Genomic DNA, 57,671 nt, shown 5'->3' with positions numbered 1-57,671 from the left:
CGTTCGTCTTCAGCAAAGGCATCCTTTGACGCCCCACTCATATTCCAGTCAGCGAATGGATCATTTTGTGTTGGCGTTGGGTGCGCTTGCACATTATCTGCCACCGGCTTTTCAAATACAGAATTTGTTGCTGCAGCTTGTGCTGCGTCAGTAGACGGTGTGCCAAATAGGTTAGCTGGCTTTGCCTTTTGCGTTGGTTGCTTTGGCGCTGCTTCGCTGGCGCTTTTTTGCAAACCAGTCGCAATCACCGTCACGCGAATTGAATCGCCAAGGTTTTCGTCAATTGACGTTCCGAAGATAACGTTGACTTCACGACCAGCTTCTTGGGCAATCACTTCTGAAGCTGTTTGTGCTTCAAACAATGACATATCCAAGCCACCAGTAATGTTCAACAAGACATCTTCGGCACCTGACATATCCACTTCAAGCAGTGGTGATGAGATGGCTTGCTTTGTCGCATCCGCGGCACGTGTTTCACCACTTGCTTGACCGACACCCATCAAGGCAGGACCGGCATCTTGCATCACAGTCTTCACATCAGCAAAGTCCAAGTTGATAAAGCCTGGGTTAGTAATCAATTCAGAAATACCACGAACACCTTGAGCAACCACTTCATCGACTACCTTAAAGGCTTCTGACAAAGGCGTGCGCAAATCGATACGATCCTTCAAACGTTCGTTGGTAATCACAATCAATGAATCAACTGATTCTGACAAGGCTTGCAAACCTTCCGCAGCAAAACGACCACGCTTTGGGCCTTCCCACTTAAATGGTCGCGTTACCACGGCCACTGTCAAAGCGCCTTGTTCCTTGGCAATACGAGCCACAACAGGGGCAGCACCGTTACCAGTACCACCACCCATGCCGGCTGTAATCACGACCATGTCGGCACCAGCAAGGGCTGAGGCAATGTCTTCAGCTGATTCTTCGGCCGCTTTTGTCCCACGTTCGGGATTTGAACCAGCACCCAAACCACCTGTCAATTTTGGGCCAATTTGAATTTTAATGTCAGCCTTTGACTTATCTAAGGCTTGCACATCCGTGTTAGCCACGATAAATTCAACGCCATTGACACCTTCTTCGATCATATGGTTAACAGCATTTGATCCACCGCCACCAACACCGATAACTTTAATGATTGCGCCAGCTTCTTGGGCGTCATCAATTGAAAAATCCATGAGTTGTCTCCTTAACTATGTTAATCTTCGCTAAATAAATTTTTGATTGATTGCGTCAAACGACCAAAGAACCCTTTTTTAGGTTGCACATCTTCACGACCATATTGGTAATGGTCAAATGGCTTGGCGTTTGCATCGGTTGTCTCAACGTTTGTCTGTGGCGTCATTGAAATTGTCGCATCAGATTGCACGTAGGCTGTGTTGTCGTGTTGGGCCATAATCACTTGCTTGATGACCTGTTGCGTCATACTTTCACGCGAAGCAAACATGGCATAAGCCATGGCACGCGTGTATGAAGGATGGCGCAAACCGATTTGATCAGGTACAAACAAGCGAACATTCTCACCAAGAATGGTTTTCGCAAAGTCAACCATTCGAGGGAGTGCGGCATTACCACCGGTTAAGACAAAACCACCTGGCATATTCAGTCCGTTAACGGCCTGTAATGGTTCAAAGGCACGTGTGAAAATTTGTTCTAAACGGGCTGCAATAATTTCTGACAAATACTTTTCAGAGATTGTTTGTGGTTGACTTTCACCAACCACATCGATCAAGAATGTTTGGTCATCACGCGTTTGAGTTGGGTCAGCAAACCCATAATCGCGCTTAATACGTTCAGCATTTGCATATGATGTGCCCAAAACAGTCGAAATATCCTTGGTGACGTTGTCGCCACCTTCCAAATCAACTGTATTAAACTTAAGTTTCCGATCATGAATGATAGACGTTGTTGTCTGACCACCACCCAAATCGATTAATACTGTGCCAAAGTCTTGTTCACCGTCATTTAAAATACTGGTCCCAATTGCCAACGGGGCTAACACGAATTCACGCAATGAAACGCCGGCTTTTTGAATGGCAATTCTTGTATTATCTAAAATTTTACTTGGTCCAATATAGGCTGTGCCGCGCATCTCAAGCCGCACACCAATCATTTCATGTGGGTCTTTGATGCCATCAAAACCATCCACGCTAAATTCATCAACAATCACATCGATGACGTCACGATCAGCTGGTAAGTTATTTGACAAAGCTTGTTGTGTCACATGTTGTACATCGTCATAGGTAATGCGTTTATTTTGATTGGCAATGGATACTAAACCATCCACATGAATCATTTCGATTTGGTTAGCTGGGATACCCGCGACAACCTCATTAATTTGAATATTTGCTTTTTCTTGCGCTTGATCTATGGCTTCGCGAATTGCACTGGCCGTCGCATCAATATCAACGATTACGCCTTTACGTAAACCACGTGATGGTGCAGTACCCGCACCAATCACATTAAACTGGTTGCCAGTTGTCTGTGCAATCACAACTTTAATTGATGTGGTACCAATATCTAAACCAACCGTCACGCCTGCGTTATTCATGCGTTGTGCCCCTTTACAAAATTATTTTTTATAAAATATACCTAATAATAATAATAGCATAAAATAGGTATCTTACGCCACCGATTATGGCGTTTGTGTCGTTTTCTCAGCCGCGTTTTTTTGCGGTTTATCTTGGGTCACCCCATACGCATGTGAGTAGGCCCCAAACTGCAAATCAACAATCCCTTTTTCAGGCATTTGGGCTGCGATACCAGGATAATAACTAATCTTTTGACCAAACGTTTTGCTGGTCGCATACACTGTATTGCCATCATCCATAATAATTACCAAGCGATGCGCATTGTCTTTATTAGGTGACAGCGTAATTTGACTGATATTTTGACGTAAGGTCAACTCCAGTCCAACAAAGCCTTGGACAACTTGTTGTAATTCTGATTGCGATTTAAACCCTGCATAAACTGGTGCATCCCCTTTTGGTGCAGCAACTTTTTGTTGCCGCCCATTACGATCCATCACCAGCCACTGCCCATTTTGATATACATAACCAGCCGTAACTTTTTCAATTACTTTAATGGTCACATGCTGGCCGTTAACCGTGACTTGCGCTGCATCAACAGCTGGATTCTTTTGCAAAATACGTTGCACAATAAAATTGGTTTGCCCAGTCACACGCCAAAGCGGTGTGTTTTTCTTAATATTGGCATCTGCTTCAATTGCCGTTGCTGGAATTGTCGCTGATTGTACGGTGACAGTCTGAACAACTCGCCATGGCTGTAGCAACACAATCAAACTGATGATGACCAACACAAAGATTACCAAGTTTAACCAAAATTGACGCGGTATCGTTTTTTTTAATCGCATGTTGTTTGTTGCATCAGTCAAAATATCAATCTTTCTTTTCTGAAATTGCTGACAAAAGCAGCTGATACAAGCGATCGCCAGCATCTGGCATGCCAACCTTTGTGGCTTGTGCGGCCATCTTATCGCTCGTGGTCGTGTCTAATAATAATTGATCTGCTGCGGCAATAAGTGTCTGACCATTGAGTTCTGGTTCAGGAATAATTAGTGCTGCACCAGCATCGACTAAGCTTTTGGCATTCTTAGTTTGATGGTCGCCTGTGACGTGTAAGCTTGGGACCAAAATAGAAGGAATGCCCAACGCTGTAATTTCAGCAATTGATGTTGCCCCTGCGCGTGACACAATCGCTGTGGTTTGTGCCAAAACCTCTGGCATGTTATCAATATATGGCACAATGCGAATATTATCAGCTGCTGAGATACCTTGCGCTTGCAATAAGTTAATGACGTTATCATAGCGCTTGGGCCCAGTAACAATCACAATTTGATAAGGCCGCGTATTCAAATCATTCATCGCTTCGATAACCGCTAAGTTAATGGCTGGGGCACCTTGTGAGCCACCAAAAATCAACAATGTTGGCTTATCATCTCGCAAGCCCAAAGTTTGCCAAGAAAAAGTTGACTTCAACTGTGCAACTTGTTGCGCACGTGGATTACCGACTAAAGTCACTTTATCTGTAGGGAATTGGTCTTTTGCGACACTAAAGGCAACCCCAATCTTGGTTGCCCCACGTGCCAAAAATTTATTGGTCACGCCAGCGACTGAATTTTGTTCATGAATCACAGTTGGAATATGCATCCGTTGGGCCGCATAAACAACAGCCCCCGCCACGTAACCACCTGTGCCAACCACAACATCTGGTTTGAACTCTTTAATAATCTTTTTTGACTGCTTCACTGCTTTCAAGAATAGCCGCACAGTTTGAATATTGTCCAGTGATAATGAGCGCCTGAATCCTTGAACGGCCAATTGCTTAAACGCCATGCCAGTTGGTGGGACAATATTGGCTTCGACCCCCCGCTCTGACCCAACATATAAAAATTCTGCATCCGGATCATGTTGCTTAATCACTTCTGCTAATGCTAAAGCTGGATAAATGTGGCCACCTGTGCCACCACCTGATAAAATTACACGCATATTATCGCCCCAAAACTTTCTTTAATTCACTTACAAATGCCTCACCGCGGACTTCAAAGTTATCATACTGATCCCAGCTTGCTGCGGCCGGTGATAATAAGACCACATCGCCGGCTTGCGCCAAGGTGACAGCAAGTCTGGCCGCAGCAGCGACATCATCAACCGTTTGAACGGGTAGACCAGCCGCTTGGGCAACAGCAACAACCTTTTGTTGCGTTTCACCAAAGGCCACCACAGTTTTAACATGGGTCATATTTGGCAACAAACGTGTTAAGTCATCACCTCGATCTAGACCGCCAGCCAACCAAATTGTGGGTTGGTCAAAACTATCCAACGCCGTTTGCGTCGCCTCAATATCTGTCGCTTTGGAATCATTGTAATACATTACTGCTTGGTCGGTAAACAAATATTCTAATCGATGCGCCACACCGCCAAATGACGCAAGCACTTGGCGAATTGCCTCATTTTCTACACCTGCAAGTTTGGCTACTGTGACGGCCGCTAAGATATTTTCAAGATTATGTGGCCCAACCAGTTTAATGGCAGTCAGCGGCATCACAACTTGATCATCAATCACTAAATTGCCCGCTGTCGCTGCCACACGGTGACCCGATTGTGTCCGTGAAAAGGGTACCACTTGCGCCGCTGTATCTGCGGTAAACTGCGCTGTGTCTGGGCCATCAGCATTCAGCACCAACGTTTGCGCCGCCGTTTGATTTTGTGTCAATTGAAACTTTGCTGCGACATACTGTTCACGTGTACCATGATAATCCAAATGATTAGCAAAAATATTGGTGATTAAGGCAATATCTGGTTGGATATCCGGAACACCCATTAATTGAAAACTTGATAATTCTAATAGCAAGGTATCATCAGCAGTTAATGCAGGTACCACTTCACTCACTGGTGTCCCAATGTTGCCGGCCGTCGTTACCCGTTGACCATCTGCTAATAACATGTCACGAATAAGTGACGTGGTAGTGGTCTTCCCATTTGAACCAGTAACAGCAATCAGACGGCCTTCAAACGAACTTAATGCGACTGCTACCTCGGTTAGTACAGGAATATCAAGAGCCATGGCACGTTGTACCAAAGCTGTGTCATAAGGAATACCAGGATTTTTGATCAAGTAATCAAATGACGCGTCCAGAGGTGTCGCCTCATCATGATTAATGAAAGTCACACCAGCGGCTTGTAACTGGTTAAAGGTGTCGTCCGGTGCAAAATCACCACCATTGACAACCGTCACTTGAGCACCCAGCGCCACAAGACGTTGGGCTGCTGCTTTACCAGAGCGCGCCCAACCAAATACCATCACTTTTTTATTGTTGAATGCTTGTGCCTTCATATTCTCCTGCTCCTTATTTTTTATGTACGTAGGCTAAATTGCCTACCTGCATTAATTCATATAAAAGATGCCCGCAACTGCTAAGATCGCTGACACAATCCAAAATAGGGTGTCGATTTGCCATTCACTCCAACCAAACTTTTCAAATGAATGATGAATTGGGGCCATGGGGAAAATCCGCTTATGCCAGTAATGGTACCCGACCGTCTGAATAATGACGGATAATGTCTCAATCACAAAGATCAAACCGAACCAAACCAATGAGAATGGAATCCCCAATAAAATTGATTCCATGGCTAATCCAGCTCCTAATGCCAGCGAACCAGTATCGCCCATAAAAATTTTCGCCTTTGGCTTATTGAAAATTAAGAAACCAAGGAGCGCACCGATAACCGCAAAGTTAAAGATGACAATCGTTTGCTGATGCATGTTATTGGCAATGACCGCATAGGCCGCATAAACGACGATACTCGTTCCGGCAAGCAACCCATCCAGGCCGTCCGTCAAATTTGTGGCGTTTGACCAACCCACCAGCCAGAACCACAAAAAGATAAAGTAAAAGATACCCAAGTGCAGCGTACCAAGGAGCGGTACATACAACGTAAATGGCACGCCCATCGCCCACATCATGATCATAATCACAACGGCACTAATAGTTTGCGCCGCTAACTTTGGCTTAAAAGCAAAGCCTTCATCAGCACGTCGCACCATTTTCAAGGCATCGTCAATCCCACCAATCACCGCATAGGCGAGTAAAGCCATGACCGGTAATGACATGGCTGCCAAACCGGCAAACCCTGCTGTGGCACCTGCCCCAATCAAGGCACTCAACGCGGCAGCCGCGACAAACAATGCGCCACCCATACTTGGGGTACCGGCTTTGGCTTGATGATCCGGCCCTAAACGCCGAATCACGGCCTGTTCCTTAGATTGTTTTAAGAACTTAATTACCATCGGCATGAAAATTACCGTGACAATAAACGCTCGGGCTAAAGCCCATAAATTATCTGACATTTGCTCTCTCCTACTGTTTCTCTTTTAATGTGATGGCCACTTGACTGGTATTGACAACCAATTGGTCTTTGGCAATACTTTGACTCGTGACATAACCAGAACCCGTCCAACTGAGTTTAAAGCCTGCTGCATCAGCAAATGCTTGCGCATCAGTCAAACTCCAACCTGTCATATCAGGTAAATGAGTATTGCCTTTGGCCTTCAGAATGACAAGCTGATTGGTCAGTGACTTTTGCTCTGGTAACAACGACTGTGCCGTAACGTTACCAATTGACCCAACCACCGCCGTTCTAAAGCCTGCTTGTGTCATTGTGTCGGTCGCATCTTGAATAGATTGCCCCACCACATTAGGCACCGTTTGTTTGGTTGTTTTTGATTTTACCGCACTATCACTACTATTTAAAGCTTGCAGCATCAAAGGCTGAAAAACTTTGTTCATCGTGATTTGAATCGTGGGATCTGGGAAAACCTTTGGTTGCTGAACAGCCAAATAGAAAATATATTTCGGATTTTTTTCTGGTGCTAAGACCATCACCGAATGAATCGCGTTATTCAACCCTTGCAGGTATTGCCCACCTTGTGAAATCTGGGCCGTTCCAGTCTTAGCCGCAATTTGATAGCCATATTTGCGCAAGTCAAATTCTTTGGCAGTCCCTGTTTTTTGATTGACAACATCAATCATGTACTTACGGACTTGTTTCGCCGTGCTAGCTTTGATGGGACGCGCAACTTCGACCGTTTTGCCTTGTTCAACAACGGCACCGGTCGCTGGATTGACCACTTTATCCACAAAGTATGGTTTGATTTCCTTACCATCATTGGCGATAGCAGAATAGGCTTGTAACATTTGCAACGGTGTCACACTAATCCCTTGACCATACGCCGTGTTGGCTTGGTCAATGGGATAATCAAATGAAATATTACCTGCTAACTCATTACTTAGCCCTGAATGTGTAGATTGTAAAAAGCGGAACTTTTCCAGATATTGGCGCCAAGTCGTTGCGCCTAACTTCTGCTCAACTTTGGCAAAGGCCACGTTTGAAGAACGCCAGAACCCCTCCCGATACGTTAGCACCCCTTGATTTTGACCAAAAGCATCGACCACTTTTTTCCCATCAATCAACAATGTCCCTGATTGATAAGTGTCATTTGGCTGCCACTTGCCCGTATCAATGGCGGCTGCCAGTGTGATGCCTTTCATCGTTGAACCAGGTTCAAATGGGCCTTGGTCTAATAGATTAGTCCAAAGCTTTGGGCTATCGTTTTTATCATTGGGGTTAAAATTAGGCCGTTGGGTAGCTGCGACAATCCGACCCGTTTTTGCTTCCATCAACACCCCAACCGCTGACTCAGCTTTCGTTGTGGCAAACAGATCATCCATCCGTGTTTCTAATGTGTTTTGCAAATTATTATCTAACGTGAGATACACATCATTCCCATTTTGAACGGTTTGACTGCCCTTGGTGTTTTCTTTTTGGCCATCATACTGCTTAATGCCATTTTTACCCGCTAAAGTACTATTTTCAGCGGCTTCAATACCCATCAAACCTGACTGCACCATTTGGCCCGTTTGGGTATCCTGATTGCTTTTCGTCATGCCGATTAAATGTGAGGCTGTGCTATCTTCAGGATAACTACGTGCCGCATGCGGCGTGAAGTTAATCCCTGGCAAATTCATTGCCTTAATTTTTTCATATTGGGCAATCGACAAATTTTTACTAGCTTGGCCTTTTGTTGAGATAAATTCAACTTGGTAAGCTTTCTTTTCCAAACGCTTCAAAATTTCTGATTTGCTCATGTCAATGACTTGGCTTAACTTTTCAGCAGTTAATGCCTTGTCTTCAACGTGACCTGAACCGGCCACGTATTTGCCAGTTTTTGGATCTTTTGTGCGTAATACTTTTTTGTCCAACACGGCATACATATCATAAACCGTTGTATTTTCAGCCAAGACATTACCCGACGCATCAAAAATGCGACCGCGGTTGGCTGGCACAATTTGTTTCGCCATAAAGGCTTGCCTGGTCGCATCGTTGAGGTTATGGCCATCCACAGAACCACTTGCGATAATAAAAAGACGTATCCCGAGTCCGAGTGTCACAAGTATCATTGCCCCCAACAATACACCACCAAAAATTTTGGCGTTCTGTGTGACTCTTCTATTCGGTATACGTCTCACGTTTTTTTTCATCATTATTGGTTAACATTTCTAACGTTGCTATCTGATAATGTCATATCATACTTTTTAGCAACCTCGTCTAAGTTCTTTTTGCTTGTCTTACTTTGAATGTCACTACGTAACGCATCATTCGCCTGTTTTGTTTCATCAATTTGCGTTTGCATGACTTGCGTGTTCGTACGCGCCGCATTAGCTTGCATACTTGAAAAGACAACGCCCACCATCAAAATCATTACCACAGCAGACACAAAAGCCACCATCATACGTTCTTTTCTTGTCCAACGTGCAGGCTTGTATTTAATCCGTGTTTTAGGTTGTGATAGCGGTATAGCTTCCGCAGTCGTGGTATATTGATATGCATTTTGTGCCATATGCAGCTCCTAAATCTTATTGTCGTGCGATACCACGTAACTTGGCTGATTCTGACCGGTGATTGTCGGCCATCTCATCTTGACTAGGTAGTATTGGCTTGCGAGTTAACAATGTGTAATCGGCTTCAAATTGCCCTGGCAAAACGGGTAAGCCAGCAGGTAATTCGGGCGCGGTTGTCTTTTCACGAAACATTTGTTTAACGAGACGATCTTCTAACGATTGGAAGGTAATCACGCTAATGCGGCCATCGGGGGCCAATAAATCAATCGCTTGTGTCACAGAATCTTCCAACGCACCTAATTCATCATTGACGGCAATACGTAATGCTTGGAACGTACGTTTGGCCGGATGACCACCCTTACGTCGTGCTGGTGCTGGAATCGCTTCTTTGATAATGTCCACTAATTCAAACGTTGTATTGATTGGTCCATTTTCCCGATGCTGCTCGATTTTACGTGCAATTTGCTTTGGGAAACGATCTTCGCCGTAACGGCTGAGAATCCGTAATAAATCATTGAAAGGCCAGTCATTAACAATTGTTTTCGCCGTTAATGTTTGACGTTGATCCATCCGCATATCTAATTCAGCATCGTAATTATAGCTAAAGCCCCGTTGCCCATCATCAAATTGCACAGAACTCACGCCAAGATCATAAACAATGCCGTCAACGGCTGTGACACCACGTTCTGCTAACGCTGACTTGAGCGTTCGGAAATTTTGATGAATTAAGACCAGCTTGCCGGCCGCAATCTCATCAGCATACTGTTTGGTGTTGTATTGAATCGCGGTGTCATCTTGATCAAAGCTATACAGCGTCCCAGTCGTTAACTGCTTTAGGATTTCACCTGTATGACCACCACCACCTAGTGTGGCATCCACGTAAAGACCGTCAGGTTTAATATCAAGTAAGGCAACTGCCTCATGGAGGAGTACTGTGACATGTTCAAATTCTGACATTAAAACCTTCCTTTTTAACTAGAAGTCAAAATCAACTAGTCCTTCTGCAATCTCATCAAAGTTATCCGCCGTCGCTGATGTATAAGCTTGCCAACGTGCTGCTTGCCAGATTTCAAATGAATCACCAGAGCCGGTCACGATGACATCTTTTTCCAAACCAGCATATTCTCGCAAATTGGCCGGTACAATAATACGCCCTTGCTTATCAATTTCCGCTTCCATGGCACCAGCCAAAACAAAGCGTTTAAATTGGCGCGCTTCTTTTTTCCCTAAAGGGAGTTCATTTAATTGTGTTTCTAATTTTTCCCAGATAGGCATTGGCATGGCACGTAATGCGTGTTCCATCCAACGGGTGACAACAAACTTGTCGCCTAACTGATGACGAAATTTTGCCGGTATTATGAGTCGCCCTTTTGCATCGAGCGTATGTGAATATTCGCCCATGAACATAAGGACCACCCCCATTAAAAAATCTATACTATTAATTTACCACATTTACCCACTTCCCTCCACCTTATTCCCATTTTGTCACAATTTAGTAAATTTATGACACAAAAAAGTACGACTATCCCTTGATAGTCGTACTTTCTGTCAAAGTGGGTGTCAGTGGGAGATAAACCCAAAAATGGTCACAATCATTAACAAAAATGCTGCAAATAGCCCACTCCAGACCCAAAATCGTCGCCAAAATAACCAAAGTGACCAGCGGTTACGTAACAAATACCAGGACAACACAATTCCAATGACACACCACCCCATCAGCATCCAGGCCCACCAACTCACACCAAAGCGTTCACCCATGGCAAAGTGCAGGCACAACCAAAGCGGGATGACTGCAAGATCTAACAGGCTAAACTGAAATTTGCCAACATGAAATTTACGATTAACCGTCAATGCGATAACCAAGATTATCACCGCGCCAACCGACCAAAACCACCATTGCATATCACTACCTCTATGTTCCTCATCTTAAACCAGAATACCGAAACTCCCCCAAAAAGGCAAGCCGCGGTCGTTTGTGAATTGCACCGCATGAAGAGATTATGTTAAACTAAATGGGAATAACTTTACGAGGTAGACTATGACTGACGAACAAACGCCGCGACCAACGAACGCCAAATTACAAGCTGAAATTGACGCGAAGCTCAACCAACACCGCATGCCAAAAATCGAACGCAAATCGCGGACGCGCATTGAAAAAATGACTTTAGTCATGGCGTGGTTAATGATTATTTTGATGATTGGTGGTGTCTTTTACGCCTCAATCAACGCCCTAGGTTGGTTATAATCACCACTAAAAAAAGCAGCTCACGCTGCTTTTTTTAATGTCATCTGTTATTCAACTGCTAACAAATATGGGTATAGTGGTTGTTGACCGTCATGAATTTCAACTTCGAGATCGTCATCAATCGCTAAGATAGCTGCTGCTAACTTATCAGCATCCTTTTGCTTGAGATCTTCTCCGAAAATAATTGTCACAATTTCCGAGTCGTCATCTAACATTTGACTCACAGCTTCCAGCGCTGCATCATAGACTTTCTTGGTCACAACGGCAATATCGCCATCAAGAATGCCCAACCAATCACCATCATGAATTTCAACACCGTCAAGCACAGTGTCACGAACGGCTTGCGTAATTTGTGCAGACTTCACTTCAGCCATCGCAGCAGCCATTTCATCAGCATTTGTAGCCAAATCAGCGTCTGGATTATAACCCATCATTGCGGTCAAGCCTTGTTGAATCGTCCGTGTCTTCACAACTTGTGCTGGGATGTCAACTAAATCAACTGCTTGTTCAGCGGCCATGAAAATATTGGAATTGTTTGGCAAGATAATTGCTTGCTTAGCGCCACTGGCTTCAATTGCCGCCACGATATCTGCTGTCGATGGATTCATCGTTTGACCACCAGAAATGACTGTGTGTACGCCTAAGCTCTTAAAGAGTTCGGCCACACCGTCACCAGCCGCAATCGTAATAACCGCCGTATCTGAAACTGGTACATTGGCAGCAACCATCTTGGCCGCTTGGTTTTCTTCAGCGCGTTGTGCGTCAATCACTGCTTGTTGTTGATCACGCATGTTATCAACTTTAACTTTCACCAAAGAACCAAAATGCGTGCCCCAACCAATCACTTCGCCTGGATTTTCAGTATGCACGTGCACCTTAACGATTTCATCATCATTAATCACGAGTAATGAATCACCTAATTCGGCCAAATGATTATAGAAAGGTTCGTAATCAAATTCACGGTCAAAAGTTGTCCCTTTGCCGATTTGAACCATCACTTCAGTACAGTAACCATATTCAATATCATCAGGATCTAAATTACTGTTGGCTTGGGCGCCAGCGTGCAATTCCTTCACCATTTGATCCAACGCTGCATTGTCAGGGGCTTGCAAATCGTCTTCGTTAAAGTTGCCACTCAACACTTGATAAAAGGCACGTAAAACAAAAACCAAACCTTGACCACCTGAATCAACGACGCCAACTTCTTTCAAAACTGGCAATAATTCAGGGGTACTATCAAGGGCTGCTTGAGCTGCTTCATCAACAGCTTGCATGAGCACCACAACATCATCGGTTTCTTCAGCCACTTGATTGGCTTTGGCAGCTGCTTCGCGAATTACCGTCAAAATCGTCCCTTCAGTCGGCTTCATCACTGACTTGTAGGCAATTTTAGCCCCAGACATCAAGGCATCGGCCATGTCGCGCGTTGACAACGTCGCTTTGTCTTCTACCGCATTAGCAAAACCACGGAAAATTTGTGACAAAATGACCCCAGAATTCCCGCGCGCGCCCATCAATAGCCCCTTTGATGTGGCCTTTGCCAAAGCACCAATATGGGTATCAAGCGCGTCACGTTCGTATTGCGCACCACTCGCCATGGACAGGCTCATGTTTGTGCCTGTGTCACCATCGGGTACGGGGAACACATTTAATTTATTAATTTTATCCGCATTTGCAGCTAATGACGCCGCTGCAGCGTTAATCATCTTACCAAATTCAACATTGGTAATGGTCGTTATCTTAGTCATGACACTCCTAGTCTGTGACGCGTACACCTTGAACAATCACATTAACTTCTGTTACGTGAATGCCAAGTAATGCGTCAAGATTATATCTCACTTTTCCTTGAACTGATTTTGAAATTTCTGATAATTTTGTGCCGTATTGTGCTACCAAGTAAACATCAACGCTCACACCGTTGTCTTCTTGATGCACCACAACACCTTTGGCGTAATTTTCACGATTCAAGATTTGGTTCATCCCATCACGAAAAGCGGCTTTTGAGGCCATGCCGACAACACCTGGATTTTCAATCGCTGAGCCACCCACGATCGTTGCAATGACATCATTTTCAATTGTGATGTCACCATTTTTAGCCTTAATTTTAATCGCCATAATTCATCGAACACGGCCAGTAACCACAATGCCTATTGCCATCGCGTTGACCGCGCATTTCCTCCTTAAAGGTTTACTGCTACTATTTTAACATATCTCAACGCGAAACGTTTTCTTAGCAGTTATACCACATAAAAAAACCACCTAAATGGTGGTCGTTTTATGTCAGCCGTACTTGAATAATCAACCCAAAACGACTGTCATCGTTTTGTCGATTATACGCGTTCGATTGAACCGTTCTTCAATCCGGCCTTCAAAGTACGCGCTGTTAAATAAACTTTCTTTGCAGGCGCACCATTAATCTTAACAGTCACTTTTTGCAAATTTGGCTTCCAGCTACGACGACTTGAGTTCAACGCGTGTGAACGTTGGTTACCAAAGCGTGTGCGTGCGCCTGTAATAGCATCTTTTGCCATGTTCGACCCTCCTTTTCGAGCCAATGATTTAAAAAAGCTCTTTCTACAACAATAGTAAATTTTACCAGGTTTTCGCAACTATGGCAAGTTATTTCGTATATTTCGCTAAAACATTTGCTAATTGGTCTTTTGTGTGGAAACCAGTCAAACGTTCAACCACTTCCCCATCCTTTTGAACAAGCAATGTTGGAATCGCGCGGATACCAAATTCAGCAGGTGTTTCAGGATTTTCATCGACATCCATTTTTACAAATTCCACGTTGTCGACTTCATCAGATAACGCTTCTAATACGGGTGATTGCATCCGACATGGACCACACCAAGTTGCCCAAAAATCAGTAATTGTCACACCATTGGCGGTTGCCGCCTTAAAATCTGCATCTGAAATTGCTTTTACAGTCATTACTATTCCTCCTTAGTACCTGACAATCAAAAAAACATTAATCTTTTGATTGTGTCACCATAACAATACCAGTTTTGAAGCTGATATGCACAATATCTGCTTTAAATTCGTTAGATGACCACATTTTAGCCACATTATCGGTCAGTGATAACGGATACTTTGCGTCAATAATTTGAAAATCTTTGACGTCATTTAGCGGCATAAAACCAAGATACTTCGTCCCTGGTATTTGATGCACTTCCTTCTCACCAGGCTTCACATAACTCACCACATTCAAGCGATCAATAAATTGGGTTTTTTCGACAATCGCGTCAAAAACGGGGTTCGCCATCAACCATAAATTACTCAATAAATGGTCGACACGCCCACCCGTTGCCCCAAATACTTTGATTTGGTCTGGTTGCTGTCTTTGGGCGTATAGCAGTGCTAATTCCGTATCCGTTTCATCTTTTTCTGCTTGCACATGCATAATTTCATTGGCTTGCAAATGCGCTTGCAACGTCGCCAATTCAGCGTCTGTCAGCGAATCAAAGTCGCCAACCGCCATCATCATCGGGAGGCCACGTTCATATAAACGCCAAGCACCGCGATCCGCCCCAATCCATAAGCCTGGTTCTTGAAAGAGATCATCCGGCCAAAGTTCAGTTGGCGCGCCAGCTAAAATGTTAATTTGCATTATTTTGTCAAGGCTTTCAAACGGGCAATTTTGGCAGCTGGATCCACTTTATCATAAACATAAGAACCTGCAACAAAAACATTAGCCCCTGCTTCATAGGCCGCCACAACGGTTTCATCGTTGATACCACCATCAACTTGGATATCAAAGTCATAACCTAATTCATCACGCACTGCACGCAATTGGGCAATCTTTTCAAGTGTTGATGGCAAGAACTTTTGTCCCCCAAAACCTGGGTTTACAGTCATGACCAATACTTGATCAACCATATCCAAAACTGGTTCAATGGCTAGAACGGGTGTTCCTGGGTTAATGACAACTTCAGCCTTAACGCCCTTGTTCTTAATCATTTGTAGGGCACGGTGAATGTGTGGTGTTGCTTCAACATGCACCCCGATGATATCGGCACCGGCATCGGCAAATTCATCAACGATTTTTTCGGGATTCGTCACCATCAAATGTACATCTAAGACCATATCAGTCTCTGGACGGAGTTGCTTGACCCAGTTTGGTCCGTAAGAGATTGATGGCACAAAGTTACCATCCATGACGTCAATGTGTAAATATTCAGCACCCGCTGCTTCAACGAGCTTAACATCACGTTCCAAATTGGTATAGTCTGCGCTTAAAATTGATGGCGCAATAATTCCTGACATGCTTAATTCCTTCTTCCTAAAAGTTTCGATTATCTGTATTATATCTTGGCTTTTGCGCCTTAATCAGGTCGTAGAATGCCTTATAACTATTATACCGTGATTCCGCAATCGCGCCAATAGACACCGCTGCCTTCACGGCACACCCTGGTTCATTCAAATGGCGGCACCCACGGAAACGACAATCCTGTCGATAAGCGACAAATTCTGGGAAATAATTGTCGAGTTCATCAGCTGGAAAATCAAACACTTCATAGGATGAAAAACCTGGTGTGTCCGCAATTAAGGCGTCATCAACTTGAATTAACGTCACTTGACGCGTCGTATGTTTACCACGACTCAATGCTTTAGACACCTCACCTGTTGCCAAACCAAGTTCTGGTGACAAATGATTAAGTAGCGTTGATTTCCCAGCCCCTGTTTGCCCCATAAAGACGGCCACACGATGCGACAATGCTTGTTGCAATGCTGCAAAGGCCACATCTTCTGCGCCTGGTTGCGGCAAAATCACCGTGTAACCAATTTTGCGATACGTCTCAGCAACTGCCATCGCTTGCTCAAATTCAGCCGATGACAATAAATCGTACTTAGAAAAATAAATCAATGGTGTGACATTTGCGGCTTCCAAGGCAACCAACTGGCGATCCAGCAAGTTCGGTGCAAAATTAGGCTCCTTCAATGCCGTCACAATAACAGCCACATCAATATTGGCCACTGGTGGCCGTACTAAGGCATTTTCACGTGGATGAATCTTCCAGATCAATCCCTCATCGTTTTCACTCTCAAAGTCGACAAAATCGCCCACCAGTGGTTTTTGTCCTGACTTACGGAATTCACCACGGGCACGCGTCCGTTCAACTGTCCCATCACTTGTTTGTATATCATAATAACCGCTTAACGAGCGGATAATTCGTCCTGTTTTCATAATGTTATTGTAACAAAAAAGCCGACCGTAATCGACTTGAATTTACTTCACCATCAGGCAAAGCGGTTATTTAGATGAGGCACTCGCACTACTGCTTGAAGTGCTACTTGATGAACTACTACTTGAGCTACTTGAACTGCTTGTACTACTGCTTGAGGCGCTGCTTGTATCTTGTGGCCCTTGTGAAATCGTCACTAACAAAACCATATCCTTGGTAATACTTGAACCACCTCGAATTGATTGACTGATCACATAATCTTTTTTCGTGTCCCCATCAAACTGGGTGTTAAAATTAACCACGATACTGTGCTGAGTTGCCCAATCTTGTACTTGTTGCTGGGTTGCCTTACCCGTGAAATCCGGCACAACAATCTTGACTGCACCAGTTGACACTGTAAAGACAACCGATGTTTGGGTTGGATCCACTTTGCCATTGGCATCAATTGACTGGGCAATAATCTTCCCAGCTGGCACATCATCTGATGGGATGCCTTCTTTCGTGATGGCATAGCCTTGGGCACGTAATTGCGCTGACGTCAAACTATAGTCAGTTCCAACATAGTCACCAAAACGCACCTTGGCGCGACCAGAAGACACAATCAAATTAATCGTATCGCCCTTGGTTGCTGCGGTTCCTGATGTTGGTGTTGTGCGCACCACATGACCTTCTGCAATGCTTTTAGACGTGGTCGAACTGACACTGCCAACTGTCAAACCTGCTCGCTTTAAGCGACTCGTAGCGACATCTTGACTCAAATTTGTCACATCAGGCACGGTCACCTTACTTGATTGATAATTTAAAAAGAAAATCCCAGCAATCGCCAAGACAAGTAAGCCCAGCACCACCCACGGCCATTTATGCGCCTTACGAAATTTAATCCCGTTATCTTTCAAAACGTGCCGAACATACGATGGTGTCCGGTCAACAATTTTGGCAATGTTTTTGATCGCGTAACCTTTTTTACCATATTCAATGATTGTATCGGTCACCGACGGTTCTTCCGGTGCTTCTTCTGGGAAAATTTTATCTGACGACACCCCTGTTTTGAGTTGGTCTTGAATTTGTGCCATCGGAATAATGCGCGTATCATCAGACGTTTCCGACATTGGCGCAAAGCGTTCTTCATCCGCACGACGTGCTGACAAGACTGAACTCAAGTCATCCGCCATCGCCGCTGCACTCATATAACGATCTTGTGGGCGTTTCGCCGTTGCCTTTAAAATCACGTTTTCCAAGGCTTGAGGAATTCGTGGGTCAAAGTCACGCACGGAGGGCATTTCCGCCGTTGCATGCTTCATCGCCACTGCAACCGGTGTGTCACCTTCATAAGGAACTTGCTTCGTGAGCATCTCATAAAGCATCACGCCCAACGCATAAATATCTGACTTAGCCGAGGCAAAGCCACCACGCGTTTGTTCAGGCGATAAATAATGGACTGAGCCGATAACCGTGTTAGTTTGCGTCAGTTCTTGCGATGACTTCGCCACAGCAATACCAAAATCCGTAATCTTCACGTCACCTTGTCGGTCAATTAAAATATTTTGGGGCTTCAAATCACGGTGAATAATATCAGCATCATGGGCAGCTTGTACGGCACTTAAAATTTGTAGCATAATATCAACAACTTGTTGATAAGGGATTGGGAAATTTTCGGCAATGAATGTTTTTAAATCCATGCCATCCACATATTCCATCACCAAATACTGCGTGCCTTCATATTCACCAGTGTCATAAATCTGCACAATATTTTGATGCACTAGTTCAGTTGCCGCAATCGCTTCGCGCTTAAAACGTTCGACCAGATCAGTGTTGTTTTTCATATCCAGACGCATCATTTTAAGGGTCACGTCGCGGTCTAAAAATTCGTCGTGCGCCAAATAAACATTGGCCATACCACCACCACCAAGTGATTTGATGATTCTATAACGGTTGTCTATCACTGTATCTGGTAACATATCTACTTTGTATCCTCTTCATTATCACGACTTACTAATAATGCCGTCACATTATCTGGGGCGCCATTACGATTTGCAGCCGAAATTAATTCATAAGCTCGCATATCAAGTGTTGTCGCTTGTTGCATAATGTCCGTCATCGTCCCGACATCAAGCACTTTGGTAATGCCATCAGAGGTTAAAAATAACATATCATTTGCGACAAATGGATATTGCGCAATCTCAATATCCGCACGGTCATCGACCCCAAGATAACGGGTCACACTATTAGCTTGCGCCAGGCGCTCAGCTTCTGCTTGACTCATAGTCCCTGCACGCACTAATTCATTCTTCAAGTTATGATCACAGGAAATTTGCGTGAGTACCTGATCATGAAGTAAAAATGCTTTGGAATCGCCCAGATTGCCGAGCACGATTTGATCATCAAAAATGACCGCAATCACCAAGGTTGTTGCCATCTGCTTCAAATCTTCAAAACGTTGACCCGCAGCTAATATGGCTTGATTCTCTTGGTGCGTCGTTTCTTTTAGCCAATCAATCGTTGACTTCATGGTTTCAATTGTTGTTGTTTCCCAGGCATGTCCAAAATGTTCAACAGCCATCGCACTGGCGACCTCACCCCCACGAGTCGAGGTCACACCGTCAGCGACCATAACCATTAAACGACCGGCTTGATTGGTAAAGCCGCCAACATAGTCCTGATTTTCCTGGCGTTTGACACCAGAATCTGTATGAAATGCTACTTGCATAGGTTTATTTTTCTATCACATGCTATTTGCGTATTAGGCGTTTGTGCCTGATTTCTTCTTCAGCGTTGCCACGAAGAAACCATCAGTATGGTAATCGTTTGGATAGATATGCAGCACCGCTTCTTGTCGATCGGCTTTTAGATCATGCGCTGTTTGCGTTTTCACTAATTCGAACTCCGGATGCTTGGCTAGGAATTGCGCAATCACATCGTCATTTTCTTGACGTAAAATTGTGCAAGTGCTGTACACTATCATACCATTTTCAGCCACATTTTGGCTAACTGAATCCAGAATTTCGCCCTGCAAACGCGCTAAATGCTGAACATCTTCAAGGGTTTTGTCGTAACGAATCTCAGGCTTGCGGCGCAATAAACCAAAGCCAGAACAAGGGGCATCGACTAAGATACGGTCAAACTTGGTTGCCACTTCAGTCGGCACTTTTCGTGCATCTAAGACTTGTGTGGCAATGCGGTCTGCCACTTGCAAACGCGTTGCATTTTGTTCAATGAGTTTAATTTTATGTGGATGCACATCAAGGGCCAAAATTTGAGCATCATCAGCCACTAAGGCCGCAATTTGTGTTGTTTTCCCGCCAGGCGCTGCCGCGGCGTCCAAAACATTTTTGACTGTTGGCGTTAAGTGCATGCTTTCAACTGGTAACATGGCACTTTCATCTTGTAGTGTTAACCAGCCTTTTTGATAAGCCGTTGAACTTGCGACATGCCCACCAGACACAATGTACGCATGATCCGCAACTTGTGATGGTGTCGCGGTCATATTTTCGGCCGCTAATGACGCCACCACTTCTTCATCAGTTGCCAGCACTGTGTTAACACGCACTGATTGCATGGGCGCATCATTAATTGTGGCCACGAGGGCGCGCGTCGCAGCTTCACCATTTTGGGCTACCAATTCATTAATCAACCAAATTGGTAAGCTCGCTTCAACGGACAAGCGCGCAATCGGATCAGCAATTGCCGCTGTATCCGGCAAGCCTTGGCGACTAATATTGTGCAAAATCGCCGTGACAAATTTAGCCGTGCCCACATGTCCCAAAATTTTAGCGACTTCAATGGATTCATTAAAAATCGCGTGTTGGGGAATTTTGTTCAAATATTGCATTTGAAAAAGCGCTGTATACAATAATTCGCGCACCCATGGGTTAAGTTTTTTATCCCCGACAAATGGGGCTAACCAATACTCAAAAGTCAATCGGTGTTGAATCACACCATAGACCAACGTTGTTAACAACCGTTTATCCGCTTCACCGAGCTGATGTTGTTTGATCACCTGATTTAATTGTAAGTTGGAATAAGCGCCATTCTTAATTTTAGCCAGCGTTTGAACGGCTAAAACACGTGGGTTATTGCTATAAACACGTTTATCACTCATGAATTGGTTCCTCTGCCCATAAATCACCGCTCGTCAATTGACTCCCTGCGCCATTCAAATACGCTTGGCTTGACATCACAGATTTTCCGGCTGGTTGTAATTGATCAATACGCAAAACGGAGTGATCAGCTGCTGCAATGGTTAACATCTTTTTAGTACGTGTGACCACATGCCCTGGTGTGACATCAGTTGTCTCTGACAGTGGTGTGACTTGAATTAACTTCACACGTTGACCAGCTACCTGAACATAGGCAGGATGTGTTGGATAAAGACCGCGAATGTGCCAATCCAACTGTTGCGCTGTTTCTTGGGTAAAGTTTAAGTTTTGTTGGTCACGGGTAATATTTGGCGAGATACTTACCGCCGCTTCGTCTTGTGGGACGGGCGCAATCTCGCCAGCCGCAATTTTAGGTAAGGTTGCCAGCAGCAAGTCGCGCCCAGCCAAACTGAGCTTGTCAAACATTGTACCAACATTATCTTGAGCTGTAATCGGTACTTTGACCACGTCAATGACATCCCCAGCATCCATTTGCTTGACCATATACATAATTGACACACCAGTTTCCGTGTCACCATTCATAATCGCATAATGCACGGGTGCCCCACCACGATATTTTGGTAATAATGAGGCGTGGGTATTAACCGCCGCGATTTGGGCGGCGTCTAGGAGTGCCGTTGGCAAAAACTGACCAAACGCAGCCGTAATGATGAAGTCCGGCGCTAAAGCCACGATTTGAGCCATTTCATCAGAGCCATTCATCTTTTCAGGTTGCAAAACTGGCAAACCATGCGCCTGTGCCGCCACCTTCACTGGACTTGGTGTCAGCACCCGTTTACGCCCTTGCGGGCGATCTGGTTGCGTAACCACGGCCTGCACATCGTATTGTGGATCTGCAATTAATGCTTCTAAAATTGGTACGGCAAAGGTTGGCGTACCCATGAATACAACGGAGTAAGTCATATTTGTTCTCTTTTCTTATCTAAATATCACGTCAACTCACCTGTTAACGTCGTGCTATCTTATTTGTCTAACCAAGATAGCTTGTTACACGAAAAAATACTCGTTATAACGAGTATTTTGATGTCCAATAGTCATTATAACATAAATTCTGTAACGTATTTGTCACATAAACGAGACTGGGTCGCGATCAATGCTCAACTGCAACCCGTCTTTGACCTTTTGCGCACGATGCTGTAATTCATCGAGCAAACTGTCCACACTATCACGTTTTTTTAATTTAAGAATAATTTGGAAGTAATATCGATTGCGGAGCTTGGCAATCGGCTTAGGCGATGGGCCGAGGATAATCACATCGTCGCCAACGCGGCGTCGCAGCCATTTCGCAATTTGAAACATTTGCTTAGCCGTTTCATTTTCGTCGCTGTGGCTGGCTTGAATTTGCACGGTGTAATAATACGGCGCATAATTGCCGGCATGACGTACCGCCATCTCTTGGCGATAAAACCCTTCGTAATCATGTTGCTGGGCATACGTAATGGCATAGTGCTGCGGATTAAATGTCTGCACAATCACTTCACCCGCTTTTTGACCACGTCCCGCCCGACCACTGACTTGCGTGAGCAGTTGGAAGGTGCGTTCACTAGCATGAAAGTCAGGTAGCCCTAAAGCCGTATCGGCATTCAACACCCCAACCAAGGTCACATCAGGAAAATCTAACCCTTTGGCAATCATCTGAGTCCCCAGTAAAATATCGGCTTCGTGTGCCCCGAATTGTTGGAGCATGCGATCCATGCTCCCTTTCCGACGGGTCGTATCTTGATCCATGCGTAACACGCGTGCTTCCGGTAAAATTTCTGCTAATTCAGCCGCTACCTTTTCCGTTCCTGTGCCGTAATAGCGAATACGTTGTGAACCGCAACTTGGACAACGTTGTGGAATCGCTTCTTCATGCCCGCAATAATGACATTTCAGGGTATGTGAGTCCATATGCAGTGTCATGGCCAAATTACAATTAGGGTCGCGCGGCACATAGCCACAGTCGCGACACATGACAAAGCTTGAAAATCCGCGTTTGTTCAGCATCAGCACTGATTGCTCACCACGCGCCAAACGATCCTTTAATTTTTCAAGTAATGGCGCTGAAAAATTGGTCTCCGGCCCATCGGCAAGCATGGTCTTCATGTCAACAATCGTAACGGGTGGTAAACTGGCCCCACCCGCACGCTGCGTCAGTTGCAAATGTTGATAAACCCCGCGCTGGGCACGGGCTCGACTTTCTAATGATGGCGTTGCTGAACCCAAAATCACCGGAATTTGATGATATTTGCCGCGCCACAGCGCAACATCACGCGCATGGTAGCGTGGGTTATCTGTTTGCTTATACGTTGTTTCGTGTTCCTCATCAACAATAATCAAACCGAGATTAGTCAATGGCGCAAAAACTGCAGACCGTGCCCCGACCACGATTTTCACATCGCCACGTTCAATACGGCGCCATTCATCATAACGTTCCCCATCAGACAAGCCAGAATGGAGCACGGCTGTCTGCGCCCCAAAACGCGACTTCACACGGCGCACCATTTGTGGGGTTAGCGCAATTTCTGGGACTAAAAATAATACGGTTTGGCCTTTATCAAACACATGCTGGGCCGCCTGGAGATAAACTTCTGTTTTCCCAGAACCGGTAATCCCTTCTAGCAAAAATGGCTGGTATTGTCCAGTATCAGCTGCTGAGGTGATTTGGTCAAAAGCGGTTTGTTGTTCCGCATTAAGATGTAATGGTTGTGACGGCGCAATTGTCATCGCTGCAAATGGATCCCGCAATTGTTCAACTTGCTGCTTGGTCAACCATTGTGCTTGAACAGCTTGATTGAGTGTTGCGGCACTCACAGCCAATTGTTCTTGCAAGTCTTTTTTCAACCACGTTTCGCCTAAATGTCCCAAAATAAACTGGAGTAAGGTTGCTTTTTTCTTGGCCGTACGCGGTAATTCAGCATATGCCGTTTCTAACAGGTCTACATCATCACTTAATCGATAAGCCAACTGTGTTTTAACTTTTGCGCGATTACTAACGGTGATTGATTGTTCAATGCGATGCGTCCGCCGTAGCTGTGCAAATTTTGCAATGTCGTCATGAGACCAGTCACTAGCACGAAAGGTCATTTGGTCCAGTCCGCGAAACAAGCGATCCCGAACATCATCATCGACCTCATCAACCAACGTCAAAACCCGATCATAACTGGCTTTTAAGGCGTTTGGTAGCATGGTTTGTAACACCGAGATTCTAAAGGCGAAAGTTTCTTGCGCTAAATCACTGGAAAGCGTGAGTAGTTCCGTATTGAGCACTGGTGTTAAGTCTAGTATCTGCGCAATTGGTCGCAGATTAGCCACTGTCTCTGGCGGCGTCTCTTGAAGCGCCACCACAAAGCCCATCACGTTGCGCGCCCCAAAAGGCACATCGACTCGCATACCTGGTTGTAGCGTGTCCTGCATGGCTTCTGGGATCAAATACGTGTAGGGTTGATTCGTTTGCATTGTGGGCACATCCACAATGATTTGTGCATAACGTTGATTTGTCATACTTTAATTGTATCAGACGTGGCAAATCTCTGGCAGGCTCCTGCCTAATAAAAAAACCAACAATCATGTTGGTTTTTACATCGTGATATGTGATTCAATCCATGACCAAACTTGGTCTTTACCGTACTTCGTTTCTGATGAGAAGAATAAGAAATCACTATCTTCTTCGTCAAATCCTAACGTGCGCTTAATATTGGCTTCGTATTTGTTAAACTTACTTTTTGAAATTTTATCGGCCTTTGTTGCCACAACCAAAATCGGAATATTATAGTAATGCAACCACTCATACATCGCAATATCATCCGCACTCGGATCATGGCGGGCATCCACTAAGCTAATCACACCACGCAATTGCTTACGTGACGTGATATATTCTTCAATCATCTGACCAAAAGCTTCACGTTGCTTCTTGGACACTTTGGCATAGCCGTACCCAGGCACGTCAACGAAATACAGTTGGTCTTCGACATTATAAAAATTAAGCGTTTGCGTCTTACCTGGCTGTGACGAAGTGCGGGCAAAATTTTTACGCTGAATCAACGTATTTGTCAAAGATGACTTACCGACATTTGAGCGACCAACTAAAGCAATTTCCGGCTTCCCATCCGTTGGGTATTGGGCGGCTGATACCGCACTCATGACCATTTCAACATTGTGTACATCCATGATTAGTCCACCTTCTTCAAATGCAATTCTGGTTGCGCGCCATCCAACACTGAGGCCTTGGTAATGACAACTTTTGCCACATCGTCACGACTTGGAATATCAAACATCACATCTTTCATAACGTTTTCAATAATTGAACGCAACCCACGTGCACCAGTGTGGCGCTTAATAGCCAATTCAGCCATCGCTTCTAACGCATCTGGTTGGAATTCTAGCGCCACATCATCTAAGCCCAAAAGTGCCTGATATTGCTTAATCAAGGCGTTTTTTGGTTCTGTCAAAATGCGCACCAAATCAGACACCGTCAATTCATCCAAAACCGTCACAATTGGCAAGCGACCAATAAATTCTGGAATCAAACCAAACTTGATTAAGTCTTCTGGTTGCACATATTTGAGAACATTGTCATCGTCCAACGCTGCGGCATTTTCATTAGCATGCGAGCCAAAGCCAATCACACGTTCACCCAAACGTTCCTTGATAATCGTATCAATTCCAGCAAACGCCCCACCAACAATAAACAAAATGTTGGTTGTATCGACTTGAATCAACTCTTGTTGCGGATGCTTACGCCCACCTTGAGGTGGCACACTGGCAATCGTGCCTTCAAGCATCTTTAGCAAAGCCTGTTGCACCCCTTCACCTGACACATCACGCGTAATCGACACGTTTTCTGACTTTTTGGCAATCTTGTCAATTTCATCCACGTAAATGATACCACGTTGAGCAGCCTCAATATCAAAGTTAGCCGCCTGGAGCAACTTCAAAATAATATTTTCAACGTCTTCACCGACATAACCGGCTTCCGTCAAAGTTGTGGCATCCGCAATAGCGAATGGGACGTTCAAAATGCGCGCCAAACTTTGGGCCAAATACGTCTTTCCTGAACCAGTTGGCCCAATCAAAGCAATATTTGACTTTTGCAATTCAACATCAGTCGTGGGCGCAAAGTGTTCATTAATGCGCTTATAGTGATTATAAACCGCCACGGCCAATGTCTTCTTCGCATCTTCTTGACCAATAACATAATCATTTAATTGTGCCACAATTTCATGTGGGGTAGGCAATGACAAAGCGGTAACTGCTTGTTCAACCGTCAATTCTTCATTGATAATATTTTGTGCTAAAGCCACGCATTCATTACAAATATAAATACCGTTTGGCCCAGCGACAATATTGTTGACTTCACTCGCAGATTTGCCACAAAAACTACAATAAATTTCTTCTTCAAAACCTGGTGTCTGCGCCATATTTTTTTCCTTTAAATATAATCGTTCAAAACAATTTTTAACCAATTGTCAATACTATCTATTTTAACAGATTAGTCGTGACAGCATGGCTTAAATCCATAGACTTTTAGCTCGCCTTGTCAACGCGACAAAATAAAAAAGCCCTACGGGCTTTTTTAAAGGCTTACTTTGCCTTTGCAGAGTCAGTAATCTTCTTGATTACTTCACGCATTGCAATGTCATGCTTCAACAATGAATCTGACAATGTGGCACGGATTTGTGCTGGATCCATGTTGTATTGTGCAGCCAAGTTGTTCACTTCTTCAGTGATTTGTTCTTCAGTTGGGTCGATACCTTCAGCCTTCACAATGGCTTCAAGTACCAAGTTTGTCTTGACACGTGTTGCAGCACCTTCTTCGAATTGCTTGTGCAAGTCATCTTCAGTTTGACCTGAGATTTGGAAGAACATGTCACGTGAAATGCCTTGTTGTTGCAATTGACCCAAGTATTGGTCGATTTGACGATGAACGTCTTCTTCGATCATTGCTTCAGGAATTTCATCGCCATCAACTGATGCGTTTTCAACAGCCTTTGTGATGACAGCATCTTCAAAGGCAGCTTGTGCAGCTTCAGCCTTTTGTTCTGACAACTTTTGACGTGTCTTTTCCTTCAATTCAGCCAATGTTTCAACTTCTTCGTCAACATCCTTGGCGAATTCGTCATCCAATTCAGGCAATTCCTTACGCTTCAATTCGTGAATCTTCACTTCAAACAAAGCGTCCTTACCAGCTAAGTCAGCAGCTTGATATTCTTCTGGGAATGTCACATGAACATCCACTTCTTCACCAGCTGTGTGACCAACCAATTGGTCTTCAAAGCCAGGAATGAATTGACCTGAACCCAAAGTCAAGGCGAAGTCGTTAGCTTGGCCACCAGCAAAGTGGTCGCCATCAACTGAGCCATCAAAGTCGATCACAACTGTGTCGCCGTTTTCAGCCTTAACGTCAGCTTCTTGCAAAACAAGTTCAGCTTGACCTTCTTGCAAACGCTTGATTTCAGCATCCACATCAGCATCTGAAACTTCTGTGTCGGCTGCTTCAACTTCAAGGTTCAAGTAGTCACCCAACTCGATAGCAGGCGCAGTTGTCACTTCAGCCTTCAATTGCCAAGCTTCACTCTTGTTCATTGAAACGGGTTCGATGTTTGGACGACCAACTGGTGTAATACCAGCTTCTTCAATGGCAGCTTCATAAGCAGCTGGCAAGATAATGTCCATTGCTTCTTGATACAAAGCTTCTTCACCAAACTTTGAGAAGAACAATGCCTTTGTTACCTTACCCTTACGGAAACCAGGGACTGAAACTTGGTTCTTGTTGCGTTGGAAAGCTTGTTCCAAACCTTCTTCAACTTGTGCGCGTGAAATTTCAAATTCTAATGTGCCTTGGTTCTTTTGATCCGCAGCTGGTGTCCAGTTAGACATGATACGTCCTCCAAATGTTTTAAATACTTATTAATTTTAGCTTAAAAACCAGTAAATCACAACATTTTTGTCTGATTTCTAGAAACTGCGACATAAACAACGGCCGCAAAAATCATCGTGAGCCAATTTGAGCCAACCGTTTGGACAACAACCGGTACCTGTTGTAACACAAAGTAACACCCCATACTCAAAGCCCACACAATATAAGCACGGAGATTGAAGCCACCCGTATACCAATAAGTTTTCCCTTGATTAAAGGCCGTTCGGTCGTAATTTTGCTTTTGAACAATGAAGAAGTCCGCCAATAAAATGGCAATTTCAGGTCCCAAAACCATCCCAATTAAATCTAAGAACCAGATAAATGTCTCAATGAAACCACCGACAATAAATGGAATAAAACTCATCAGTGTTGCCACAATGGTGACTAACCATAGACTTGGGGTGAGTTTTAATTTAGGCACAATATTGTTTAGCGCCGATCCAGCCGCCATTAAGTTAACCGCATTAGCTGTCGTTGAGGTCAACATGATGACGATTAAAGCCAAAGCACCAAGCCCAAGTTTAGCAGCTACCGTTGATGGATCTGAGCTATTGGGATCAAACACTTGCGTCCAAACAGCGGCCGCAATGGTCGTCATCGACCCAACAATAGCAAACCAATACAACCCAATCGTTGCGCCCAAAAATGGGGCCGTTGTTGCCGCTGATTTTTTATCAGCAAAGCGCGTGAAGTCAGCACCCGCCGTCACCCAAGCCAAGTTAAAGGCAGCAAAGACATCTAAGGCTTTCCCAAATGGCAAATGGGCAGCTGACGGCGCCGTCCAAGTCATAATTTTTGACAAAGGTACTTCTTGTAACACCACAACAGTTTCCCAAATCACGAGTAAGATGACCAACACCATCCCCACCCGTTCAATCAAACGAACTGAGCGCTGTCCCAACGAAATCGAAATCAAGTGCAACACGCCCATCACCGCTACCCCAATGAGCATCCCTTTCAACCCACCTGGCTTAAAGTGTGCGGTACCAAACATGTTGCTCAGCAAATAGCTCACAGAAATGGCAGCAATGTAAGTATTAACAGCTGCCCACCCCATAAACTGAATCACATTAATCAACGATGGCCCAATTGATCCTCGTAAACCAAAGGCCGGCCGCATCAAATTCATCGTTGAGGCGCGCATTTTGTAGCCCATGTAGCCCACTAACGCCAAAAAAAGATAAGCTAGCGGCCCTGAAATTAAAATCACGCCAAGTGCTCCAGCAAAACCTAACGCTGCTAAAACACCGCCCATATACCAGGTGCCATTATTGGCATTAGCCCCAATCCACGTTGCCAATTGATCCCAAAAACCCATTTGTGCCACATGTTGTTCTGCCTTATTCCCTGCCCGTTGCGCTACCATACTCGCCTCCATTACATTGCATTTTAGTCTTTATCATATCAAAATCTGAACAGACGATGTTGTCTTTTTTGGCATAAAAAAAACCAACAGGGTTGGTTTACTCTAAATGTTTGATATTGAAACCTGTTCTTTCTTGAATGGCATCTAAGGCTTGTAAGTAACGCGCATAGTAACCATACGGGTCATCACTATCCCCTTTGGCATCCAGTAAGACCACTTTATCCATAAAGCCATACTCATCAATAACGCGCATCAATGCGTGGTGGAACGCCCAACGTGAGGCTTCGTCTGCTGTTGACATATTACGAAAACCATCATCAACGTAAGGTGTGACTGGTGGAATGACCAAAATCAAATCAATTTGTTCTTCACTAATCGTATTATCAAACAACGGTTGCAGCTGCGCCCGATCGGCCTCGTCCAACCACATGTCAGCATATACTTTAGTCACCATCGCATCCGTATCAAAAATCGTTAACCCGTTATTGGCCGGCGAATTGATTTCACGCGAATTCGCATCATATTGGCCTTGAATCAGCCGAATATAATCCTTCACAATTAACTCATCATCGCTCACATTTGATCGTTCTTGATATTCTCGGGCGTATTCCTCTGAAAACGGTGAATTACTCGTCCGCGCCAGACGGCGAACCAAAGTTGATTTACCGGTTGAGGCCGACCCCATAACCGTCACTTTTTTGGTAAAATGCCGACGGAAAACACGGTTAATATAATCCCAGTTGGTAATCGGATCCTTACGAATTTCTGTCGCTGAAATTTTTAAAACAGTACGATCCATCAAACTGACTTTAAATTGACCAGTTTGGGGTAAGCGCTTTTCCAGTTCTACTTTATAATCTGGTTCACCCGTATAGAAAGTAATCTTAGCGTCTTGATTCACAATATTACGCTTCACTGTGGCCACTAAAGTGCGCGTCCATTCATCCCAGCCATCAGGCATTTGGGGCATATTGTCTTCATTAATGTAATCAATTTTAATGTCTGATTCATCACTAAAAGCTTCACGTAAATAACGAAATCTTTTTTCAACGGGTAAGCCCATCTGATCACCACGATCACCAGTATAACCCGACGCAATCACCACCACGCCATCATTCAATGCCGCAGCCTTATAGATTTCTGCTTGATGACCCACGTGCATCGGTGCCAAAGTACCAAAAAAAACGCCGATATTATCGCCCTCAAGATCATCCTTATAAAGATTTCCTGCAAAAGTCCTCATACTCTTTAACGTGACACGCTGTTGTTCAGTAACCGAAACGAATTAGCGTCCCACCCTCACTTTCTTTTCTGTCAATCTAGTACCTCATGGCACAACATGCAATACTTGTCATCAATTATAACAAGTTCCCTGCAACACGCCAACTGCCCCAAGATGTCATGCCTAAGATACTTGTTGGCTTAGGTTAGACGTCACGTTGTTGCGCTTTAAACCACGTCTGTGCCGCTTGGAGTTCCGCATTTGTAAGATTGTGTGAACCGTCAGTTTGAAAAATTGACAGATCTGCCCCTGCCTGATGTAAATTATCACGCATGGCGGCAAAGTTTTGTGGCGAAATCAACGGATCCTGGGTGCCATAACTCAAAAATATTGGTGTGCCGTCTAAATTTTGTGGTGCGGTAATCGCAGCGACTTGCATGGCATGTAATGCCATCACCTGTTGAAACGGGACTTGTGGCTGCGTTAACAAGGCATGGACTGCAATGTTAGCGCCATTAGAAAATCCAACAGCAGTCATATCGGCAACATTTAACCGATACCGTTCAGCCAAACCAGTAATTGCCGCCACAAGCCATTGCGTTTCCTCAGCCAAAGAGACTAAATCAAATACGCCAACGGTTTGTCGTTTGAAATAGCGATAATAACCATTTTCAACAACTCGGCCACGAATCGCTAAAATGGGATGATCCGGTGCCAAAAACTGGGCCACTTCAATTAAGGTCGTTTCATCCCCACCTGTCCCATGTAATAACACAAGCGGCGAGCGGTGCCGGTCACCCGAAATAAATAAATGCCGCACTTGGTCCAAATCATATGGTGATAGTGGTTGGCTGTTCGTCATATTTTGTTCATGCATAAAGTTATCATCCTTGCGCTTGTCTGCAATCCACTCAGGATTTTGGTGAATTGAAATTCACCAAATGCGCTTCAATGTCAGCGCGCTGTGCTTCTAAAAATGGCGGTAATTCAAGATGAATACCGGCTGTCTCATAGGTTTCATCAATCAGAAAACCTGGCCCATTTGTGGCTAATTCAAACAAAATGCCTGGCATTGGTCGGAAATATTCAGATTTAAAATAGAAACGATCAACCAGTCCAGAATCATGCATCCCCAATTGTTGCAGGCGATCAATCCAATATTTTAACGCGGCGTCATCATCAACTGTAAACGCCAAATGGTGCACACTCCCATAACCTTGCGTCCCACTTGGAATAATGCGCGATAATTGGGTAATTACTTGGGCGCCGTATCCTCCATTATCAAATTCATACAACGTATTATTGCCTGAAGTCGTAATTTTTTGTGCTGTCATGATTTTGGTTAACACAATGGTCATCGCTTGGTCATCGTCAACAGTTACAAACGCCGGCCCCAAACCGACAATGGCATGTTCTGGCGCCACAGTTGCCTGTTGCCAAGGTTGGTGGGCCTTGGTAACGGGATTTTGTCGTGGATTGGTCTCATCAGCAATCAGCGCATAGCGTTGGCCATCAAAATCATAGAAATTAAGATAAGTGGCTCCAAAAAGGGTCACAGTTTGGTCATCATAGCGAATGCCAAACTGCGTAAACCGCGCCCGCCAATAGTCAAATGATGCCAGAGTTGGTACACGAAAAGTCGTGCGTGAAATTTCATTCGTCCCAAAAGTCGCTTTTTGAAGCCCTGCAAAATCAAAGAACGTCAAAATACTCCCTGCTTCGCCTTGATCATCTGAAAAATATAAGTGATAGGTATGGACGTCATCTTGGTTAACAGTTTTTTTAATTAAATGTAACCCCAGTTGATTGGTAAAAAAATCCCAAATTTTAGGTGCACTGCTGGTAATGGCTGTGACATGATGAATGCCGCGAATTGTTGTTCCCATAGGTATGCCCTACTTTCATAATCGTTATAGGCCTAACTATACAGGAAAAAAGACCCATCGCAAGTAATATGCTTACTTTTTGTAAGTTTATAACCAATATGTTTTTAGCCACTAAAAAAGTACGTCAGTAATCACTGACGTACTTCGGTTACTTAATCTAAATTCGTAATTTCAGCAATGGCTTGCGCATAAATGGCAATTGAACGATACAAATCATCCAATAGCGCAAATTCATTAACTTGGTGCATCGTATCCGGTGAATCAGGGAACAAGGCCCCAAACGCCACACCACGTGCCATCAAGCGGCCATAAGTCCCACCACCAATCACTTGGTCATGGGCTGGCAAACCAGTTTGATCATGATAAACACGTAGCAATGTTTCAACAATTGGATCAGTTGGCGCAACATAGTGTGGTACTTGCGCGTGACCACCAATGGTTGGTGTCACATCCCAACCATTGAGTTGTGTGGCAAGACCAGCCACAATTTCATCAGGCGTGATGCCCTTTGGATAACGGAAGTTAAAGTTAATGAAGGCTTCTTGTCCAGCCACAAACTTTTGAATCCCAACGTTCATTGACAATGGCCCCATGACATCATCCGTATAGTTCACACCAAACTTTTCACCAATTGTGTCTTGATGAGCTGGTGTCCCTAGATATGTCAAGAATGACTTGGCTGTGCCACCAAAGTCAAAGTTTTGCAAGAAGTTGGCCAAATAAGTACCGGCATTTTCACCTGTTTCAGGCATTGCCCCGTGCACTTGCTTACCATTCACGACAAACTTAATGTCATCACCATCAGATTCAGCACTACCAGAAATTTGTGGGTTAGCTGCCAAAAAGTCTTGGAAAGCGGCAACCATAGCTTCAGCTTGTGCTGTGACGACAGTCGCACGCGCAATACCAGGTACCATATTTGTCCGCAAACCTGCTTCAAAGGCCACTAACTTCACTGAGCCACCATTTGTCGCTTCGTCCTTGATCAAAACTTGGACATTACCCTTTTCACCATTGATAATTGGGAATTCGGCATCTGGTGAGAAACCAAAGACTGGGGCTGGTTCCACTTCAAAGTAACGTGTCATGCCTGTCCAGTCATTTTCTTCATCTGTCCCAAAGATCAAACGCACACGGCGCTTCAAAGGTACTTTCAAATCAGACAAAATCTTGAACGCATAATAAGCAGCCATTCCTGGTCCCTTATCATCTGAGGCGCCACGCGCAATGATTTTATCATCAGTGACAACTGGTACGAATGGGTCTGTTTCCCAACCTTCCCCAGCCGGCATCACGTCGACGTGCGACAAAATTGCCACATATTCGTCAGCGTCTTTTGGCCCAATTTCAATGTAACCCACTAGGTTATCAATGTTTTTGGTTGTGAAACCGTCGCGTTCAGCGATCGCTAACATCTTCAAAAGGGCATCTTTTGGTCCAGGACCAAGTGGTGCTTCTGGTGTTGCCTTTGAATCATCACGCACAGATTCAACCGCCAACAAATCTTTTAAGTCTGTTATAAAATCATCTTGGCGTAGAGCCGTCTCGTGTTTCCAATCGATTGTCATGAGTTTAAAAACCTTTCAGTATGATATACCTTATTATACTATTGTCAATGATTATAGCAAATTATTGATAGTTTCTGCATAGAAGCGTCATTGTTTTTTAATAAATATTTATTGCGCCAATAATTGTCGTCCCTGATACCGCGTTTGTAAATGGCTGTTAAATCATTTAAAATGAAGGCAGTATGATTAGGCCAACGCGTCGATTTTGTTGGCCTAACACACGATTAGTCGGTTCATTCATGGTTGTTTTAGTTTAACGAACAGCATTGAAAATCCAACAACGCGTCTGATCAGGGAGAAATTATGAAGAAATCAATTTTATACACAACCATCTTTGCGATTATTTTAATGTTCGTATCACTTGTCAGTTGGATTTTGAAAGAAGATACCCTCGCGATCCTCACGGCTAATTTCGGCTTAGTGCTGTTAGCTGTCATGACGTTATGGGAAAATCGCAAAGATTTAACCCGCTAAGACAACCTTCATCTGTTTTTAACTGACAAAATTAAAACAATGAGGATTTGATTGTGAAGTCACTTACGGAAAAAATTTTAACACAAGTCATTACCAAGCGACCACCACACACTTATAAAGGAAGCTTTGGGCGTGTACTCATCATTGGTGGTACCGTGCAATATGGGGGCGCCGTGATTATGAATGCGTTGGGCGCAGTTAATGCTGGGGCTGGTTTGGTCACCGTTGCCACCGATCCGGTTAATTTCACAGCCATTCATAGCCAACTACCTGAAGCAATGGTCGTTGATTTCAATGCAGACTTAACGGCCTTAATTCAGCAACACGACGTGATCTTAATTGGTTCTGGTTTAGGTGATCGTTTCGATATTTTGCAAGCTACATTTGCCGCCATCTATCCAAAACACATCTTAATCGTTGACGGTTCTGCTTTGACCCTGGTCGCCCAACACCACTTACCTTGGCCAAATTCACAACTCGTCATCACCCCACACCAAATGGAATGGCAACGTCTCAGTGGTGTTTCGATTCTACAACAAGCCTTTGAAGCTTTTAACGTGCTAGCTTGTGGAAAATTCAATGTGCGGCCTATTCTGGTGCTTAAACAGTTCCATACGCAAATCTATACACCGACAGATATTTACGAACTTACCATCGGTGGGCCACATCAAGCTGTGGGTGGGATGGGTGATACCCTAGCTGGTATTATTGCTGGCTTTGCGGCCCAATTTTTTGCAGTATCGCTCGCTGGTGCCGTCTTAGCCGCCGTGTACACTCACTCCGCCATTGCTGATGAACTCGCAGAAACGCACTATATTACACGACCCACAGCAATTAGTGACGCACTGCCTCGTTTCATGAAAAAATACGCTAATTAAGCCACAAAGGAACCCATCATGCACTTTATCTCTTGGAATATTGATTCAATTAATGCTGCCATCGAGCACAAATCAGCCCGTGGTGAAATGACTTGGGACGTGCTGCAAAATATTGCCGCCCAACAACCTGACGTTTTTGCCATTCAGGAAACAAAACTCAAAGCCACTGGTCTCACTAAAAAGCAGGCCACAGTGTTAGCTGAACTTTTTCCCGACTATCAAATTTATGTCAACGCCAGTGACGCGCGCTCTGGCTATTCAGGCACCATGATTCTGACACGTTTGACACCACTTGCTGTGACTTATCCAACCATTGGGGCGCCAGGTGAGATGGATCTTGAGGGTCGGATTATCACCTTGGAATTTGAGGACTTTTTTGTCTCAACCGTTTACACGCCAAATTCTGGTTCTGCCTTAGCGCGCCTCGCTGATCGTGGTGCTTGGGACGATGCTTATCGCGCCTACATCTCATCACTAGATGCCCAAAAACCTGTGATTTTTAGTGGCGATATGAACGTCGCGCATCAAGAAATTGATTTGAAAAATCCCAAAACGAATCATAAGTCTGCTGGCTTTACCGATCAAGAACGTGAAAAGTTCACTGCGCTCTTGTCTGCTGGTTTCACTGATACCATGCGTGCCCAAAATCCAGATACCCCTGGTATTTATACTTGGTGGGCCCAAATTAGTAAAACCAGTAAAATTAATAATTCTGGTTGGCGGATCGATTACTACCTCGTCAGTGATCGCATTGCAGATAAAGTGACAGAAACAGCCGTGATTGACACGGGTCTGCGTCAAGATCACGCCCCTATCTCATTAAAAATGGCTTTCTAATCAAAATGACCTCACCGGCTTGGTGAGGTCATTTATTTTTAACAAAAGGTTTGAGACTAGCTGTCCCAAAATGTTGGTCTTGATAAATTAAAATTTGCGCGGCTGCGACAGCATCATCCAGCGCATTGTGATGATGATCTAACGTAATCCCCAGATTTTCAGCCACCGTGTTGAGCTTATGGTTACGGAAGTGCGGAAAAAGTTGCCGACTGCTACGCACAGTGTCTAACAACATATAGTCCGGTGCTTCAATCCCGTAATACGCCAATGTTCCCTGCAACACCCCATGGTCAAACGGCGCGTTATGGGCCACAACAAGTTTGTCTTCGGTAAATAGTGGCGCCACCTGCGCCCAAATTTCTGGAAACTTTGGCGCCTGCGCAACATCTTGTTCACGAATACCATGAATAGCGGTGTTGCGTGCACTAAAGTAAGTTTCTGGTTGAATCAAACTATAAAACTCATCCACTACCTCGTTTTGCCGAACAACGGCCAGAGCCATCGATACGGCAGAGTGTTTTTCATGATTCGCTGTTTCAAAATCCATTGCAACAAAATTCATCGTGTCCTCCTATTTAAACCAAGTCCTTGACCATACGTTGCAATTGCGTGGCCCGCCCATTGGGTAACACGATAGCGACTGGTTCATCAACGGCTTGAAAACCAAACTTTTGATAAATATGTTGGGCGGGGTAATTATCTTGTTGCACATCTAACCAGACCTGATCTAAGCCAACGTGTTCAGCCCAATCAAGTAAGGCTGTTAAAAGACTTTGGCCTAAACCAGCCCCGTGAAATTGTGCCAAAATCGCCATGCCGACTTCACCGTTTTCAATCGAGCCAATACCCACCGGTAAATTCAGCGCCCCTTGTTCAGCAATGAGTAACAACGTAATGGCCGGCCCGTCACTGACTTCGGGGATCACATTCCCATCACGGACACTCGTCACCAAAAACGTATCCGTTTCCGTCATCAACTGGTGAATGAGGGCCTGCCATTCAGCCGCACGTTCTAAGCTAGCCTCAGCTAGCTCAAAGGCAATCGGTTGAGTCAAATCAAATGTCATAGTTGTGCCTCAATCTTTTCCGCTGTGCCTAAACCGTGAACTTGAATTGTCCGCACATCATCGTCATCACCACGCAAAAAGTTAAGGACAAGCCGATCATTTGGGAGTAAATCAGCCATGAATTGCGGCCACTCAATCAGGGTTACCCCATCCGTGCCGACATAATCTTCAAAACCTTGATCTTGCGCTCCTGTCTCTTCTAAGCGATAAGCATCAAAATGATAAATTGGAAAGTCGCGGGCCGCATAGGTATTCATAATATTAAAAGTGGGGCTTTTCACGCGTGCGCGCACGCCAAGTTCACGCGCAAATCCTTGCGTAAAGGTGGTCTTACCGGCCCCTAAATCACCTTGCAAGGTAATCACTAAACCAGGATAAGCGAGCTTGGCTAAACGTGCTGCAAACTGTTGGGTTTCGTTTGAATTGTTTGTCAAAATTTCTGTCATGTTTCTATTATATCACGGCTTTTACGAGATATTTTTTCTACGATAAGGCCCCTGTTTTTTTGCTATAATGGGTTTAATAATTTTAAAGGAAATCACCATGATTTATCCAGACGATTCACTGACTCTACATACCGATCTGTATCAGATCAACATGATTTATACCTATTGGCAAGCGGGCATTGCGCAACAGCCCGTCGTTTTTGAAGCTTATTTTAGAAACCGGCCGTTTAATAACGGCTACGTGCTCTTTGCTGGTTTGGCACATGCCGTTAATTATCTGGAAAACCTGACCTTTACCACTAGCGATATTGATTATTTGCGTCATTTGTCACTTTATCCAGAAGACTTCCTAACTTATCTAGCTGATTGGCGCTTAACGGCTACAATTCGAGCACCACATGAAGGTGAAGTGATGTTTGCTCAAGAACCGTTACTGCAAGTTGAAGGGCCCTTGGTCGATGCGCAATTACTCGAAACTGCCCTCCTCAACATGATTAACTTTCAAACGTTAATTGCCACCAAAGCAGCTCGTGTTCGAACAGCCGCTGGGCAAGACCCGCTGATGGAATTTGGCACACGACGCGCCCAAGAACTTGATGCGGCCCTTTGGGGTACCCGAGCAGCGTTTATCGGTGGCTTTAACGCCACTTCCAATGTACGCGCAGGGAAATTATTTGATCTACCAGTCGCTGGTACCCATGCCCATGCGTTAGTACAAGCCTATCAAGATGACTATACGGCCTTTAAAGCGTATGCTAACACCCATCACGATATCGTCTTCCTCGTTGACACTTTTGACACCCTCAACTCTGGTGTGCCAAATGCCATTAAGGTGGCTAAAGAATTTGGCGACCGGATTAACTTCCAGGGCGTCCGCATTGATTCTGGCGACATGGTAACCCTATCTCAAGCTATTCGCCAACAGCTAGATGCCGCTGGTTTCTCATCAGCCAAAATATATGCTTCTAATGATTTAGATGAGTACACCATTACTGCATTAAAAGCTCGTGGGGCACAAATCGATGTTTGGGGTGTGGGGACGAAACTGATCACCGCTTATGACCAACCCGCATTAGGCGCGGTTTACAAAATGGTCAATATTGCTGGTCAAAATACGATTAAGCTCTCTGATGATCGCGATAAAATTTCTACGCCTGGTAAAAAGCAAATTTGGCGGACGCGTACTGGTGATGTCTTAACTTTTGCGGACGAAGCACATGACGGCACCCCACTGCTCCAAGATATTTTTGTTGCTGGTCAGCGTGTTTATACGCTACCAAGTTTGGCTGATAGTCAAGCCTACGCCAAGCAGCGTCTGGCAGCAATCGACCCACAGTTCAAGCGGTTAGACCAACCAGCAACCTATCCGGTTACCCTATCCCCAGCACTTGCTGCAGCCAAAAACGCCGCCATTCATGCGGTCCAGCACAATCTTCAGGAGAAGTAATATGCGTCCCTTACAAGCCAAAATCATTGCCGATTTACACGTTCAACCAACCATTGACCCCGCACTTGAAGTGCGACGTTCTGTGGATTTTTTAAAAAATTATTTGTTACAAAATCCACAATATGCGAGCTATGTGATTGCCGTCTCCGGTGGCCAAGATTCAACCCTTGCTGGTAAACTCGCGCGTCTGGCAACACAAGAACTGACTACGGAAACCGGTCAAACCTACCAACTCATTGCAATTAGACAACCTTATGGTCAGCAATTAGATGAGCCAGATGCTTTAGCAGCTTTAGCCTTTATCGATGCTGATCGCGTGATCACAACCAATATTAAAGCAGCAACTGATGCCATGACTTTGGCACTTCGTGACAGTGGTTTGGTAGTTGATGACCTGAGTCGTGGGTCAATCAAGCCTAAGATGCGGATGATTGCCCAATATGCAGTTGCCCGCGAATATCAGGGCGTGGTGATTGGGACGGATCATGCGGCTGAAGCTTTTGCTGGTTTCTTTACTAAGTACGGTGATGGTGGCACCGACATCAATCCCCTTTGGCGTTTGAATAAGCGCCAAGGTCGCGCGATGTTACAAGCATTAGCGGCACCAGCGGCACTCTATGAAAAAGTACCAACGGCTGATTTGGAAGATGATCGCCCACAGTTACCAGATGAAGTCGCACTCGGCGTTTCTTATGACGTTATCGATGACTATCTTGAAGGCCAAACCGTTCCTACTACACTTGCCGAAAAAATTGAAGCCTTATATTTGGCTAGTGCGCATAAACGCCACGAACCCGTCACAATTTATGACACGTGGTTCTACTAAACGCCGTACAACAAGGAGGGTTAAATAATGACAAATGAATCGCCCGTTTGGGTTTATTACGAAGACATTGCTACCCAAGCAACACTCATGCCCCCAACGCGCTTAGATGGTGGCGTTGGTGAGCCTTATAGCGTGACGATCCCTGAAATTACCAATTACACCTATGTTGATGCCTCTGGTGATCTCAACAGTATTTTTGGTAATTTACCTCAGTCACTACATCTCTATTTCCGACCAAGCAATTGGCGGGATGCCCACCGTATCACCATGTATATTGCCGTGCAAGCTGATATGTTGGCCTATGAAGCACCTGACGATCAGGCAGCTGTGAGCACCAATATTCCGGTTGGCAGTTTTTGGGCAACACCACTCCGTGTCATCACGGCCAATGGCCAATTCTGGTACCAAATTGGCGATCATGCTTGGCTACGGTACGAAGCGCATCTCATGGTGCTTTCAGACACAGCACCAAATGCCGAAAATATTCATTACATTCAGGCCCATGCCGTGGCTAACGACCAACCCAATGCCATTGTCAATTTCTTGCCAAATCAAGCGACTGAAGTTTTTGCCGAGCCCTATGGTTTACCAATCGGCAGTGTCGCTGATGGCGACTTTGTCGCCATCATTAATGAACAACACCACGACAACGGCATTATCTGGTACGAACTGGCTCATCACGGTTGGATTAACAGTTTGTATATTAATAAATTATAACAACCTCACTACGCGAGACATTAATCTTTGTATGAACTGAACCCCACAAGTTGGAGTAAATCCAACCTATGGGGTTTTACTATTTTTTCTAAAACAAAATCATTTCGTCCCACAAAACATGACTTATATTGTTAAACAACGCCAGTCGCTGAAATCTGTGACTGGCGCTTGTTTTTGTTAACAGCACAACATCTAATTGGTGATTATCAAATACGATACTCATAGCATCATGATCAACTGTTGCACCTTCACCAGTCTTATTGAAAATGGTTAATTCTTGAAATGGCGCTGAGGTGTTTTCAATAAACGTCCCGGGCAACTTATATTGCGATTGCTGACGCGTCAATAAATAGTTGGTAGCCGAATGTTCCAGAACATTTTTTAACATTGATAAACTGTCAGAGGCTGTTGTTTCATTATCTAGCTTGGTTTGTGCCATGAATGGGCGACGCAAGTGAGTGTTTGTATAACGTGAGCTTGCAAAATGATTGATTTCTACCATACCAAAGTAACGTATCAACGCATTTGCGGCCCAATTATCAGAAATCGTCAACATTAGCGTTTGCAATTGCGCCACCGTGATAGTCTGATTATTGCCCGACAAAACGTCTAAAATGCCTGCTCCAAAATGCGTTAGCTTTCGTTTCGTCCACCAAACATCATCCTCAGCCAACCCAAAATCTGAATTGATTAGCGATACTTTGTTAGCTAAAGCTTCTGGCTTTTCAGTCATAATATAATCTGAAATCAGTAACTTTATTAAACTAGCAGATGGAAAAGATAAATTTGGCCGTAACGACAACAAAACACTGCCATCAAGTGACAAAACAATTGCAGTCTGACCTTCAAAATCCGACAGCAATTGCGCAATTTTTTGTATCTTAAATGTCATCAAAACTCCTCTGCGTAATACCCAATCCTGGCTGATTTGAAGGTATCAATTGCGTTTGATTAAAGCGCAAGCCATCAGGAACAAGGTCATGGTTAAACATAAAAGGTGCATCTAAGTCAACGTATTTGACAGTTTTATTTGTGTTAGCTAAAGCGACCGCAAATGCAATACCAATTTTTGATTCAATCATACAACCAATCATAGCTTGTCCGTTAAAATCATTAACAGTTTGAAATATCTTTTGCGCCTCAGTAATACTGCCTGATTTTTCCAATTTAACATTAATTAAGCGGACAGCTGTTTCATGCATATATTGAAACGCTTGGTGATGATTAAAGACACTTTCATCCAGCATGATAGGTATCTTAGACTTGACAACCAGCGCTTTAAGCTGGTTGTCAAGGCCGACTTTCAATGGCTGTTCAATAAAATCAATTGGCAATTCTTTGGTAAGTGCCATTTCAATAAATTGCATTGTTTGTGCAACTGTCCAAGCCTGATTCGCATCAATTCGAAAATGTATTTTTTTATATCGATGATTTAATTGTGCAATTTTATCAATTTCATTCACAATGGTATCGCCGCCAACCTTAATTTTTAAAGCTGAGAAACCTCGGCTGACAATATCATCAGCGTCTTGTAACATCTGATTTTTTTGACTAATACTTAGTGTATAATCGGTCACTACCGGTTGACTCGTGCCACCTAAATACTCAGCAATCGGTAAGTCTGCAATACGAGCAAAAATGTCATAGATGGCTTCACTGACTGCCAGACGTGCTGCAGAATTAAACACAATTAGACCATGAACAAATTCATCAACTTCTGCCGGTGTTTGAAAAGTTTGATTAACAATGGCTGGTTTTACAATGTCATTGATGACAGCCACAATACTCGTCAAAGTATCACCAGTTACTTTCAGTGATGGCACCGCTTCACCATAACCTGTAAAAATAATGCCGGCCGCCGTTTTCGCTGACACAGCAATCACGATACCTTCAGCATTATCCTGCCGATGCAAATTAGTTACAAATGGCCGTTTTAGCTTAACAGTGTATTTTTTTAATTTAATGTCACTAACAATAATCATTTTATATTTCCCAATCGGTAGATACTTTCCACTAAAATAGCCATTGCTTTTGGATAATTTTCTAAATCATATTTTTCATTTGCTTGATGCGCCGTTGTTGTTTGCCACGCAAATCGTGTACCAAAAGCAGCCCCACGCTTAATTAATCGACCGTAAGACGCACCAGTTGAATAATGTAACATCGTCGGTTGACCCATCACTGTTTCATAACTTGCCAACAATGTTTCAATCACAGCATCGTTTTTGGGTGTTAAATGTGGTAATAATCCATCCTTTTTGACTGTCACGCTACTATGCAAGGCTTTGACACTTTGTTGAATAATGGTAAGCATTTGTTTTTCAGTAATACCAATTGGATATCTGATATTGATACTAAAGTAACCATCCCCGCCAGTAGCAAATTTCTGTAAGCCATAATTCACGACCAAAGGTCCCATTTCAGCTTGATTAAAGGCCAAACCCATTTTTTTGCCGAAATAATCTAAATGTGCTGTACAACCTAAAATTTGTAAAAAAGCAGCGGCTTCACCAGTAAAGTCAAATTGCGTCAGAAAATTAGCCAAATACGTCCCCGCATTTAAACCAACATCAGGTGTGGAGCCATGCGCTTGTTTCCCTATCATTTTAATTTCAAGGCCATTACTTAGCGTTTTGACAGTAGCTTTTAGGCCAACATCAGCATTTTGCTTCAAAAAATAGTCAATTTTTTTGGTTACAATAGGCTCATCAATTCCAGTTATTGTAGCAACAGCCAAGCCGGGTACGACGTTGCCAGCAACTCCGGCGTCAAATTTTAATAAGGTTGCATTATCTTGACCCTGCGTAGTATCTGAAAATGCCACCATAAAATTGGCAATACCTGCTTCAGCATTTTCAACAACAAACTCACCATCAGGGGAAAAACCTATGTCAGGCACCCCCTCTGTTTGAAAATAATAAGGCATATCTGACCAATCATTTTCTTCATCGGTGCCAATGATTAATCGTATTTTATTTTTAACGGCAAGGTTTTGATCAGCAATCAGTTTGATGGCGTAGTAACTCAGCATTGTCGAGGCCTTCATATCATCAACACCACGACCAGTCAGAAAATGTCCCTGTTGTTCTGGTTCAAATGGAAATGAAGTCCATCCATCGCCCACCGGAACAACATCGACATGAACAAGAATACCGACGGTTTCTGACGCTGCTTCTGGACCATATTCAATATACCCAACACGATCCGCAACACATCCAAAGCGCAAACCATCACGTGCAGCAAAACTCAGCATTTGATCCAATGCCTGTTTGACTGCAACACCATACGGATGACTTTTGTCACTTGTTTGAGTGCTTTTCACTGAGGGAATTTTAACTAACGTTTTGAGATCTTTTAGCCACTGCTCGTAATAATTTGGCACCATTTTTTGCCAAGAAGATTCGCTCATCTTAAACCTCTACTTTATTTCATCGCTGATCATTATACTGAGTCCGAAACCACAAATGCGATTTTGAATTAGTTGTTAAGTCTTCGATGTACTCCTCCAACGACAACCCATTTTTTGTCATATAAATGGCATTTTCTTGACCAACAAATCTAAAGTGCCACGGCTCATAATTAATACCCGTCCAGTTTACTTTTGTCTTGGGGTATCGCAAAATGAAACCATAATCAACAGCGTGATTTATCAGCCATTGTTGTGAAATAAGCTGATCAACATCATCATACAAATCCTGTCTGTCATTTAAAAATGCTGTGTCTATTATGTCAACAGCTAAACCAGTATGATGTTCACTTGAACCAGGCATTTGTGAATAAGATAAAGTCATGTTTTGCGCCTGTTCCAGTGAATAACCAGCATCGCGGTGGCGCTGGACAGATTGATCAAATAGGTTCTTTTGATACGCAATCGAACGATAACCAGAGACTAATGTAAAACGAAATCCATTTTTCTCGGCCTCGTAAAACAACCTAGATAAGCTATTTATAATACTAGTATTAATCGTTTCTTTCCCAATTAAAAACCTTTCAAATTTGAGTTCTTTTTGAATAGGATGTTGCTGATTAACAATAATCAAATTTGGATTGTCTAAAACACCACTATTTGGAAAATTCATTCGTTGTTGCCTCTCTTATGAGCCTTTCAGCTTCATCAAACTTGGCCAAATGATTAGCCCCATCAAAGCCTAAAAGCACCACAATATATCGTTTATGCTGATGTGTGATAACCGCAATCAAGTTCTGTTTCGCACGATCAGTAAAGCCGGTTTTCAACCCTATCCAAGTCATATCAGGTGAAGGATTAGCAATTTTTGGATTTCGATTTAACCAAATTTTATTTTCAATTACCATTTCCGCTTTTTGCGCTAATGATAAAATATCAGGAAATTGCAAGATAAGCTTCTTTGTCAATAATAACAACGCATTGGCAGACATTTTTGTGACTCTTTTGTCGCTAACATGCTGACTAATGAAAAATCCAGCAAGATCCTCATCATCTAGACCAGTTGGATTACTAATATCGCCATCAATTTTCATCGCCGCCAATAGTAATTGTGTTTGATGACGCCAATTTGACAAGGAACCAAATAAGGTCAGCATCAATTGAAGCGCCGGCTGATTTTCAGATATCAGCAAGATCATGTTGAGTAAATCAATGACCTTATAACCCTGTGGTACAGTCATTGGAATATCTGCCAAATCAGGGTTAGAACCTACTGTAGCAACATTTTCTGTGACTGGTAGAACTGAATGATAATCGAGCTTACCCTGTTGGAGCGCTGACATCGTTTGATAAATAATAATTAGTTTTGCTAGAGAGGCCGTTGGCCATTTTAGATTGTCATTTTTACTGGAAATGACTTTATCATCAGTGACTGAAAACACAACATAGGCTTGAGCTGTAGTATTAATTGATTCACTTATCATGTTTGACAGCGTTCTTATAAATTGTGCCGGCACCCGTTGTGAAGTATTGAATACCTGACACTTTTGGATTAGATAATTGAACTTGTTGACCCCAAATTACTGGATTAACAGCTGAGTCCTGGAACAAAATCTTCTCACCTAATTGTTCATCTTGATCACGAGCACTTCCCTTTTGGGCATCCGTCGATAACGCCTTTTTGATAGTGGCATCATAACTGGCATTTGACCATTTTCCATCATTATTTGGTGAAGAAGTTGTGAATAAATTCAAGAAGGTTGTCGGTTCAGCGTAATCACCATACCAATTAACATAGATAATATCGAAGTTTTGGTTAGTTTGATCATTTAATCTTTGCTTGAATGGCACAAATTTTTCTGAAATTGTTAAACCAGGTAATTTCTGCCATGAATCATTCATAAAGTCTCCGACAAGCTTAGTTTGTGGTACATCAGCAGTCATTTCTAACGTCAGATTTAGTTTGGTTAATCCTTCCTCTTTCATACCTTCTGCAAATAACTGCTTAGCTTTTTCACGATCGTAGCTGTAATCCTGTTTAGCTGTTGATGCGAAATCCTTTCCGCTAGCCGTTTTTGACAGTCCAGCAGGTGTCATACCTGTTGGTACTTTACCAACACTGTTATAAATTGAACTCAAGATTTCGGAACGATTTGTTGCTAGGTTCAATGCTTGACGAATTTTCTGATTGTTCAACCCTTTAACTTTACCCGTTTGATTGTACACAAAATATGATGTCGCTGCCAATGGAATAGCCTTGTAATCTTTACGCTTGCTGTTGGCCGTTTGTAGTTCAGTCGTACCCAAAACGGCCAAATCTAAACTACCACGTTTGTATTCTTGAACAGCTATTGCAGGATTTTTGATAACACTATAATCCACACCAGCGTTTTTGACACTTTTGGCGTTGTAATAATTTTTATTCGGAATTAATTTAAACGACGTGTTTGTACCATTCCATCCAACAAATTTGTATGGTCCAGAATAAATTTGTTCACTTGATTTAGTACCAAGTTTCTTGCCTGCTTTCGTATTAAACGCCTCATTTTGTGGGTAAAAACTAGGAAATGACATGAGGCTAGCAAATTGAGGTTGTGGCGAATCTAGTGTCACAACAACTGTTGAAGCGTTCTTTGCAACAATTCCCAGCGAATTGACATCTTTATCTGTTCCGGCACTGATCGCATCTGCATTTTTAATACCAGAATAAATATAAGCGTACTGTGAAGCTGTTTTAGGATTAACCGTCCGACGCCAAGCATAAACAAAATCCTGAGCCGTCAGCTTTGTCCCATTTGACCATTTCAAATTTTTTCGCAGATGAAATGTCCATGTCAAACCATCTTTTGATGTTGTCCAGCTTTTTGCAAGCCCTGCAACCGGTTTACCACTTGCACTTTTACTTAACAATCCCTCTTGTGTGTTCCCGGCAATTTCAAACGCATAAGTATCGGTCATTTTTGACAAATCCTGCGTTGTTAGATCAGTACTAATATAGGTTTTAATCGTTGCATCGCTTGAACTACCACTGGTCCCCCATATACCGGCAACCCGCGTTCCTACCACAATGACCGCGATAGCGCCGATGGTGCCAAAAATGATTGTATTCCGTTTTACCATATATATTTCTCATCTCTCTGTTATTCTCTCATCAAAGCGTTATTGAAATAAATCTTTTTTAATTAGCAATCTATCATTTTAATATAACCTTTTAATTTGATACTCAATATAATAGCATACGGTTTTTTTAAACATTTTTGAAAAACATCTATATTACAACTATTTTCTGAAAAGTAATCGTCAGCGATTAGTGGACTTCAGTTAATGTTTTGTATGTCTTCAAATAAACCTCTTCACGCTTCAATATTGAATGAAACGCCGCCATACGACCATTATCGTATGGATGTCCTTTGAGTAAATATGAATGTTTCAAATCATAATTTTAACATTTGATATTAACTTCGGCACTTGTGGCTAACTCGGCTGTCATTGCATCGCCAATTTTATAACCTAATACTTTTCTCTTCTCAGAATCCAAAACCGTCGCTAAATAGACCCATCTATGATTAGTCAACTGAATATAAGTGATATCTGTTTGCCAAACACCGCTTAAATCATGCAAATGTCTAATCAGATTGGGCTTTTGATCAACCGTCACCACAGTTTTTGGCTTGCGATAACGTTTTTGCATGCGTGATCTAATCCCTAATTCACGCATTAATTTGAGTGTCATATATTCAGATATTTTTGGACAGTCATTGTTTAGTTGACTATAAGCAGCAATACGACGATAGCCATAAAATTTAAAGGTTTTCCAAACGTCTAAAATATAAGGTTTTAGGGATTCTCTACGCTTTTCTTGTCGACTGGGCTGCCAATGGCGCCAGTTGTAATAGGTACTAGGTTTGATTTTAAGTGCACTTAAAATACGCACAAGCGCGTAGCCTTGTGCTAAAAATTGATTAACTAGCGGCAATCCCACATTACGGACTATTTTTTGGCTAGTAAGATGGCCGCTCAATGCCTGTCAGGCTATGCGTGATAAAATTTCGTTTTCTTCCTCCAAAATAGCGAGGCGTTTCTCTAGTTGCTTGACGTCTTTTAAAGTCTTTGACTGACCCTTGATCATGATTGGGGTAGCTTGTTTAACCCAAATAGCAATAGAATCTTTTGAGGGTCCAAATTCTTCTGCTAACGATTTAAGTGAACGGCCTTCTTGGTGAAGTTTAACCAGTGAATCTTTAAAATCTTGTGAAAAACGACTCGACATAAAAATACGCCTATACTTTCATTTTACGGATTACGGACTGAATAAAAATAGTCCATTTTTTTAGTATAAGAGCAAATAAACTAGGTGAGAAGTTATGTCATTATTAGATATATGTAAAATAGAAAATAAAATAGCGGAAACTATAACTCCAATCCACTCCAATTTAAATCCTCGGCTTGTGTAATGCCTAAATATTACTTACGATTGTTAGTCTTGTTTATTTGATTTCAATATCTATGAAGTATACTTCCAAAGTCTAACTATTTGATATGTGGTTGCTATTTTTATGTCGGAATAATTAAATATAGAAAAATATCACATTAAAAGTTAATCCCTTTCAATGTGATATTTTTTTTGGAAATTTTGTTAATAAATTCTTTGTCATGTTCCACAACTATCATGGTTGGCTTTACTTGACTAATCACTTCTTCGATCTGCTGTTGATTAAAGATGTCTAAATAATTTAAGGGTTCGTCCCAAATGAACAATTCTGCCGGAGTTAGTAGTGATTTTGCTAATGCAATTCGCTTCTTTTGTCCCACACTCATATTTTCGATGCGATTTAAAAAAACGTTACGTTCCATTCCTAATTTAAACAGATTGTTTAATAATAATTCATAGGATATGCCTTTATTATGAGCAAACTCTTTTAAGGTGCCACGATTATCTTCAAAATTTTGGCCTAGATAGCTTATAGTAATATCAGAGTGACTATAATAATTTCCGGTACTAGTTCCGGAAAAACGGCCTAGTATGTAATTAATGAGCGAGGTTTTCCCTGAGCCATTATTCCCTTCAATGGACATTATTTCACCTTTGTAAAGTTCAAAATTAATAGGATTGAAAATTGGTCGTTCAAAAGACAGATAAAAATCTTCAGCCTTTATTAAGAGATTTTTATCTGTTGGGGTAAATGCTAATGACAGTGTATCTATCAATTCAATATTTTTCAGTAAACTTTCTTTGTCCTTTATTTTTGATTCTGATCGTTTATAAATAGCCTTTGCTCTTTTAGATTGTTTTTTTGCAATTCTACGAGATGATGCATCATGTGTTTCATTTTCTCTTTTTTGTGACCAATCCGCAACTGTGGTAGAAACATCTTTAAGACGTTTGATTTCTTTTTTTAATTTGTTGTTCTGATATTGTTCAAAATCATCATTTTTCTTTTTTTGATCATCATAGGTTGCAAAATTTCCTTGATATAATAAAATGTCTTTTTTTTCGATTGATAAAACATGATCAACTACACTGTTGATAAAATTGCGATCATGGCTAACCAGTATAAATCCTTGTTTTTTTTCTTTTAAATAATGTGCGACTTGCTGTCTCGAATAATTATCTAGGTGGTTTGTGGGTTCGTCAATTAGGGGAAAAGATTGTTCGTCCACAAATAAAAGGGCTAATAAAATTTTTGTTTGTTCTCCCCCAGAAAGTTCAGAAAAAGGAATCCAAAGTTTTTCATCAGATATATTGAGAAGCTTTAATTCACGTTCAATTTTCCAATATTCTGATTCCAATAAATCTTGTAGTATTGTATAAGTTAATTGCTGTTTATTGGAAATTTTTTGTGGGAAGTAGTTAAATTTTAGTGACGTGTTAATTTCACCTTGATATCTGTATTTTTCTGACAATAAATTTAATAATGTTGTTTTTCCTCTGCCATTTCTGCCAATTAGTGCTAATTTCCATTGAGAAGATATATTCAAATTAATATCATCAAATAAAGGATTTTCCTGTATATCAAAGCCAAAGGTTAAGTGTTTTATTTCAATGGTTGTCATCTACAGACCTCCTAAATAAATAAATTTCATTTAAACCAAACTTAGCCAAAATTGGCTGAACACGTTCTTTAATCTCATTAACTGTTAGAATAGTCATTTTCCTTACCTCTATTTCTTTTATTTTTACAACTTAATTATAATAAAAATACCATAAAAGCCTTTTATTTAGCACCTTGCATACGATAGATACTATTATCTAACGTCAATCTTAACAAAGTCTTAAACTCATCAAATCCTCAATCAGTACAACGACCAACAAATTCAAGCTCAATATAGTGTCTAATATATCGCACGGTTTGATCGTGAATATTTTCCAACTGCGCAAAAAATATTGCTTTGTTCGTAATCCTTAGTAACCGATATTGCCCCTGTATGTCATCAATCACACTATTCATACGATTGCTAACACTATCATCAACACCCACATGATCAAAAAAAGCAGTCAATGCGTGAGCATTGACTGCTTAAAAATTAACGCTAAAATTAGATATTATCACCAACCCACTCTGGCAAAATACAATAGATAATCTACCTTGAACCCAACGCCTTTATGCGTTAGTTTAAGAAAGGATGACACGTGAGCGACATCATCACGATTTAAGGTTCAGGTCAAACGACACCGTCGTTGTTTTTTACTGTGGCTTATCCGTTGTTTTAATTATTTTTCCGGTTGCCAGATAATTGACTGCATCGTCAAATGTTTGGACCGGAATAACCTTGACCGTTGGCGCGTATTTTTTCGCCGTATCACGTGCCAATTGGTAATTCGTTTTATGTTGTTCTTCGTACTTTAATAGTTCTTTAGTTGGTGCGACATATGGGGCAAAGAAGATGGTTGAGCCGGCTTCTTTGGCCGCAATGACCTTTTTATCAATACCCCCAATTTCACCAACATAACCGTTCACATTCATCGTACCAGTGCCAGAAATGTTACGCCCCTTGGCCAAATGATTGCCGGTCAGTTGATCATAAATTTGCAGAGTGAACATTAGTCCACCTGATGGCCCACCAATTTGACCTGGATCAACTTCAACTTTGGGATCTGTCGTAACGGCAACGTTATCGGTTAGCACAATCCCAATGCCAGAACGCCCATTCGGATATTCTGGCGAACGAGTACTTGGTAATTTAATGGTTTTACCAGTTGTTTGGCCAGGTTTCCCATCCCGAAGATAGTCGATGGTTACTTTGACCCCTGGTTTTTTATCAGCCAAATATTTAATAAACCCATCGGAATTGTCATAATGGTGGTCATCAACTGCCGTGATGGTATCCCCAACCTGAATACTATGTTTGAAATGTGAATTATCATTCACACTCAACACATAAATTCCCCGATAAGTAGTGGTAATAGGCCGTTGCGCTTTTTTAAAGGCAACTTGTTCGGCATTGGCAATGGCACTTTGCATATAAAAATTCTGTACTTTAGCAAAGACAGCCGAACTTTCACCACCAGTAACTTCTTCTGCAGACGCATAAGATAATTGCGGATTGATTTTGGTTTGCAAATAGCCGAGAACATTGGCTTTAGACAGATAAACCGAGGTAATGTTATAACGCCCTTTGGCCGTATCATTTTTGCCACCGATTTTAACAAACTTCGCCAAATCATCAGCTTCACCTGGACTCTCAATATAGCCATTTAGCGGCCAAAATAAAACGCCAATGCCAATGAATAGGAAAATTGCCGCAATCGCGGCAATGATTTTACTTTTTTTTCGCATTTAGTTTAACCGTTCTTTCAACGCATCAACGACCACTTTTGGCACAAATTTGGCCATATTGTCCGCCCCCATGCTACCAATTTCTTTGACCATTGAACTTGAAATGTTTTGATTCTCTGGTTTTGCTAAAAGTAAAATGGTTTCAACATCGGCTAACGCACTGTTAACGCCGGCAATATCCCGTTCATATTCAAAGTCTTTACTATTCCGCAAGCCACGGACAATAAACTTTGCCCCAATTTCAGACATAAATTGGACAGTTAGGCCATGCATAATGGCCACGTCAACGTTGGGCAAATCAGCAACAACAGTTGAAATTAAATCAACTTTTTCTTCCGGTGTAAACAAAGCCTGCTTACTCGTATTATGCCCAACCCCAACCACAACGTGGTCAAAAATTTGACTGGCACGTTGAATAATATCAAGATGCCCGTTTGTTAATGGGTCAAAGCTGCCTGGAAATAATGCAATACTCATCGTGGTTCCCCCTTATCGTTGTGCCCTTATTTATCGAATTGATAAATGGTCACAACAGTAATCCCATATTGTTTTTGTCGTACAATGTTAAATTGTGTACTTGCTTCTGGTAAGTTAGCCGCATCATTACTCTCTGCCAAAATAACTGCCCCGTCTGCTAACAAGCCATTTTGTGCCATAAATTGCATATCTGCAGCAATTGTTTCCTTAGCATAAGGTGGATCTAAAAAAACCAAATCAAACGTCTGCTGTGCAGCAACAAAATTCTGTAGCGCCTGTTGCGCTGGCATTTTTAAGATGCTAAATGCTGCGGCATCATGCGTTTTATCAACGTTGCTTTGAATAACTTTAATCGCTTGAAATTGGCGATCAACCAATGTGGCATGGGTCATCCCCCGCGACACTGCTTCAATGCCCAAACCACCAGTTCCAGCATATAAATCGAGCACATTGCCACCCGATAAAAATGGCATCAACATGCTAAACATCGCCTCTTTGACTTTATCCGTTGTGGGCCGCGTTTTATCACCGGCCACCGCTTCTAAGCGTGTCCCACGAAAACGTCCTGCTACTACTCGCATACTAGTTATCTACTGGTTGCATCATCACCGCTTGTGATGAACTCCCGTTCTCCTCATCATAGTTTTCAAAGAAAATATCATCATGAACATCGCCCAAGTCCGGATCAATATCAGGTCTTGGTGAGCTAAGGACGTCGCGGACAAATTTATATTGCTTAATTTTATCAATTTGTGCCGCAATGTCTTCATCGTTGACGTACAGCATCACATAACCCATTCGCCGCGACACATAAGTAATTTTGCCAAATTTCTTAAGCTGCGGCACGTGTCGCTTATTTTTTAAATAAACATATAGCGCACGTCGTGGTTGTATTTCAAATGTCATTTGTAATCCTTTCTAGCTAGTGTATCAGCTGGATGAATGCTTACCGAGCGTTGTTGCGTGGCAGCGATATTTAACGTCAACCCAATCGCGGCACTGAACACAATATACGACGAACCACCACCCGAAATAAACGGAAAGACCACCCCGGTAATCGGCAAAACGCCAATCACACCACCAAGATTAACCAGCATTTGAATAAAGAGTAGCGTGGCAATGCCAAAGAGTAACAAGCGATAATATTGACTACGCTGCCGAATGCCTAAAATGACCATACGCGCAACGAGAATCAGCATCAAAATCAACACGATGGCAGTGGTCACAGCCCCTAACTCTTCCGTCATCACAGCCATAATAAAATCTGTATTAGATTCCGGCAAATAAGGCTTAATCAATGAATTCCCAAGCCCAACACCAAAGACGCCGCCATGGGCAATTGCATAATAACCGTACAGTAACTGCCGACTCGCATCAGCAGCACCCGGATCCCATGGGTTCGCAAAACTGGTAAAACGCGCCAAGGCGTAATGTTGGCCACCACTCAAATTAAAGTAATGGTCAGCAAGACGCACGATGGTTTGTAAAAAACCAAACAACAAGCCACCAAATGCTGCGACCAACGCAATCACCTTACGTGAGACCCCTGACGCCAAGAAAATGGCCAGCAAAATCAGCAAAATGATCAAGGCATTACCATTATCTGGCATGATAAAGACAAGCAGCAAACTCAAAGCTGGTAACCCCCAAACATCAAAACGGGCAACAGCTTGTTCGCGTAATGGCACATGTCTTTCCCAAGGTTCACGGGCAAAAAATGCGGCAAAATACAAAATCAACGCTAGCTTTAAAAATTCGGCTGGTTGTAGTGTTACAATACCTAAATTAATCCACCCATGCGCACCGTTAACGGCTGGCATGAAGAACTTCGCTACAATTAATGCCGCGATAATTGCCAGCAACAGCTGTCTTAAAAATTTTCGTCGCTGCAGGATTTTTAAATTAAAATGATACAGTGAAAAAGCACCAAATAAGCCGACAACCACAAAGATTGCCTGCTTAATGAAATTGCTTAATGCCGTTGTCGTGCCTTGCGTTGCTGAAAAAACCATGACCACGCCTAACATACTTAAGATGGCATACGGCACCGCAATCCAATAATCTAATTTCTGTAACTTTTTAAACATGCAACTTTAATCACCCATAATTGTTTTGAGCGTCGTTTCGTCAAGTGCCTTGGCAATCGCCACCACAAAAGCTTGGGTGGCTTCAAAGTCAGCAATCGACCAAACTGTTTGGTGGGTATGGATATAGCGTGATGCTACGCCTAATGCCACTGACGGTACCCCCGTCAGTTCACTTTGCGCAGCGGCCGCATCCGTTCCTCCCTTGGAAACGAAGTATTGATAAGGAATATGATTATCTTCAGCCGTTGACAATAAGAATTCTTTCAAGCGTAATGGCACGACCACGGTCGGATCAAAGACACGCAACAGCGTCCCTTGATCCAAGTGACCTTGATGGCCAACCCCACCACTTGTATCATCAGCAGCACTGGAATCCACGGCAAAGAAAATATCTGGTTGCATGAGATTAACTGCGCCATGCGCCCCACGCAAGCCAACTTCTTCCTGTACATTAGCCCCCATAATCAACGTGTTCGGCGTTGTGACGTCTTGTAGGTCTTCTAACGCCCCTAATAACGTGACTAACCCAAAACGGTTGTCCCAAGCTTTTGACATCACCCGTTGCTGATTGGCCGTCAAGACGGTGGTCACTTCTGGCACAATAAAGTCGCCAGGTCGTACCCCATAAGCCATTGCTTCCTGATCATCCACAAAACCAGCATCAAACAACATATCATCAACAGTTGGTAACTGTGGTGCTTGCCCACTACCCCGCAGTAAGTGAGGACTCACTGAACTTGACACAACCGGATACATATGGTCTTTTGTAAATAGACTAAAGCGCTGAGAAGAGATGACTGCTGGGTTCCAACCACCCACCGCTGCGACTTTAAAGGCGCCACTAGGTAAAATAGCCGTGACAATAAATCCGACTTCATCCATATGGGCCGCAAACATCACCCGTGGTGCCGTGTGATCGGCATGTTGTTTCACCCCGAACACACCGCCTAACCCATCTTGTTGTACCGTATCAACCAATGGTGTCAAATCTGCCCGAAAAGCTTGCCGAACGCGATGTTCTTGTCCAGAAGTTCCTTGTAATTCCGTATATTTTTTAATGCGTGTCCATGTTGTCGTTTCCAAAGTGTGACTCCTTTATTGTGTGGTTTAACGTGCAGGCTTATACGTGAGATATTGCCGTTGTCCGTAATGTAACTGGGCATCAACTTGATAAAAGATGGGATCGCCATTGGCAATCTCCAAACCATCAATCGCCTCATCACTGATTTGTTCGAGGTATTTAATTAATGCCCGTAGCGTACTCCCATGCGCGACAATCAATTGATGTCGCCCGGCACGCAAAGCGGGTGCCACGACCTGATGCCAATAAGGTAATAACCGGTCACTCGCCATTGCCAGACTTTCACCACGTGGTTCAATCCCTAGCGGATAACGATGCGTGGGTTTTGTTTCTGCCAGTAAGGGTGGGACTGCCGTATAACTGCGACGCCATAAAGCCACTGCCTCTACGCCGTATTTTTGGCGTGCGGCATCTTTATTTAACCCGCGTAACGCCCCATAATGACGCTCATTTAAGCGCCAAGTTTTATGCATCGGCACCCATGCTTGGTTCATCTCATCTAAAATGATATTTCCTGTAACAATGGCGCGTTGCAAATAAGACGTATGCACATCATCAAATTGTAACTGATATTGGGCTAAAATTTGGCCAACTTGGCGCGCCTGTTGTTGCCCTTTAGATGTTAAGGGGACATCTGTCCACCCTGTAAATTCATTATCACGATTTGCCGTTGATTCGCCATGTCGAACCAACACGAGCTGCGCTACCATGCTGAACTTCCTTAAATTAATGATGCTTCTATTATAGCATTATTTAACCCGTTAATTGGCAACCATCTAACGGCAATCTGGGGGCTAATGTTCGGTTACGCCCCTATCATCCTGCACATGAGTTGGCTCAGCCGCCTCACAGAAAAAACACGAACATTAGCGAAACCTCATTCGTTTATAAAACGCTTTCATGCTTTCTATTCGTCAAATAATCGTCTTTTTGTCCATTTTTTCCGTATTTTTAGTTTAAATTCGGATTTTATGTTGTTAAACTTAAGTAGAACGTTTAACGTTACACTATTTTTTTGGGAGGCAATCATGTCTACGATTGCAAAGTATTTTAAGCTCGATGAGCTGAACACATCAGTTCGTACTGAATTCATCGCTGGTCTCACGACATTCGTGTCAATGGCCTACATTCTGTTTGTTAACCCTTCTGTTCTTGGCGCAGCTGGCATGGATAAGGGCGCAGTTTTCACAGCGACAGCCGTTTCTGCCGCTATTGCTACATTATTCATGGGTATTGTCGCCCTTTACCCAATTGCTATCGCTCCTGGTCTTGGGGTGAATGCCTTCTTCTCTTATTCTGTTGTCATTGGTATGGGCGTTAAGTGGCAAACAGCCATGGCTGGTGTCTTAGTAGCCGCCTTAATTTTCTTGGTCTTGACATTCTTTAAGGTCCGCGAAAAGATTATCAACTTGATTCCACAAAACATGAAATTAGCCATTGCCGCAGGTATTGGTTTGTTCATTGCCTTTATTGGCCTTCACGATGCAGGCTTGATTGTGGCTAGCAAGGATACCATGGTATCCCTTGGTCACCTCACATCGCCAACATCATTGTTAGCCATCTTTGGCATTATTGTCACATTTGTCCTTTTGTCAATGCGAATGCCAGCGGCTATTTTCGTCGGAATGGTGTTGACATCAATTGTTGGGATTATCTTTGGTCTCATCAAGTTGCCTTCTTCCTTAGTATCACCTGTACCATCATTGGCCCCAACTTTTGGTCAAAGTATCACACATCTTGGTGACATCAACTCAATTCAATTGATCACAGTTGTGATTACGTTCTTGTTGGTCACATTCTTTGATACAGCTGGTACTATGATTGGCTTGGCTACACAAGCTGGTTTCATGAAAAACAATGAAATGCCACGTGCGGGTCGTGCCTTGATGGCTGACGCTGTTGGTATGACTGTCGGTGCGGTTGTTGGAACATCACCAACATCAGCTTATGTTGAATCATCATCTGGTATCGCGGTTGGTGGTCGTTCAGGTTTGACGAGCGTCTTTACTGGCTTGTTCTTCTTGCTTGCTTTGTTCTTCTCACCATTGTTGACAGTGGTAACATCACAAGTCACAGCACCAGCTTTGATTGTGGTCGGTGTCTTGATGGCCAAGAGCCTTCGTCAAATCGAATGGGATGACCTTGCCGTTGCGGCACCAGCCTTCTTGGTTGTGATTGGTATGCCACTGACTTACTCAATC

Annotated in this window: 58 protein-coding genes (2 of these 58 cut by a window edge); 8 read left to right on the top strand and 50 right to left on the bottom strand. The window is 43.2% G+C overall.

Annotated features, from left to right (window positions below):
- The 11 genes from ftsZ to A9176_RS05055 form a co-directional block, all read right to left on the bottom strand.
- Positions 1 to 1,178, bottom strand: partial view of a cell division protein FtsZ gene (ftsZ, locus tag A9176_RS05105; protein ID WP_029509127.1) — the 5' portion only. It extends 124 nt beyond the left edge of the window; only the first 1,178 of its 1,302 coding nucleotides appear in the window; its start codon is at positions 1,176 to 1,178; the stop codon falls past the left edge of the window.
- Between the two features lie 20 nt (positions 1,179 to 1,198).
- Positions 1,199 to 2,551, bottom strand: a complete 1,353-nt coding sequence (ftsA, locus tag A9176_RS05100; protein WP_029509126.1) for a cell division protein FtsA — start codon at positions 2,549 to 2,551, stop codon at positions 1,199 to 1,201.
- Positions 2,552 to 2,635: 84 nt separating this feature from the next.
- On the bottom strand, positions 2,636 to 3,373 hold the full coding sequence (locus A9176_RS05095) for a cell division protein FtsQ/DivIB (protein WP_077283246.1): 738 nt from the start codon (positions 3,371 to 3,373) through the stop codon (positions 2,636 to 2,638).
- Positions 3,374 to 3,398: 25 nt separating this feature from the next.
- The gene (gene murG / locus A9176_RS05090; RefSeq protein WP_077282375.1) at positions 3,399 to 4,508 is read right to left on the bottom strand and encodes an undecaprenyldiphospho-muramoylpentapeptide beta-N-acetylglucosaminyltransferase; all 1,110 of its coding nucleotides are present in this window, start codon (positions 4,506 to 4,508) and stop codon (positions 3,399 to 3,401) included.
- Position 4,509: 1 nt separating this feature from the next.
- Complete coding sequence (gene murD / locus A9176_RS05085; protein ID WP_077282373.1) at positions 4,510 to 5,856, bottom strand: UDP-N-acetylmuramoyl-L-alanine--D-glutamate ligase; 1,347 nt, start codon at positions 5,854 to 5,856, stop codon at positions 4,510 to 4,512.
- Between the two features lie 51 nt (positions 5,857 to 5,907).
- Positions 5,908 to 6,870: a phospho-N-acetylmuramoyl-pentapeptide-transferase gene (mraY, locus tag A9176_RS05080; RefSeq protein WP_019041048.1), complete on the bottom strand. Its 963-nt coding sequence runs from the start codon at positions 6,868 to 6,870 to the stop codon at positions 5,908 to 5,910.
- A 10-nt stretch (positions 6,871 to 6,880) separates the two neighbouring features.
- Positions 6,881 to 9,061, bottom strand: coding sequence for a penicillin-binding protein (locus tag A9176_RS05075; protein ID WP_077283244.1), 2,181 nt, complete (start codon positions 9,059 to 9,061; stop codon positions 6,881 to 6,883).
- Between the two features lie 2 nt (positions 9,062 to 9,063).
- Positions 9,064 to 9,420 (bottom strand): cell division protein FtsL, encoded by a 357-nt coding sequence (locus tag A9176_RS05070; RefSeq protein ID WP_010003518.1) that lies wholly within the window; start codon positions 9,418 to 9,420, stop codon positions 9,064 to 9,066.
- 16 nt (positions 9,421 to 9,436) lie between these two features.
- Positions 9,437 to 10,378, bottom strand: coding sequence for a 16S rRNA (cytosine(1402)-N(4))-methyltransferase RsmH (rsmH, locus tag A9176_RS05065; RefSeq protein ID WP_077282371.1), 942 nt, complete (start codon positions 10,376 to 10,378; stop codon positions 9,437 to 9,439).
- An 18-nt stretch (positions 10,379 to 10,396) separates the two neighbouring features.
- Entirely contained in the window at positions 10,397 to 10,828 is a 432-nt protein-coding gene (gene mraZ / locus A9176_RS05060) for a division/cell wall cluster transcriptional repressor MraZ (protein ID WP_010001972.1), read from the bottom strand.
- 153 nt (positions 10,829 to 10,981) lie between these two features.
- The gene (locus A9176_RS05055; protein ID WP_010003522.1) at positions 10,982 to 11,323 is read right to left on the bottom strand and encodes a hypothetical protein; all 342 of its coding nucleotides are present in this window, start codon (positions 11,321 to 11,323) and stop codon (positions 10,982 to 10,984) included.
- Positions 11,324 to 11,459: 136 nt separating this feature from the next.
- On the opposite strand from A9176_RS05055, the gene A9176_RS05050 reads away from it, so the two are divergent.
- Positions 11,460 to 11,666 (top strand): DUF4044 domain-containing protein, encoded by a 207-nt coding sequence (locus A9176_RS05050; protein ID WP_010001974.1) that lies wholly within the window; start codon positions 11,460 to 11,462, stop codon positions 11,664 to 11,666.
- 47 nt (positions 11,667 to 11,713) lie between these two features.
- Here A9176_RS05050 and A9176_RS05045 read toward each other — a convergent pair whose 3' ends face one another.
- From A9176_RS05045 to pepV, 20 genes are all read right to left on the bottom strand, one after another.
- Positions 11,714 to 13,414 carry a DAK2 domain-containing protein gene (locus A9176_RS05045; RefSeq protein ID WP_077282369.1) on the bottom strand — a complete coding sequence of 567 codons (1,701 nt, stop codon included), beginning with the start codon at positions 13,412 to 13,414 and terminating at the stop codon, positions 11,714 to 11,716.
- Between the two features lie 7 nt (positions 13,415 to 13,421).
- Positions 13,422 to 13,781: an Asp23/Gls24 family envelope stress response protein gene (locus tag A9176_RS05040; RefSeq protein ID WP_010001977.1), complete on the bottom strand. Its 360-nt coding sequence runs from the start codon at positions 13,779 to 13,781 to the stop codon at positions 13,422 to 13,424.
- A gap of 215 nt (positions 13,782 to 13,996) precedes the next feature.
- Complete coding sequence (gene rpmB, locus A9176_RS05035) at positions 13,997 to 14,197, bottom strand: 50S ribosomal protein L28 (protein ID WP_010001978.1); 201 nt, start codon at positions 14,195 to 14,197, stop codon at positions 13,997 to 13,999.
- A gap of 88 nt (positions 14,198 to 14,285) precedes the next feature.
- Positions 14,286 to 14,600 (bottom strand): thioredoxin, encoded by a 315-nt coding sequence (trxA, locus tag A9176_RS05030; protein WP_010001979.1) that lies wholly within the window; start codon positions 14,598 to 14,600, stop codon positions 14,286 to 14,288.
- Positions 14,601 to 14,637: 37 nt separating this feature from the next.
- Complete coding sequence (locus A9176_RS05025; protein WP_029509112.1) at positions 14,638 to 15,276, bottom strand: thiamine diphosphokinase; 639 nt, start codon at positions 15,274 to 15,276, stop codon at positions 14,638 to 14,640.
- Positions 15,276 to 15,932 carry a ribulose-phosphate 3-epimerase gene (rpe, locus tag A9176_RS05020; protein ID WP_029509111.1) on the bottom strand — a complete coding sequence of 219 codons (657 nt, stop codon included), beginning with the start codon at positions 15,930 to 15,932 and terminating at the stop codon, positions 15,276 to 15,278. The genes A9176_RS05025 and rpe overlap by 1 nt, the downstream gene beginning before the upstream one ends.
- A gap of 16 nt (positions 15,933 to 15,948) precedes the next feature.
- Positions 15,949 to 16,854 carry a ribosome small subunit-dependent GTPase A gene (rsgA, locus tag A9176_RS05015; RefSeq protein ID WP_077282367.1) on the bottom strand — a complete coding sequence of 302 codons (906 nt, stop codon included), beginning with the start codon at positions 16,852 to 16,854 and terminating at the stop codon, positions 15,949 to 15,951.
- Positions 16,855 to 16,920: 66 nt separating this feature from the next.
- Positions 16,921 to 18,810, bottom strand: a complete 1,890-nt coding sequence (gene pknB, locus A9176_RS05010) for a Stk1 family PASTA domain-containing Ser/Thr kinase (RefSeq protein ID WP_077282365.1) — start codon at positions 18,808 to 18,810, stop codon at positions 16,921 to 16,923.
- A gap of 2 nt (positions 18,811 to 18,812) precedes the next feature.
- Positions 18,813 to 19,559 carry a protein phosphatase 2C domain-containing protein gene (locus A9176_RS05005; protein ID WP_029509108.1) on the bottom strand — a complete coding sequence of 249 codons (747 nt, stop codon included), beginning with the start codon at positions 19,557 to 19,559 and terminating at the stop codon, positions 18,813 to 18,815.
- Between the two features lie 33 nt (positions 19,560 to 19,592).
- Entirely contained in the window at positions 19,593 to 20,951 is a 1,359-nt protein-coding gene (gene rsmB / locus A9176_RS05000) for a 16S rRNA (cytosine(967)-C(5))-methyltransferase RsmB (RefSeq protein ID WP_077282363.1), read from the bottom strand.
- On the bottom strand, positions 20,944 to 21,912 hold the full coding sequence (gene fmt, locus A9176_RS04995) for a methionyl-tRNA formyltransferase (protein WP_077282361.1): 969 nt from the start codon (positions 21,910 to 21,912) through the stop codon (positions 20,944 to 20,946). The genes rsmB and fmt overlap by 8 nt, the downstream gene beginning before the upstream one ends.
- A gap of 162 nt (positions 21,913 to 22,074) precedes the next feature.
- Positions 22,075 to 24,492: a primosomal protein N' gene (gene priA, locus A9176_RS04990; protein ID WP_077282359.1), complete on the bottom strand. Its 2,418-nt coding sequence runs from the start codon at positions 24,490 to 24,492 to the stop codon at positions 22,075 to 22,077.
- Positions 24,493 to 24,567: 75 nt separating this feature from the next.
- Positions 24,568 to 25,158 carry a ribosome biogenesis GTP-binding protein YihA/YsxC gene (yihA, locus tag A9176_RS04985; protein ID WP_029509101.1) on the bottom strand — a complete coding sequence of 197 codons (591 nt, stop codon included), beginning with the start codon at positions 25,156 to 25,158 and terminating at the stop codon, positions 24,568 to 24,570.
- A 2-nt stretch (positions 25,159 to 25,160) separates the two neighbouring features.
- A complete protein-coding gene (gene clpX, locus A9176_RS04980; RefSeq protein ID WP_077282357.1) occupies positions 25,161 to 26,408 on the bottom strand; it encodes an ATP-dependent Clp protease ATP-binding subunit ClpX in 1,248 nt (415 codons plus the stop codon).
- 163 nt (positions 26,409 to 26,571) lie between these two features.
- Entirely contained in the window at positions 26,572 to 27,867 is a 1,296-nt protein-coding gene (gene tig / locus A9176_RS04975) for a trigger factor (RefSeq protein WP_077282355.1), read from the bottom strand.
- 56 nt (positions 27,868 to 27,923) lie between these two features.
- On the bottom strand, positions 27,924 to 29,273 hold the full coding sequence (locus A9176_RS04970; protein ID WP_010005598.1) for a cytosine permease: 1,350 nt from the start codon (positions 29,271 to 29,273) through the stop codon (positions 27,924 to 27,926).
- A 97-nt stretch (positions 29,274 to 29,370) separates the two neighbouring features.
- Positions 29,371 to 30,516: a nicotinamide-nucleotide adenylyltransferase gene (locus A9176_RS04965; protein ID WP_077282353.1), complete on the bottom strand. Its 1,146-nt coding sequence runs from the start codon at positions 30,514 to 30,516 to the stop codon at positions 29,371 to 29,373.
- Between the two features lie 184 nt (positions 30,517 to 30,700).
- Entirely contained in the window at positions 30,701 to 31,372 is a 672-nt protein-coding gene (locus tag A9176_RS04960; RefSeq protein WP_242943199.1) for an alpha/beta hydrolase, read from the bottom strand.
- 34 nt (positions 31,373 to 31,406) lie between these two features.
- Complete coding sequence (locus A9176_RS04955; protein ID WP_077282351.1) at positions 31,407 to 32,381, bottom strand: ring-cleaving dioxygenase; 975 nt, start codon at positions 32,379 to 32,381, stop codon at positions 31,407 to 31,409.
- A 152-nt stretch (positions 32,382 to 32,533) separates the two neighbouring features.
- The gene (gene pepV / locus A9176_RS04950; protein WP_029509092.1) at positions 32,534 to 33,949 is read right to left on the bottom strand and encodes a dipeptidase PepV; all 1,416 of its coding nucleotides are present in this window, start codon (positions 33,947 to 33,949) and stop codon (positions 32,534 to 32,536) included.
- 303 nt (positions 33,950 to 34,252) lie between these two features.
- Between pepV and A9176_RS08810 the strand changes: the two genes are divergently transcribed.
- Genes A9176_RS08810 through A9176_RS04940 form a run of 3 tightly spaced genes read left to right on the top strand, consistent with a single transcriptional unit; the run spans position 34,253 to position 36,138 of the window.
- Positions 34,253 to 34,423, top strand: coding sequence for a hypothetical protein (locus tag A9176_RS08810; RefSeq protein ID WP_010005620.1), 171 nt, complete (start codon positions 34,253 to 34,255; stop codon positions 34,421 to 34,423).
- 53 nt (positions 34,424 to 34,476) lie between these two features.
- Entirely contained in the window at positions 34,477 to 35,301 is an 825-nt protein-coding gene (locus A9176_RS04945) for an NAD(P)H-hydrate dehydratase (RefSeq protein WP_077282349.1), read from the top strand.
- Between the two features lie 18 nt (positions 35,302 to 35,319).
- Positions 35,320 to 36,138, top strand: coding sequence for an exodeoxyribonuclease III (locus A9176_RS04940; RefSeq protein ID WP_077282347.1), 819 nt, complete (start codon positions 35,320 to 35,322; stop codon positions 36,136 to 36,138).
- 28 nt (positions 36,139 to 36,166) lie between these two features.
- Here the strand turns inward: A9176_RS04940 and A9176_RS04935 are convergent, their stop codons facing one another.
- The 3 genes from A9176_RS04935 to tsaE are packed head-to-tail and all read right to left on the bottom strand — an operon-like array spanning position 36,167 to position 37,651.
- Positions 36,167 to 36,700: a 3'-5' exonuclease gene (locus tag A9176_RS04935; protein ID WP_077282345.1), complete on the bottom strand. Its 534-nt coding sequence runs from the start codon at positions 36,698 to 36,700 to the stop codon at positions 36,167 to 36,169.
- A 13-nt stretch (positions 36,701 to 36,713) separates the two neighbouring features.
- The gene (locus A9176_RS04930) at positions 36,714 to 37,205 is read right to left on the bottom strand and encodes a GNAT family N-acetyltransferase (RefSeq protein ID WP_077282343.1); all 492 of its coding nucleotides are present in this window, start codon (positions 37,203 to 37,205) and stop codon (positions 36,714 to 36,716) included.
- Positions 37,202 to 37,651 (bottom strand): tRNA (adenosine(37)-N6)-threonylcarbamoyltransferase complex ATPase subunit type 1 TsaE, encoded by a 450-nt coding sequence (gene tsaE, locus A9176_RS04925; protein WP_010003477.1) that lies wholly within the window; start codon positions 37,649 to 37,651, stop codon positions 37,202 to 37,204. Before tsaE ends, A9176_RS04930 begins: the two co-directional genes overlap by 4 nt.
- A gap of 97 nt (positions 37,652 to 37,748) precedes the next feature.
- Here tsaE and pncB point away from each other — a divergent pair, with 97 nt between their 5' ends.
- The 3 genes from pncB to A9176_RS04910 are packed head-to-tail and all read left to right on the top strand — an operon-like array spanning position 37,749 to position 40,641.
- Complete coding sequence (pncB, locus tag A9176_RS04920; protein WP_077282341.1) at positions 37,749 to 39,098, top strand: nicotinate phosphoribosyltransferase; 1,350 nt, start codon at positions 37,749 to 37,751, stop codon at positions 39,096 to 39,098.
- A gap of 1 nt (position 39,099) precedes the next feature.
- Positions 39,100 to 39,924 carry an ammonia-dependent NAD(+) synthetase gene (nadE, locus tag A9176_RS04915; protein ID WP_077282339.1) on the top strand — a complete coding sequence of 275 codons (825 nt, stop codon included), beginning with the start codon at positions 39,100 to 39,102 and terminating at the stop codon, positions 39,922 to 39,924.
- 27 nt (positions 39,925 to 39,951) lie between these two features.
- The gene (locus tag A9176_RS04910; protein WP_077282337.1) at positions 39,952 to 40,641 is read left to right on the top strand and encodes a MucBP domain-containing protein; all 690 of its coding nucleotides are present in this window, start codon (positions 39,952 to 39,954) and stop codon (positions 40,639 to 40,641) included.
- Between the two features lie 88 nt (positions 40,642 to 40,729).
- On the opposite strand, the gene A9176_RS04905 is transcribed toward A9176_RS04910, so the two are convergent.
- From A9176_RS04905 to A9176_RS04820, 16 genes are all read right to left on the bottom strand, one after another.
- Positions 40,730 to 41,533: a serine hydrolase gene (locus A9176_RS04905; protein ID WP_077282335.1), complete on the bottom strand. Its 804-nt coding sequence runs from the start codon at positions 41,531 to 41,533 to the stop codon at positions 40,730 to 40,732.
- On the bottom strand, positions 41,523 to 42,623 hold the full coding sequence (locus tag A9176_RS04900) for a dipeptide epimerase (protein WP_077282333.1): 1,101 nt from the start codon (positions 42,621 to 42,623) through the stop codon (positions 41,523 to 41,525). Before A9176_RS04900 ends, A9176_RS04905 begins: the two co-directional genes overlap by 11 nt.
- A complete protein-coding gene (locus A9176_RS04895; RefSeq protein WP_077282332.1) occupies positions 42,620 to 44,050 on the bottom strand; it encodes a Sapep family Mn(2+)-dependent dipeptidase in 1,431 nt (476 codons plus the stop codon). The genes A9176_RS04900 and A9176_RS04895 overlap by 4 nt, the downstream gene beginning before the upstream one ends.
- A 19-nt stretch (positions 44,051 to 44,069) precedes the next feature.
- Positions 44,070 to 44,720, bottom strand: coding sequence for a M15 family metallopeptidase (locus tag A9176_RS04890; RefSeq protein ID WP_077282330.1), 651 nt, complete (start codon positions 44,718 to 44,720; stop codon positions 44,070 to 44,072).
- Complete coding sequence (locus A9176_RS04885) at positions 44,704 to 45,531, bottom strand: serine hydrolase (protein ID WP_077282328.1); 828 nt, start codon at positions 45,529 to 45,531, stop codon at positions 44,704 to 44,706. The genes A9176_RS04890 and A9176_RS04885 overlap by 17 nt, the downstream gene beginning before the upstream one ends.
- On the bottom strand, positions 45,521 to 47,167 hold the full coding sequence (locus A9176_RS04880; RefSeq protein ID WP_068850415.1) for a peptide ABC transporter substrate-binding protein: 1,647 nt from the start codon (positions 47,165 to 47,167) through the stop codon (positions 45,521 to 45,523). The genes A9176_RS04885 and A9176_RS04880 overlap by 11 nt, the downstream gene beginning before the upstream one ends.
- A gap of 322 nt (positions 47,168 to 47,489) precedes the next feature.
- A complete protein-coding gene (locus A9176_RS04875; protein ID WP_198150918.1) occupies positions 47,490 to 48,029 on the bottom strand; it encodes a DDE-type integrase/transposase/recombinase in 540 nt (179 codons plus the stop codon).
- 45 nt (positions 48,030 to 48,074) lie between these two features.
- Entirely contained in the window at positions 48,075 to 48,317 is a 243-nt protein-coding gene (locus A9176_RS04870; protein WP_077282326.1) for a transposase, read from the bottom strand.
- 320 nt (positions 48,318 to 48,637) lie between these two features.
- A complete protein-coding gene (abc-f, locus tag A9176_RS04865; RefSeq protein WP_077282324.1) occupies positions 48,638 to 50,101 on the bottom strand; it encodes a ribosomal protection-like ABC-F family protein in 1,464 nt (487 codons plus the stop codon).
- A gap of 632 nt (positions 50,102 to 50,733) precedes the next feature.
- A complete protein-coding gene (locus tag A9176_RS04850; RefSeq protein ID WP_077282322.1) occupies positions 50,734 to 51,825 on the bottom strand; it encodes a SepM family pheromone-processing serine protease in 1,092 nt (363 codons plus the stop codon).
- Entirely contained in the window at positions 51,826 to 52,302 is a 477-nt protein-coding gene (coaD, locus tag A9176_RS04845) for a pantetheine-phosphate adenylyltransferase (protein ID WP_077282320.1), read from the bottom strand.
- 26 nt (positions 52,303 to 52,328) lie between these two features.
- Entirely contained in the window at positions 52,329 to 52,883 is a 555-nt protein-coding gene (rsmD, locus tag A9176_RS04840; RefSeq protein WP_068850419.1) for a 16S rRNA (guanine(966)-N(2))-methyltransferase RsmD, read from the bottom strand.
- 1 nt (position 52,884) lies between these two features.
- On the bottom strand, positions 52,885 to 53,208 hold the full coding sequence (locus tag A9176_RS04835) for a YlbG family protein (protein ID WP_068850430.1): 324 nt from the start codon (positions 53,206 to 53,208) through the stop codon (positions 52,885 to 52,887).
- A complete protein-coding gene (locus A9176_RS04830) occupies positions 53,205 to 54,389 on the bottom strand; it encodes an FtsW/RodA/SpoVE family cell cycle protein (RefSeq protein ID WP_077282318.1) in 1,185 nt (394 codons plus the stop codon). Before A9176_RS04830 ends, A9176_RS04835 begins: the two co-directional genes overlap by 4 nt.
- A 6-nt stretch (positions 54,390 to 54,395) precedes the next feature.
- The gene (gene pepA, locus A9176_RS04825; protein ID WP_077282316.1) at positions 54,396 to 55,472 is read right to left on the bottom strand and encodes a glutamyl aminopeptidase; all 1,077 of its coding nucleotides are present in this window, start codon (positions 55,470 to 55,472) and stop codon (positions 54,396 to 54,398) included.
- A gap of 24 nt (positions 55,473 to 55,496) precedes the next feature.
- The gene (locus A9176_RS04820; RefSeq protein WP_077282314.1) at positions 55,497 to 56,180 is read right to left on the bottom strand and encodes a 2,3-bisphosphoglycerate-dependent phosphoglycerate mutase; all 684 of its coding nucleotides are present in this window, start codon (positions 56,178 to 56,180) and stop codon (positions 55,497 to 55,499) included.
- 318 nt (positions 56,181 to 56,498) lie between these two features.
- Here A9176_RS04820 and A9176_RS04815 point away from each other — a divergent pair, with 318 nt between their 5' ends.
- Positions 56,499 to 57,671: the 5' portion of an NCS2 family permease gene (locus tag A9176_RS04815; protein WP_029509077.1), read on the top strand. Its footprint extends 135 nt past the window's final position; the window shows 1,173 of its 1,308 coding nt (coding positions 1-1,173); the start codon lies at positions 56,499 to 56,501; the stop codon falls past the right edge of the window.

It is taken from the genome of Leuconostoc garlicum (assembly GCF_001998805.1).
GTDB lineage: Bacteria > Bacillota > Bacilli > Lactobacillales > Lactobacillaceae > Leuconostoc > Leuconostoc lactis.
Note: the sequence above shows the minus strand (reverse complement) of the source record. Positions and strands in the feature narration are given on the sequence as shown.

Bases quoted from the DNA above. Each gene is read 5' to 3' on its own strand.
- ftsA (WP_029509126.1), bottom strand. From the start codon at position 2,551: ATGAATAACGCAGGCGTGACGGTTGGTTTAGATATTGGTACCACATCA.
- A9176_RS05095 (WP_077283246.1), bottom strand. From the start codon at position 3,373: ATGCGATTAAAAAAAACGATACCGCGTCAATTTTGGTTAAACTTGGTA.
- murG (WP_077282375.1), bottom strand. From the start codon at position 4,508: ATGCGTGTAATTTTATCAGGTGGTGGCACAGGTGGCCACATTTATCCA.
- murD (WP_077282373.1), bottom strand. From the start codon at position 5,856: ATGAAGGCACAAGCATTCAACAATAAAAAAGTGATGGTATTTGGTTGG.
- mraY (WP_019041048.1), bottom strand. From the start codon at position 6,870: ATGTCAGATAATTTATGGGCTTTAGCCCGAGCGTTTATTGTCACGGTA.
- A9176_RS05075 (WP_077283244.1), bottom strand. From the start codon at position 9,061: ATGAAAAAAAACGTGAGACGTATACCGAATAGAAGAGTCACACAGAAC.
- A9176_RS05070 (WP_010003518.1), bottom strand. From the start codon at position 9,420: ATGGCACAAAATGCATATCAATATACCACGACTGCGGAAGCTATACCG.
- rsmH (WP_077282371.1), bottom strand. From the start codon at position 10,378: ATGTCAGAATTTGAACATGTCACAGTACTCCTCCATGAGGCAGTTGCC.
- mraZ (WP_010001972.1), bottom strand. From the start codon at position 10,828: ATGTTCATGGGCGAATATTCACATACGCTCGATGCAAAAGGGCGACTC.
- A9176_RS05055 (WP_010003522.1), bottom strand. From the start codon at position 11,323: ATGCAATGGTGGTTTTGGTCGGTTGGCGCGGTGATAATCTTGGTTATC.
- A9176_RS05050 (WP_010001974.1), top strand. From the start codon at position 11,460: ATGACTGACGAACAAACGCCGCGACCAACGAACGCCAAATTACAAGCT.
- A9176_RS05045 (WP_077282369.1), bottom strand. From the start codon at position 13,414: ATGACTAAGATAACGACCATTACCAATGTTGAATTTGGTAAGATGATT.
- A9176_RS05040 (WP_010001977.1), bottom strand. From the start codon at position 13,781: ATGGCGATTAAAATTAAGGCTAAAAATGGTGACATCACAATTGAAAAT.
- rpmB (WP_010001978.1), bottom strand. From the start codon at position 14,197: ATGGCAAAAGATGCTATTACAGGCGCACGCACACGCTTTGGTAACCAA.
- trxA (WP_010001979.1), bottom strand. From the start codon at position 14,600: ATGACTGTAAAAGCAATTTCAGATGCAGATTTTAAGGCGGCAACCGCC.
- A9176_RS05025 (WP_029509112.1), bottom strand. From the start codon at position 15,276: ATGCAAATTAACATTTTAGCTGGCGCGCCAACTGAACTTTGGCCGGAT.
- rpe (WP_029509111.1), bottom strand. From the start codon at position 15,932: ATGTCAGGAATTATTGCGCCATCAATTTTAAGCGCAGACTATACCAAT.
- rsgA (WP_077282367.1), bottom strand. From the start codon at position 16,854: ATGAAAACAGGACGAATTATCCGCTCGTTAAGCGGTTATTATGATATA.
- pknB (WP_077282365.1), bottom strand. From the start codon at position 18,810: ATGTTACCAGATACAGTGATAGACAACCGTTATAGAATCATCAAATCA.
- A9176_RS05005 (WP_029509108.1), bottom strand. From the start codon at position 19,559: ATGCAAGTAGCATTTCATACAGATTCTGGTGTCAAACGCCAGGAAAAT.
- rsmB (WP_077282363.1), bottom strand. From the start codon at position 20,951: ATGAGTGATAAACGTGTTTATAGCAATAACCCACGTGTTTTAGCCGTT.
- fmt (WP_077282361.1), bottom strand. From the start codon at position 21,912: ATGACTTACTCCGTTGTATTCATGGGTACGCCAACCTTTGCCGTACCA.
- priA (WP_077282359.1), bottom strand. From the start codon at position 24,492: ATGACAAATCAACGTTATGCACAAATCATTGTGGATGTGCCCACAATG.
- yihA (WP_029509101.1), bottom strand. From the start codon at position 25,158: ATGGATGTACACAATGTTGAAATGGTCATGAGTGCGGTATCAGCCGCC.
- clpX (WP_077282357.1), bottom strand. From the start codon at position 26,408: ATGGCGCAGACACCAGGTTTTGAAGAAGAAATTTATTGTAGTTTTTGT.
- tig (WP_077282355.1), bottom strand. From the start codon at position 27,867: ATGTCTAACTGGACACCAGCTGCGGATCAAAAGAACCAAGGCACATTA.
- A9176_RS04970 (WP_010005598.1), bottom strand. From the start codon at position 29,273: ATGGTAGCGCAACGGGCAGGGAATAAGGCAGAACAACATGTGGCACAA.
- A9176_RS04965 (WP_077282353.1), bottom strand. From the start codon at position 30,516: ATGAGGACTTTTGCAGGAAATCTTTATAAGGATGATCTTGAGGGCGAT.
- A9176_RS04960 (WP_242943199.1), bottom strand. From the start codon at position 31,372: ATGCATGAACAAAATATGACGAACAGCCAACCACTATCACCATATGAT.
- A9176_RS04955 (WP_077282351.1), bottom strand. From the start codon at position 32,381: ATGGGAACAACAATTCGCGGCATTCATCATGTCACAGCCATTACCAGC.
- pepV (WP_029509092.1), bottom strand. From the start codon at position 33,949: ATGACAATCGATTGGAAACACGAGACGGCTCTACGCCAAGATGATTTT.
- A9176_RS08810 (WP_010005620.1), top strand. From the start codon at position 34,253: ATGAAGAAATCAATTTTATACACAACCATCTTTGCGATTATTTTAATG.
- A9176_RS04940 (WP_077282347.1), top strand. From the start codon at position 35,320: ATGCACTTTATCTCTTGGAATATTGATTCAATTAATGCTGCCATCGAG.
- A9176_RS04935 (WP_077282345.1), bottom strand. From the start codon at position 36,700: ATGAATTTTGTTGCAATGGATTTTGAAACAGCGAATCATGAAAAACAC.
- A9176_RS04930 (WP_077282343.1), bottom strand. From the start codon at position 37,205: ATGACATTTGATTTGACTCAACCGATTGCCTTTGAGCTAGCTGAGGCT.
- tsaE (WP_010003477.1), bottom strand. From the start codon at position 37,651: ATGACAGAAATTTTGACAAACAATTCAAACGAAACCCAACAGTTTGCA.
- pncB (WP_077282341.1), top strand. From the start codon at position 37,749: ATGATTTATCCAGACGATTCACTGACTCTACATACCGATCTGTATCAG.
- nadE (WP_077282339.1), top strand. From the start codon at position 39,100: ATGCGTCCCTTACAAGCCAAAATCATTGCCGATTTACACGTTCAACCA.
- A9176_RS04910 (WP_077282337.1), top strand. From the start codon at position 39,952: ATGACAAATGAATCGCCCGTTTGGGTTTATTACGAAGACATTGCTACC.
- A9176_RS04905 (WP_077282335.1), bottom strand. From the start codon at position 41,533: ATGACATTTAAGATACAAAAAATTGCGCAATTGCTGTCGGATTTTGAA.
- A9176_RS04900 (WP_077282333.1), bottom strand. From the start codon at position 42,623: ATGATTATTGTTAGTGACATTAAATTAAAAAAATACACTGTTAAGCTA.
- A9176_RS04895 (WP_077282332.1), bottom strand. From the start codon at position 44,050: ATGAGCGAATCTTCTTGGCAAAAAATGGTGCCAAATTATTACGAGCAG.
- A9176_RS04890 (WP_077282330.1), bottom strand. From the start codon at position 44,720: ATGAATTTTCCAAATAGTGGTGTTTTAGACAATCCAAATTTGATTATT.
- A9176_RS04885 (WP_077282328.1), bottom strand. From the start codon at position 45,531: ATGATAAGTGAATCAATTAATACTACAGCTCAAGCCTATGTTGTGTTT.
- A9176_RS04880 (WP_068850415.1), bottom strand. From the start codon at position 47,167: ATGGTAAAACGGAATACAATCATTTTTGGCACCATCGGCGCTATCGCG.
- A9176_RS04870 (WP_077282326.1), bottom strand. From the start codon at position 48,317: ATGTCGAGTCGTTTTTCACAAGATTTTAAAGATTCACTGGTTAAACTT.
- abc-f (WP_077282324.1), bottom strand. From the start codon at position 50,101: ATGACAACCATTGAAATAAAACACTTAACCTTTGGCTTTGATATACAG.
- A9176_RS04850 (WP_077282322.1), bottom strand. From the start codon at position 51,825: ATGCGAAAAAAAAGTAAAATCATTGCCGCGATTGCGGCAATTTTCCTA.
- coaD (WP_077282320.1), bottom strand. From the start codon at position 52,302: ATGAGTATTGCATTATTTCCAGGCAGCTTTGACCCATTAACAAACGGG.
- rsmD (WP_068850419.1), bottom strand. From the start codon at position 52,883: ATGCGAGTAGTAGCAGGACGTTTTCGTGGGACACGCTTAGAAGCGGTG.
- A9176_RS04835 (WP_068850430.1), bottom strand. From the start codon at position 53,208: ATGACATTTGAAATACAACCACGACGTGCGCTATATGTTTATTTAAAA.
- A9176_RS04830 (WP_077282318.1), bottom strand. From the start codon at position 54,389: ATGTTTAAAAAGTTACAGAAATTAGATTATTGGATTGCGGTGCCGTAT.
- A9176_RS04820 (WP_077282314.1), bottom strand. From the start codon at position 56,180: ATGGTAGCGCAGCTCGTGTTGGTTCGACATGGCGAATCAACGGCAAAT.